Genomic DNA, 56,589 nt, shown 5'->3' with positions numbered 1-56,589 from the left:
AGCGCGGCCGGGGCGCCGGCGGCCAGCGCGGTCAGCTGGCCGGCGAGCACCGCGTCCACCTCGTCGTCTCCCGCCACCAGGTCGACCAGGCCACCGGCGGCCGCCGCGGTCGCGTCGAACACCTCGCCGGTGAGCATCAGCCGGTGGGCGACGTGGGTGGTCATCCGCGGCAGCACCACCGCCGAGATGACCGCCGGCACCAGCCCGAGCCGCACCTCGGAGAACGCGAACGTCGACGACGACGCCGCGACGACGACGTCGCAGGCCGCCAGCAGGCCCACACCGCCGGCGCGCGCCGGGCCCCGGACCACAGCGACGACGGGCTTGGACGCAGACCACACCTGCGACAGGAGCTCGGGGAACTCCCGCACCCCCTGGTCCTCCGACGAGCCGCCGGAGGCCTCGGCGAGGTCCATCCCGGAGCAGAACACCCGGCCGGTGTGGTCGAGGACGACCACCCGCACCGCGTCGTCGGCCAGGGCGTCGTCGAGGGCCGCCCGCAGCTGGGCGCGCATCGCCCGGGAGAGCGCGTTGCGGTTGGCGGGGGAGTCGAGGGTCAGCGTGGCGACGCCGCCGGACACGGACACCTGGAGCACTCGGTCGGAGGTCACGTCCGGCATCCTGCCGCGCGACGGCCCGCGCGCGGCACACTGGGAGCAGATGAACACCGTCCTGCCGCTGCTGAACGACCCCGGCCCGCCTCCCGGTTCACCCGGCCCCGACCGGCTTCCCGCCAGCGCCCGCGCCGGCCTGGCCACCACGCCGTTCGGGCTCTACGTGCACGTGCCCTTCTGCGCGACGCGCTGCGGCTACTGCGACTTCAACACCTACACCTCCGAGGAGCTGGGCCCGGGCGCGAACCGGACCGAGTACGCCGGCACCGCGATCGCCGAGCTGCGGCGGGCCGTCCGCACCCTGGGGCCGGACCTGCCGACGGTCTCCACCGTCTTCGTGGGCGGCGGCACCCCCACCCTCCTGCCGGCCGACGACCTGGCCGCCGTCCTCGCCGCGGTCCGGGACCTGTTCCCCGTGGCCGACGACGTCGAGGTGACCACCGAGGCCAACCCGGAGACCGTCTCGCCCGCCTCGCTGGCCCGGCTCCGCGAGGCCGGCTACACGCGGGTCAGCCTGGGCATGCAGTCCGCCGCCCCGCACGTGCTGGCCGCGCTGGACCGGCGGCACACGCCGGGCCGCGCCGTCGAGGCCGCGCAGGAGGCCCGCGCCGCCGGGTTCGAGCACGTCAACCTCGACCTGATCTACGGCACGCCGGGGGAGACCGACGCCGACTGGGCCGCTTCGCTCGACGCCGTCCTCGCCTCGCCGGTGGACCACGTCAGCGCCTACGCGCTGATCGTCGAGGAGGGCACGAAGCTCGCCCGCCGGGTGCGACGGGGCGAACTCCCGATGCCCGACGACGACGTCCTCGCCGACCGCTACGAGCAGGCCGACGCGACCCTGGGGGGCGCGGGCTTCGGCTGGTACGAGGTGTCCAACTGGGCGACCTCCGACGCGGCGCGCTGCCGGCACAACGAGCTCTACTGGGCCAACGCCAACTGGTGGGGGATCGGGCCGGGCGCGCACAGCCACGTCGGCGGGCTCCGCTGGTGGAACGTCAAGCACCCGGCCGCCTACGCCGACCGGCTGGCCCGGGACGAGAGCCCGGCCCAGGACGCCGAGCTGCTCGACGACGCCGACCGCGCCCTGGAGGCGGTCATGCTCGGGCTGCGGCTGCGCGACGGGCTGCCGCTGACGGCGCTGACCGAGACCGGCCGCGCCCGCGCCACCGAGGCCGTCGCGGAGGGGCTGCTCGAGGCGCCGGCCCACGCCGCGGGCCGCGCCGTCCTCACCGACCGCGGCCGGCTGCTGGCCGACGCGGTGGTCCGCGATCTGACCGACTGAGATCCGCCGATCCCGGGATCTCACCCGAAAGAGCGGAATCGCGGAACCGGTTCTGGGCTATGGTGCCCGTTCCGGCAACGGCGCCGGGCGTGGTCGAGGGGGTGGTCGGAAGTGCTCGCAGCAGGAGTGCGCCCGACCCAGGACCCCTCACCGGGCGTCCCGGTCGCCGTCGCGGCCCCACCGTTCGCGCTGTCCGGCGGCGTACGGCTCGCCCTGGCGATGAACCGCCGCGCCAGGGGTCTGCGCGGGCTCGACGTCCTCCGGCGCAGCCAGGACAGGGCCCCGCCGGAGCGCTCCTGACTCCGTTCCCGGAGTCGCAACCGCCCGTCCTGACGCGCCACCGACCGGTGACCGCGTCCTTCCGCGTTGCCAGAAGGAGATCCGCATGTCCGCCCGCACCGATGTCACGACCGCCTCTTCGGCGGACCGCTTCCGCACCCTGCTGGAGGCCCAGCGCACCGACGCCGTCCAGCAGCGGGAGGAGGCGCTCGCCGAGTGCGCCACGTCGGTGCCCGACCCGGTCGCCCAGCGCCGCAGCGCCGACCTGCAGCGGACGATCGAGGAGATCGACGCCGCCCTCGCGCGGATCGAGGAGGGCACCTACGGCCGGTGCACGGGGTGCGACGCCGCCATCCCCGAGGAGCGCCTGGAGCTGCGCCCGTTCGCCCGCACCTGCGTGGCCTGCACCGCCGCCGCCTGAGCTCCCCGTCGCCGGCCGGATCTGACGGATGTCAGAACCGGCCGGCGACGTCCGGCACTACTGATCGGGTGCCGCGCCCGGCAGGCTCTCCGGCATGGACCGCGCACCTGCCCTGGACCTCCGCGGGCTGACCGTCCGCTACGGCGGCACGGTGGCCGTCGACGACCTCTCCCTCACGATCCCGCGGGGCCAGACCGTCGCCCTCCTGGGGGCCAACGGCGCCGGCAAGTCCACCACGGTGAACGCGGTGCTCGGCCTGCTGAACCCCACGTCCGGAACCGTCCAGGTGCTCGGCCGGGACCCGCGCGACGCCGTCCGTGCCGGCAGCGTCGGCGCCATGCTCCAGCACGGTGGGTTGCCCACGGAGGCGCGGGTCGGCGAGGTCCTCGACCTGGTCCGCCGCAGCTTCCCGACGGCGTGGCCGCTGGACGACCTGGTGGTCACCGCCGGCATCGACGGCCTGCTCGGCCGTCCGGTGGACGCCCTCTCCGGTGGCCAGCGGCAACGCGTCCTGCTCGCGCTCGCCCTGGCCGGCGCCCCGCCGCTGCTGCTCCTGGACGAGCCGACGTCGGCCATGGACGTCGAGGGACGCCGTGCCTTCTGGACGACGATGCGCGGACTGGCCGACCGGGGGCACACCGTCGTCTTCGCCACCCACCACCTGGACGAGGCCGACGCGGTGGCCGACCGGGTGGTGGTGATGGCCGGGGGCCGGGTGGTCGCCGACGGCTCCACCGCCGAGGTCAAGGCCGGGGTCAGCGGCCGCACCATCTCCTTCACCGCGGCGCCGGGCCGACGGTTCGACGACGTCCCGGCGGTCACCGCGGTGAGCCGGCAGGGTGCCACCGTGGTCCTGGCGACCGCCGACGCGGACACGACCCTCCGGGCGCTGCTGGCCGACGGCGGGCTGCCCGATCTCGAGGTGCGCGGCGCCACGCTGGAGGACGCCGTGCTGTCCCTCATCTCCGCCCGCGGGACGCACCCGACGGGAGCCACCCGATGAACCCGCTGTTCGCCTTCCAGCTCCGCCGCGTCGCCCGGAACAAGCAGTTCGTCTTCTTCACCGTCCTGCTACCGGCGCTGTTCACGGTCTTCCTGACGCGGATCATCGGCGGGCAGATGGCCGGGGCGGCCGAGCGTCAGGACGTCGCGGCGTCGATCATGGTCTCGATGATGGCCTACGGCGCCATCGGTGCCGCCCTGGGCGCGACCATCCGCATCTCCTTCGACCGGGCCTCGGGCTGGCTGCGCCAGCTGCGGGTCACCCCGGTGCCGCAGACCCAGGTGTTCGCCGTCGACGTCGCCGTCGGCGTGCTGCTCACCCTGCCGAGCCTGCTGGTCGTGGCGCTGGTCGGCCGGTTCGTCAACGGCATCCGGCTGGACCCGGGGACCTGGCTGGCCCTGGTGGCGGTGCTCTGGGCCGGCTCGGCCGCCTTCGTGGCCCTCGGCATCCTGGTCGGCCTGGGCCTGGACGAGAAGGCGGCGGGTGGCGCGATCGGCATCCTCGGCGTCGTGCTGGCCGCCCTGGGCGGGCTGTGGTGGCCGGTGGAGATGCTCCCGGGCGCGATGCGCGGCCTGGCGTACGCGCTGCCCTCCTACTGGTACGCCGAACTCGGGCGCAGCGTGCTCGGCGCGGACCTCCTCTCGCTCGCCGCCGTCCTCGCGCTCGCTGCGTACACCGCCGGCTTCGGGGCGCTCGCGGTGCTCGTCGCGCGCCGCCGGCCGCTCCACGCCGTCTCCGGCTGAGCTGGCTACGGTCCCGGGCATGGACATGTCGAGCCGCTGGCAGCAGCTGGGGTGGGCGCTGCCGTGGCTGCTGTTCCAGCTCTTCCCGGTGCTCGACCTGATCGGCACGCCGCGGCCGGCCGGCGTGCGGATCGCCGCCGCCGTCTTCCTCGTCGTCTTCACCGCCGCCTACCTGACGGTGTTCGCCCGCGCCTTCGCACCCGGGTGCTCCCCGGCGTACCGCGAGCTGGCGGTCGTGGCGGTGCTCGGCGTGGGGCTCGCCTTCTGGCTGGGGACGCCGTGGGCCGGGCTGATGATCTACCTGTCTGCCGCGGTCGCCGTCACCCTGCCCGAGCGGTGGGTGTGGCCGGCCGTGGTCGGCGCGACCGCCGTCTGCGCCACGGTGGCCCTGCTCGAGGACGCGCTCGACGACGTCTTCTTCCTGCCGCTGCTGTGCCTGCTCACCGCCTTCGCGCTGCGCGGCACCCGCTACCTGATCGCGGTCAACTCCGAGCTGACCGAGGCCCGGGAGGAGCTCGCCCGCAACGCCGTCGCCGAGGAGCGGCTGCGCTTCGCCCGCGACCTGCACGACCTGCTCGGCCACAGCCTGTCGCTCATCGCGCTCAAGAGCGAGCTGGCCGGCCGGCTCGCCGAGCGCGACCCGGTGCGGGCGAGGCAGGAGATGGCCGACGTCGAGGCGGCCGCCCGGCGGGCGCTCGCGGAGGTGCGTGACGCCGTCAGCGGCTACCGGCAGGTCAGCCTGGCCCAGGCGCTGGCCGAGGCGCGCTCCGCGCTGTCGGCCGCCGGCATCGCGCTGCGCGCCCCGGCCCCGGGTGAGCCGCTGCCGGGCACGGTCGACGCCGTCCTGGGCTGGGTGGTCCGCGAGGCGACCACCAACGTGCTCCGGCACAGCGACGCCCGGACGGTCGTCGTCGGGCTGACCCGCGCGGCGGACCGCGTCGAGCTGACGGTCACCGACGACGGGCGGGGCAGCACCGCGCCGGCCGGGGACGGGCTCAGCGGGCTCGCCGAGCGGGTGGCGAGCGCCGGCGGGCGCCTGGCGCACGGCCCGGCCGACGGCCGCGGCTTCCGCGTGTGCGCCGTGCTCGCTGTGGCCGCGTCGGTCGCGGCCGGGCGGGGCCCCGGGCAGGGGGTGGCGCCGTGATCCGGGTACTGCTGGCCGAGGACCAGACGATGGTCCGCGGGGCGCTGCGCGCGCTGCTGGAGCTGGAGGAGGACATCGAGGTCGTCGCCGAGGTGGGCCGCGGTGACGCCGTCGCCGCCGCCGCGGTGGAGCACCGGCCCGACGTCGCCCTGCTGGACATCGAGATGCCCGGGGCGGACGGGCTCACCGCCGCCGGCGAGCTGGCCACGGTCCTGCCGTCGTGCCGGGCGGTGATCCTCACGACCTTCGGGCGGCCGGGCTTCCTGCGCCGGGCCATGGAGGTCGGCGCCGCCGGGTTCCTGGTCAAGGACGCGCCCGTCGCCGAGCTCGCCCGGGGCATCCGCGCGGTCATGGCCGGTGAGCGGGTCATCGACCGCGACCTCGCCGCCGCCGCGCTGGCCATCGGCGCGACGCCCCTGTCCACCCGCGAGGCGGACGTGCTGCGCGCCGCCGCCGGGGGCGCGACGGTCGCCGACATCGCCGGCCGGCTGTTCCTGTCGGAGGGGACGGTGCGCAACTACCTGTCGTCGGCCATCGGCAAGACCGGGGCCCGGACCCGGGTGGAGGCCGCGCGGGTGGCGGAGGAGAAGGGCTGGCTGTAGGTCAGCCGCCGCGCCGGCCGGGCACCGGGGGCTGGGCCGGGATGGCGGCGGTCGCCGGGCCCGCCTGCGTCTGCACCGGGGTGAGCGCGTCGAGGTCGAGCACCCGCACGTGGATCACGGTGCGCTGCTGCAGGGCGGCCCGCAGCGCCCGGTGCAGCCCGTCCTCCAGGTACAGCTCCCCGTGCCACTGCACCGCGTGGGGGAAGAGGTCGCCGTAGAAGGTCGAGTCGTCGGCCAGCAGCGCGTCCAGGGCCAGCTCGCGCTTCGTCGTCGTCAGGGTGTCCAGCCGGACCTGCCGCGGCGGGATCATCGCCCAGTCGCGGGTGGACAACCCGTGGTCGGGATACGGGCGGCCGTTCCGCACGCCTTTGAAGATCAGGGGACCGACCTCCGCTCTCCGCCCCGTCCCGGGGCATCCCACCCCACCCTAGCCGCCGCCGGGGACCGGCCGTCGCCGGTCGGGAGGCGCACGTCACGTGCCCCGCGAGCCACGCGACGGCACCGCCGGGCGGACGTATGCTGGCCTGGCACTCTGTCCGTGCGAGTGCCAGGCCGGGGTCGTCCCCGGCCGGCCCGCCGCCGCGGGTCCCGCATCCCGGGGGCGCTGCGCACGGCGCGTCGACCGGTACGGGGAGGTGACACCGTGGCGCACGACGAACGCCGCCTGGAGGTCCTCCGGGCCATCGTCCAGGACTTCGTCTCCACCAACGACCCGGTGGGCAGCAAGGCCCTCGCCGAGCGGCACGACCTCGGCGTGTCCCCGGCGACCATCCGCAACGACATGGCGGTGCTCGAGGAGCAGGGCTACATCACCCAGCCGCACACCAGCGCCGGGCGGGTGCCCACCGACAAGGGCTACCGGCTGTTCGTCGACCGGCTCTCGGCGGTGAAGCCGCTGTCGTCGGCCGAGCGCCGGGCGATCGAGCGGTTCCTCGACGGCGCCGTCGACCTGCACGACGTGCTCGGCCGCACGGTGCGGCTGCTGGCGCAGCTCACCCGCCAGGTCGCCGTCGTCCAGTACCCGACGCTCTCCCGCAGCGCCGTCCGGCACCTGGAGGTCGTGCAGGTCGCGGCCGGCCGGCTGCTGCTCGTGCTCATCACCGACACCGGCCGGGTGGAGCAGCGGGTGGTCGACTGCCCGGCCGACCTCGACGCCGGCGCCGTGCCGGAGTTGCGCACGCTGCTGAACTCCGCGTTCGCCGGGGTCAGGCTCGGCGAGGCGGGGGACAAGGTGCCGGGGCTGCTGGAGACGGCACCGCCGCACCTGCGGACCCTGGTCGCCGCGGTCAGCGCGACGCTGATGGAGACCCTCGTCGAGCCCAGCGAGGACCGGCTGGTCATCGGCGGGACGGCGAACCTCGCCCGCGGCAACGCGATGGACTTCCCCGGCACGATGCAGCCGCTGCTCGAGGCGCTGGAGGAGCAGGTCGTCGTCCTGCGCCTGATGGGCGAGGTCGACGCGAGCACCGTGCTGGTGCGGATCGGTGAGGAGAACGCCCACGAGGCGCTGTCGGGCGCCTCGCTGGTCACCGTCGGGTACGGCTCGACCGACCGGCCGCTCGGTGGCCTCGGCGTCGTCGGGCCGACCCGCATGGACTACCCAGGAAACATGGCCGCGGTCCGTGCCGTGGCCCGCTACGTCGGCCACCTGCTGGCCGAGAGCTGAGGACGAGACCTTCGATGGCAACCGACTACTACGGCGTGCTGGGCCTGGCCCAGGGGGCGACCGATCAGGACATCAAGCGCGCCTACCGGCGGCTGGCCCGTGATCTGCACCCCGACGTCAACCCCGACCCCGAGGCCAAGGAGCGCTTCCAGGAGGTCACCCGCGCCTACGAGGCGCTGACCGATCCGGAGAAGCGCCGCATCGTCGACCTGGGCGGTGACCCGTTCGACAGCGGTGGCGGGGCCGGCGCGGGCTTCGGCGGCGCTGGGTTCGGCGGCCTGGGCGACATCATGGACGCCTTCTTCGGTGGCGCCGCCACCCGCGGGCCGCGCAGCCGCACCCGCGCCGGCCGGGACGCCCTCATCCCGGTCGAGCTGGAGCTCGACGAGACCGTCTTCGGCGTCACCAAGGACCTCACCGTCGACACCGCCGTCCTCTGCGACACCTGCGCCGGTGCCGGTACCGCCCCCGGCACCCACGTGGCCACCTGCGGCACCTGCTCGGGCCGCGGCGAGGTGCAGAGCGTGCAGCGCGGCTTCCTCGGCCAGGTCGTCTCCAGCCGGCCGTGCCCGACCTGCTCGGGCACCGGTCAGGTCATCCCCGAGCCGTGCCCGAAGTGCGCCGGCGACGGCCGCGTCCGGGCCCGCCGCACCCTGTCGGTGAAGGTGCCCGCCGGGGTCGAGGACGGCATGCGCATCCGGCTCACCGGGCAGGGCGAGGTCGGCCCCGGCGGCGGCCCGGCGGGCGACCTCTACGTCGAGGTGCGGGAGCGGCCGCACGACGTGTTCACCCGCGACGGCGAGGACCTGCACTGCCGGGTGACCCTCCCGATGACGTCGGCGGCGCTCGGCACCACGCTGAACCTCAAGACGCTGGACGGCGAGGAGGAGCTGGACATCCGCCCCGGCACCCAGTCCGGCAGCGTGCTGACCCTCCGCGCGCACGGCGCTCCCCGGCTGCGCGCCACCGGGCGCGGCAACCTGGTGGTGCACGTCGAGGTGCAGACGCCGACCAGGCTCGACGGCGAGCAGGAGAAGCTGCTGCGCGAGCTCGCGGCGCTGCGCGGGGAGGACCAGGCCGACTCCCACCGCGAGGCCCAGGGCGGGCTGTTCTCCCGGGTCCGCGACGCGTTCAACGGGCGCTGAGCGTGAGCAGCCCGGAACCGGACGGCGCCCCCCTCTTCCTGGTCGAGGACCTGCCGGGGACCGACGAGCTGCTGGTCGCCGGGCCCGAGGGGCGGCACGCCGTCGAGGTGCTGCGGCTCCAGCCCGGGGAGCGGGTGCACGTGGGTGACGGCCGAGGCGCCGTCGCCGAGGGGCACGTCGTCGCCGCCGGGCCCGAGGGGCTGCGGGTGGCGGTGCAGGCCCGGTTCGAGGCGCCCGAGCCGGACCCGGAGTTCGTCCTGGTGCAGGCGCTGCCGAAGGGCGACCGCGGCCCCCTGGCGGTCGATCTCGCCACCGAGCTGGGCGTCGACCGCATCGTGCCGTGGCAGGCCGCGCGCTGCGTGACCCGCTGGCGCGACGACCGGGTGGGCAAAGGCGTCGCCAAGTGGCGCGCCGCCGCCCGCGCGGCCGGCAAGCAGTCCCGCCGGCCGCGGCTGCCCGAGGTCACCGAGCCGATGACCACCCGCGAGGTCTGCGGGCTGCTGGGCGACGCCGACCTCGCCGTCGTCCTGCACGAGCAGGCCCGCCGTCCGCTGGCGGAGCTGACCGTCCCGCAGGCGGGCACGGTCGTGATCGTCGTCGGCCCGGAGGGCGGGCTCTCCGACGGCGAGGTGGTCGCCTTCCGCGCCGCCGGCGCCGAGCCGGTGCGCCTGGGCCCCGAGGTGCTGCGCACCTCCACGGCCGGCGCCGCCGCCCTCGCCGCGCTGTCCGCCCGCACCCGCTGGACCTAGCGAGGCCTGGACGCTGTCCGCCCGCACCCGCTGGACCTGACGCGGCCTGGACGCTGCGCTCACCCGCACCCGCTGGACCTGACGCGGCCTGGACGCTGCGCTCACCCGCACCCGCTGGACCTGACGCGGCCTGGACGCTGCGCTCACCCACATACGTCTCACTGCGGTTATCGGACGCCGGATGACCGCAGTAAGGCGCATGCGGGCGCTACGGCTCACTTCAGCGCAGGGCGGCGCGGGCACGGTCGTGATCGTCGTCGGCCCGGAGGGCGGGCTCTCCGACGGCGAGGTGGTTGCCTTCCGCGCCGCCGGCGCCGAGCCGGTGCGCCTCGGCCCCGAGGTGCTGCGCACCTCCACGGCCGGCGCCGCCGCCCTCGCCGCGTTGTCCGCCCGCACCCGCTGGACCTAGCGAGGCCTGGACGCTGCGCTCACCCGCACACGTCTCACTGCGGTTATCGGACGCCGGATGACCGCAGTAAGGCGCATGCGGGCGCCACGGCCCGGTTCAGCGCAGGGCGGCGCGGGCGCGGTCGCTGACCAGGTCGACCAGGAAGGTCAGCAGCACGATCGCCGCCAGCACGGTGGTCACGGCCGGCCAGTCGAACGCCGACGTCCGGGCCGACAGCAGCACTCCGATCCCGCCGGCCCCGAGCAGGCCGACGAGCACGGTGTCGCGGATCGCCACCTCCCAGCGGTAGAGCGACAGCGCCAGCACCGGGCCGGCGAGCGCCGGGGCGGAGCCGTAGAGCCACCGGCCGACCGGCGAGGACCCCATGGCCCGCAGCGCCTCGGCCGGGCGCCGGTCGGCCTCCTCGACGGCCTCGCCGACCAGCCGGCCGAGCACGCCGAGGGTGTAGACGCCGAGGGCGAGCGCGCCGGGCAGGACGCCGGGCAGCAGGACGAACAGCAGCACCAGCGCCCACACCGGCGGCGGGACGGCGCGCAGCAGGAGCAGGGCCAGCCGGAGCAGCACCCCGGTGGTGCGTCGCACCGGCCCGACCGCACCGGGCGGGCGCGCGACGAGAGCGGCTAGCGCCACCGCACCGGCGGCGGCGAACGCGATCGCCAGGACCGACATCCGCAGCGCTTCCAGGCCGGTGGCCCAGACGTCGCCGAGCAGCTCGCCGTCCACGGCGGGTGGCCACGCGGCCGAGGCGACGTAGGCCAGCTGCTCGCGGGTGCGCGCGGAGACGAGCGCGGCGGGGGAGAGCGCCAGGTACCAGACCGCCCAGCCGCCCGCGGCGACGACGGCGAGCACCGCGCCGGCGAGCAGCGGGTCGCGCCCGGACCCCGAGCGCCGGGGCGCCGCGACCCGGCGGCGCACCGCCCGGCCGCCGACGTCGGCCAGCAGGCACAGCAGCGCGAGCGCGTAGACCGTCGTCCACACCTGCTCCCAGCGCAGCGACGTGAACGACAGTGCCAGCTGGTAGCCCAGCCCGCCGGCCCCGATCAGCCCCAGGACGACGGCCGACCGGACCGCGCACTCCAGCCGGTAGAAGGAGTACGAGAGCAGCCCGCCGGCGGCCGCGGGCAGCAGCCCGTACAGCGCCGCCGTCCCTCGTCCGGCGCCGGCCGCGAGGAGGGCGTCGTGGCTGCCGCGGGGCACCTCGTCGAGCAGGTCGGCGAAGACCTTGGCGGTGATCGCGCCGTAGGGGACGGCGATGGCCAGCACGCCCACCCACGGGTCGAGTCCGAGCACGTTGACCAGCAGCAGGCCCCACACCGCCTCGTGCAGACCCCGGGGCAGCGCCAGGGCTCCGCGGGTCAGCAGCCAGCCGGCGCGCCGCCCGCCCCAGGCGGTGCGGGAGACCGGGACCGCGGCCAGGGCGCCGAGCAGCACGGCCAGCCCGGCGCCCAGGACGGCGTAGGCGACGGTCACCAGCGTGGAGCCCACGACGACGGCGAGGAACTCCGCCCCCAGCTCCGGGTGCAGTGCGGCGGAGACGAAGCGGCCGGCCTGGGCCGCGCCGGCGGGGTTGAGCACCGGCCCGGAGAACAGCCCGCTGCCGGCCAGCGCCCAGCCGAGCAGGACGACGCCGGCCAGCGCCCACGCCCACCGCCGCCGGTTCCGGTGCAGCCGCGGTGCCGGCGGCGCCGCCCGGTCGAGGAGCGCCGTCACCGGGTGACCCCGTAGAACCGCTCCAGCTCCGCCACGGTCAGGTCGCCGGCGGGGGCGTCCAGGACCATCCGGCCGGCGGCGAGGCCGACGACCCGGTCGCAGTGCCGCAGCGCGAGGGCCGGGTCGTGCAGGCAGGCCAGCAGCGCGCCGCCCCGCCCGGTCGCGAGGTCGCCCAGCAGACCGAGGGCGAGGTCGGCCAGGGCCGGGTCGAGGGCGGACGCCGGCTCGTCGGCGAGCACGAGGTCCGGCTGCTGCACGAGCAGGCGGGCCAGCGCCACCCGCTGCCGCTGCCCGCCGGAGAGCCGGTCGGTGCGCTCGTACATCCGGTCGGCCAGCCCCACCCGGTCCAGGGCGTGCCGCACCGTCGCGGGGTCCTGCGGCCGGATCAGCGACCACGCCGCCCGGGCGGCCGGCCAGGAGCCCAGCCGCCCGGCGTTGACGTTGTGCACCACCCGCAGCGCGCCGGTCAGCTCCAGGTGCTGGTGGACGGTGCCGGTGCGGGCGCGCAGCCGGCGCAGCTCCCGGCCGCGCAGCGACGCCGGGTCCCGGCCCAGCACCCGCACCTGCCCGGCGCTCGGCGGCACCGCGCCGTTGAGCACGTTGAGCAGCGTCGACTTGCCCGCGCCCGAGGCGCCGACGACGGCGATCCGCTCGCCCGCGGCCACCGCGAGGTCCACCCCGGCGAGGGCGGGCGTGCCGCCGAAGCGGACCTCGATGCCGGTGAGCCGCGCGACCTCGCTCAGTTGACGAGCCCGAGGTCGCGGCCGATCTCCTCGATCTGCTCGTAGTTCGCCGCGTCGGTGGGCACGAAGGAACCCGCGCCGAACAGCTCGAGCACCTCGGCGTCGGCGGGGTCGTCGGCCGACAGGCCGGTGAAGTACTCCGTCAGCCGGTCGGGCAGGTCGGCGCCCAGCCGCTCGACGGCCGAGGGGCCCAGCAGCCAGTGGTAGTCGGAGTAGGCGGGGGTGCGGGCGTAGGCGACCACCGCCGGGTCGACCTCCCCGGCCTCGCGGCGCGACGTCCACACCTGCTCGTTGAGGACCCCCGCCTGGTAGCTGCCCGCCGCGACCAGCGCCAGCGTCGCGTCGTGCGAGCCGGAGAAGCCCGGCCCGCCCGGGAAGCCCTCCGGGTCGACGCCCGCCTCGCGCAGGAACCAGGCGGGCATCAGCCGGCCGGAGGTCGAGGTCTCGCTGCCGTAGGTGAACCGCAGATCGCCCAGCGGGGCGAGGTCGTCGGACGGGGCCAGGCCGGTGCTCGCGTTGACCACGAACACGGAGTGGAACTCCTCGTCGATGTCGCGCTGCGCGATCGGCACCGAACCAGCGGTCTGCAGGCGGGCCTGGACGCCGGTCAGCCCGCCGAACCAGACGAGGTCAAGGTCCCCGGTACGGAAGAGGGAGACGGCGGCGGCGTAGTCGGTGACCGGCACGTACTCGACCGCCAGGCCGAGTGCTCCGGACAGCGAGTCGGCGACGGTGCCGTGCAGCCGCTGCAGGACCTCCGGGTCCTGGTCCGGGATCGCGCCGATGCGCAGGGGACGGGGAGCGGCGGTGGCCGCCTCCGGGGCGGTGGCGCCGCACCCGGCGAGGGCGGCGGCGACGGCCAGCCCGGTGCCGGCCAGCAGGGTCCGGCGGGAGAAGCGGGGGAGCAGGGGGTCGTTTCCGGGATCGAGGCCACCCGACCGGGCGGCGACTGCGCCGCGCACTACGTGCGCGCAGGGGGGACGGGACGGGACACGATGGCCTCCGGCGAAGGGGGAGAGGGGGCGCCCCATCCTGCACCCGGCGTGGTGGGCTCGGCGCGCCGTGCCGCCGACGCGCATCCGCGGGCTTCCGGCCGGTCACGTTCTGGGCACGCTTCCCGCGTCCCTGCCGGGAGCCCGGCCGGAGGTGCCTAGGGTGACGGCCGTAACCGGCCGACCGGCCTCGGTCGGCCCACGATGCCCGGGTGGCACGGGCAGGCCCCGTCCGCCCCCGGGAGCGCGCGGCCGCCTCGTCGGGGCCCGCGTGGTCGTCGTGCTCGACAAGGGAGAGACATGCGCACCAAGCTCTACACCGTTGCCGCGGCCGGCGCCGCGGCGCTGCTCCTCGCCTCCTGCTCCTCCGGCGACTCCGGCGGCGGCGACTCCTCCGCCTCCGGCGGCCTGACCGGCGAGGGCAGCGGCGAGTCGTGCACCATCGAGGGCGAGGTGCCCATCGGCGCGGTGCTCAGCCTGACCGGTGCGGCGGCCAGCTACGGCGAGTCCCAGCAGCGCGGCCTGGAGCTCGCCGCCGCGGACCTCGCGGAGCAGGACGGCGTCACCTACGACCTCACGATCGAGGACGACCAGACCGATCCGCGCCAGGCCATCACGCTGTTCGACGAGTTCGTCTCCGACGGCGTCAGCCTGATCATCGGGCCCACGCTGTCCAACGCCGCCGTCCAGGCCGACCCGATCGCCCAGGAGGCCGGGGTCCCGGTGCTGGGCATCTCCAACACCGCCGCGGGAGTCACCGAGATCGGCGACTACATCTTCCGCGACTCGCTCACCGAGCAGGCGGTGATCCCGCAGACGGTCGCGCAGGCGACCGAGCAGTTCGGGCTCGAGGACGTCGTGGTCATGTACAGCAACGACGACGCCTTCACCGAGTCCGGCTACGAGGCGTTCGCCGCCGCGCTGGAGGAGGAGGGCGTGAACGTCACCGAGACGATCACCTTCTCCAAGTCCGACACCGACTTCCGTGCCCTGCTGACCCAGGCCCAGCAGAGCGACCCGGATGCGCTGGTGGTCTCGGCGCTGATCGAGGCCGCCGTGCCGCTGGTGACCCAGGCCCGCGAGCTCGGCATCGAGGTGCCGATCATCGGCGGCAACGGGTTCAACAACCCGACGCTGATGGCCGACGCCGGCGAGGCGGCCGAGGGCGTCGTCGTCGGCGCCGCGTGGAACTCCTCCTCCGACAACCCGGAGAACCAGGCGTTCCTCGAGGCCTACGAGGCCGAGTACGGCGCGCAGCCCGACCAGTTCGCCGCCCAGGCCTACACCGGGCTCAAGCTGGTCGACCAGGCCGTGCGCGCCAACTGCTCCGCGGAGCGGGACAGCATCAAGGAGGCGCTCGGCGAGATCGAGGACGTGCCCACGGTCCTCGGTGAGTTCTCCATCGACGAGAACCGGGACGCCGACCACCCGGCCGTCGTGCAGGTCGTCGAGAACGGTCAGTTCGCCGTCCTCGAGTGAGCCGGCACGCGGCGCCGGCCGGGTGACCGGCCGGCGCCGCGCTGCGACCCCACCGGGGGCCCGGTCCTCGGACCGGGCCCCCGGCCACGTGTCGGCTACCGTGCCCGGGCACCCACGACGAGAACAGGCAACGCTGTGCAGCAGCTCCTCAACGGCATCTTCATCGGCTCGATCTACGCGCTGTTCGCCATCGGCTTCACGCTGGTCTTCGGCATCCTCGACCGGCTGAACCTCGCGCACCCAGCGGTCTTCGCCGCCTCCGCCTTCGTCGGCATCGAGCTGGTCGAGCGGGGCGGGCTGTCCCTCTGGGCCGCGCTGCCGATCGTGTTCGTCCTCGGCGCCGTGCTGGGCCTGGTCATCGAGCGCGTGGCGTTCCGGCCGCTCAAGAACCGGCCCGACGCCCACTTCGCCGGCCTGATCTCCTCGATCGCGCTCGCCGGCATGCTCATCGCGCTGCTGCAGTGGCGCTACGGCCCCGACACCCGCCGGTTCCCGCCGGGCTCGTTCCCCGACACCCGGTACGAGGTGTTCGGCGCCCAGGTGACCCTCGTGCAGGTGGTGATCCTCGGGGTCTCCCTCGCCCTCATGGTGGGCCTCACCTACATGGTCACCCGCACCCGGCTGGGCCGGGGGATGCGCGCGGTCGCGGAGAACCCGACGGCGGCGCGGGTGCTCGGGGTGAACGTCGACCGGGTCACCGCGGTCACCTTCGCGATCTCCTCGGCGCTCGGCGCGGTCGCCGGCGTGCTGTTCGCCATCAACGTGAACACCGCCCAGCTCGGCATGGGCGCGGCGATCGAGCTCAAGGGCCTGGCGGTCATCATCGTCGGCGGCATGGGCTCGCTGCCCGGCGCGCTCATCGGCGGGCTGCTGCTGGGCCTCGCCGAGGTGTTCGCCGTCCAGTACATCGGCTCGTCCTGGGTGAACGTGATCGCCTTCGGCCTGCTGTTCGTGATCCTGCTGCTGCGCCCGCAGGGGCTGCTCGGCGCGCGGAAGGTCCGGGAGGTCTGATGCTGGACCAGTACGCCACCACGCTGACCTTCATCGCCCTCGGGGCGATCTTCGCCTACTCCTTCTACGCCGTCCTGATCGCCGGGCAGCTCAGCCTCGGCCAGGCCGGCTTCGCCGCCCTCGCGGCGTTCTCCGGGGCCTACCTGGCGCCCAGCGGGGCCGACGTCGGGGAGGTTCCCGCACTGCTGATCGCCGTGGCGATCGGCATGTCGGTCGGCGCGCTCGCCGCCGTCGTCCTCGGCCTGCCGACCATGCACCTGCGCGGTGTCTTCCTGGCCATCGCCACCCTCGGGTTCGCCGAGGCGGTCCGGGTGGTGCTGCTCAACCAGGGGTGGACCGGCGGCGCGCAGGGGCTCGGCGTGCCGCGCATCCTCACCGTCGGCATGGCGTGGACCGCGCTGGCGCTCGTCGCCTACTGGTTCTGGCGGATGGGCCGGTCCCGCTACGGCCGCGCGCTGGAGGCCATCCGCGAGGACGAGCTCGCCGCGCGCTCGATGGGCATCGACGTCGGGCGGCACCGGCTCGCAGCGTTCGTCACCGCGGGCGCCGTCGCCGGGCTGTACGGCGTCCTCTACGCCTACTACGTCCGGCTCATCGCCCCCAACGACTTCGACTTCACGGCGGCCGTCGAGGGGCTGGTCACCGCGGTGGTCGGTGGCTCCACGATGTTCCTGGGGCCGCTGCTGGGCAGCGGGTTCCAGACGCTGGTCCCGGAGATCCAGCGGGCGGTCGGGGTGGAGGCCGGCTGGATCCGGCCGTTCCTCGCCGGCCTGCTGCTGCTGGTCGTCATCCTCTTCCTGCCCGGTGGCCTGGCCAGCCTCATCCCGCGCCGGAGCCGCATGCCCTCCGGCACGGGCGACGACGACGCCACCGGACTCGCCGGTCGTCGCCACCCGGCGGCCGGCGAGCCGGTGGTCACCCTCGCCGGCCTGGGCAAGGAGTACGGCGGGGTGCACGCCGTCCGCGGCGTGGACCTGGAGATCCGGGCCGGGGAGGTCGTCGGGCTGATCGGGCCCAACGGGGCGGGCAAGACGACGCTGGTCAACATGATCAGCGGCCTGGTCCCGCCCAGCTCGGGCAGCGCGACGGTGCTCGGGACAGCGGTCGGCAGCACACCCGTGCACCGGATCGCGGCGGCCGGGGTGAGCCGGACGTTCCAGCACTCGAAGCTGTTCAACCGGCTGTCGGCGCTGGAGAACGTTCTGGTCGGCGCGCACCTGGTCAGCCGGCCGACCTTCCTGCGGCGGCTGCTGTGGCTGCCGTCGGCGCGCCGGGACGAGCAGGCCGCGCTGCGGCAGGCGGCCCGCTGCCTGGAGCGGGTCGGGCTGACCTCGCTGGCCTCGACCCGGGCCGAGGCCCTGTCCTACGGCGACCAGCGCCGGCTCGAGATCGCCCGCGCGCTGGCGTCGGACCCGTCCCTGCTGATCCTGGACGAGCCGGCGGCGGGGATGAACCACGTCGAGGCGTCGCGGCTGTCGGAGCTGATCCGGTCGCTGGCGCAGGACGGGCTGACCATCCTGTTCATCGAGCACAACGTCGGCATGGTCCTGCAGACCTGCACCCGGGTCGTCGTCCTCAACTTCGGCGAGGTGATCGCCAGCGGTGCGCCGGACGCGATCGCCGCCGACCCGGCAGTCATCGAGGCCTACCTCGGTTCGGACGACGACGACGCGGACGGTGGCCCGCGCTCCGGGACGGCCCGCGCCGGCGCGACCGCGGTCGGGGCCGACGACGCGCCCCCGGACGCGGTCACCAACCTGCGGCCCGGCGCCGCCGGCACCCTGGACACACCGGACACCACCCCGAGGGATGCGACATGAGCGACCCCATCCTCACCGTGGAGGACCTGCGGGTCACGTACGGGCGGGTCGAGGCCGTCCGGGACGTCTCCTTCCGGGCGGAGCAGGGCTCGCTGGTGACGCTGGTCGGGGCGAACGGGGCCGGCAAGTCCTCGGTCATCAACGCCGTCTCCGGCATGCTGCGGCCGGCCGGCGGGCGGATCACCTTCGAGGGCCAGGACATCACCCGCACGCCGGCGCACAAGCTGGTGGGCCGCGGGCTGGTGCAGGTGCCCGAGGGGCGGCAGATCCTCGCCACGCTGACCATCGAGGAGAACCTCCAGATGGGCACGTGGCACTCGGGGGCCGGCGGGGCGCGCTCCGTCGACGCGATGTACGACCGGTTCCCGGTGCTGGCCGAGCGGCGGGCGCTGCCGGCCGGCGCGCTGTCCGGCGGCGAGCAGCAGATGCTGGCCATCGCGCGCGCCCTGGTCGCCGGGCCGAAGGTGATGCTCATGGACGAGCCGTCGATGGGGCTGGCCCCCAAGATCGTCGACGAGGTGTTCCGCGTCATCGAGGAGATCCGCGCCTCGGGCACCACGGTCGTGCTGGTGGAGCAGAACGCCCGCCGGGCGCTGCGCGCCGCCGACCACGGGTACGTGCTGCAGAGCGGCGAGGTGGTGCACTCCGGCCCGGCCGGCGAGCTGCTCGCCGACGAGCGCATCGTGCAGGCCTACCTGGGCGTCGAGAGCGGCTGACGGCTGCGGTTCCGGGACGCCGGCGGTCCGCCACCGGCGTCCCGGGACGGCCCGGGCCGGTCCGGCTAGGGTCGACGGCGTGACCGACTGCCTCTTCTGCCGCATGGTCGCCGGTGAGATCCCCGCCGACGTCGTCCACCGGACCGACCGGGTGCTCGCCTTCCGCGACATCAACCCGCAGGCCGCGACGCACGTGCTGGTGATCCCCACCGACCACCACCCGACCGCCGGCGCGCTCGCCGAGGCCGACCCCGCGCTGATGGGCGAGGTCGTGGCCGCCGCGCACGCGGTGGCCCGGCAGGAGGGGCTGGTGGCCGGGGACGGCGCCGAGCCCGGTTACCGGCTGGTGGCCAATACCGGGCCGGCGGCGGGGCAGACCGTCCACCACGTCCACCTGCACCTGCTCGGGGGCCGCGACCTGGGCTGGCCGCCCGGCTGAGCCGGCCTCCCGGGACGGGGCCTCCGTGCGGCCGGACCGGTGTGCTGAGAGGGTGACGGCATGGCCGAGAGCACCGCACCCCTCCGCATCGAGCGCGACGGGGACGTCGCCGTCGTCGTCCTGGACAACCCCCCGCTGAACCTCTTCGACGCCGCGACGTTCGACGCGTTGGAGACGGTGGCCGGCGAGCTGGTCGCGCTGACCGATCCGTCGCGGGCCGACCGGGCCCGCGCCGTGCTGGTCGAGGCGCGCGGCAAGGTGGTCTCCGGCGGGGTCGACGTCACCTACTTCCGCGACATCGCCGAGGGCCCCGAGCCCGCCCGGGTCGGCGGGGAGCTGTGGGCCCGGCTGCTGCGGGTGGCCAACACGTTCGAGGACCTCCCGGTCCCGACCGTCTTCGCCGCGCACGGGCTGTGCCTGACCGCCGCCTTCGAGCTGGCGCTCTCCTGCGACATCCTGCTGGCCGCGGAGAAGGCGTCTTTCGGCCTGGTCGAGATCGTCGTGGGCCTGACCCCCTCGATGGGCGGGCCGCAGCGGCTGGCCGAGCGCGCCGGCCCCGCCCGGGCCAAGGAGCTCGTCTACACCGGCGAGCGCTACCCGGCCGCCGTCCTGGAGCGCTGGAACGTGGTCAACCGGGTGCTCCCCGACGAGGGCTTCGCCGACGCGGCCCGCGCGTACGCGCACCGGGTCGCCGCCGGCCCCACCGTGGCGCACGCGGCGACCAAGCGGCTGGCCTCCGTCGCCGTCCGCGAGGGCGCCCGGGCAGCCGACACCCTGGTCCCGGAGATCTCCGGGGCGCTGTTCGCCACCGACGACCTGCGCGGGGCGGTGGCGTCCTTCCTGACCGACGGGCCGGGGAAGGCCGGCTACACCGGCCGCTGACCCGTCCGGGCGAGCCGCGATTCGGGTCGTCGCGCGCGGGTAGAGTCGAGCGGGTCCACTCGTGCGTCTCCCGCACACCGCCGTCGCAGGAAGGCAGGGTCGAGGGTTCTTGCCCGACACCTCCCCGAACGTCCCCGTGCCAGGTGCCCCCACGTCGCGTGAGGCATCGGCGCAGGCCGCCGCCGCGGACGGCGCGTTCGCCGGTCCGCCCGCCCCGTCCACCGGAAGCGCGGCGGGCGCCGTCCCCGCCGCGGTCCGGGCCACCCTCACCGTGCCCGACAGCGTGCCCATGGTCGCGCTGCTCGGGTCCGCCGACGAGCTGCTCCGGCTGGTGGAGGCCGAGGTCGACGCCGACGTGCACGTGCGCGGCAACGAGATCGCCGTCACCGGGCAGCCGGCCGACAACGCCTTCGCCGTCCGGGTCTTCGATGAGCTGATCGCGCTGCTGGGCACCGGCCAGCAGCTGCGCCCCGACTCGGTCCGCCGGGTCATCGCGATGCTGAGGTCCGGCGGCTCCGAGCGCCCGGCCGACGTGCTGAGCCTCGACATCATCAGCCGGCGCGGCCGCACGATCCGGCCGAAGACGCTGAACCAGAAGCGCTACGTCGACGCCATCGACACGCACACCGTCGTCTTCGGCATCGGCCCGGCCGGTACCGGCAAGACCTACCTGGCCATGGCCAAGGCGGTGCAGGCGCTGACCACCAAGCAGGTCAACCGGATCATCCTCACCCGGCCCGCCGTCGAGGCGGGGGAGCGGCTCGGCTACCTGCCCGGCACGCTGTCGGAGAAGATCGACCCGTACCTGCGGCCGCTGTACGACGCGCTGCACGACATGGTCGACCCGGAGTCGATCCCGCGGCTCATGCAGTCCGGAACGATCGAAGTGGCGCCATTGGCCTACATGCGGGGCCGGGCGCAGCCGTACGATGCGGCCGTCCTCACCCCGAACGGGTTCATGCCGATCGGCACGCTGCAGATCGGTGATCTCGTCGTCGGGTCCGACGGCCTGCCGACTCCGGTGCTCGGCGTCTACCCGCAGGGCCGCAAGCCGGTCTACCGGGTGACCACGCAGGACGGCGCATCGACGCTCGCCTGTGGCGAACACCTGTGGACCGTGACGACGCCCGACGACCGACGTCGAGGGAAGACCCGCACCCTCGAGACGCAGGAGATGCTCGGCAACCTGCGCTGGGGCGCGCATGCCCACCGGTACGAATTGCCGCTCGTCGCCCCGGTCGAATTCGAGCCGCAGGAGGTGCCGCTCGACCCCTACGCGCTCGGGCTGCTGCTCGGAGACGGCTGCCTGACGACGTCCACCACCCCGTCCTTCTCGACGGCGGATCCCGAACTGGCCGTTGCGCTCGAGTCGGCGCTCGAGGGCATCGAGGTACGGCACAAGGCCGGGCCTGATTACGTCCTGCACCACGTCGACGGTGGCCGGGGCGGTCTGCGCATCGCGAACCCGGTGACCGAGGCCATCCGTGAGCTCGGACTGGCGGGCCGGCGGCCCGAGACGAAATTCGTGCCCTGGGTGTATTCGCACAACTCGGCCGAGGTCCGGACCGCCCTGCTGCAGGGGCTCCTGGACTCCGACGGCGGCCCGGTGCAGCAGCGGGGCCGCACCTGTCGCGTCCAGTACACGACGACGTCCGAGCGGCTGCGGGACGACGTCATGTTCCTGGTCCGCTCGCTGGGCGGCGTGGTCACCTCGCGCACCCGTGCCGCCGCCGGCCGACGTCCCGGCCTGGCGCTCGGTCGTCCGGTCCACCACCGGCACGCGGCCCACATCCTCGACATCCGACTGCCCGCCGGTGTGCAGCCGTTCCGGCTCGCGCGCAAGCGTCAGATCTACGACGCCACGGGCGGTGGCCGGCCGATGCGCTTCATCCACAGCATCGAGCCGGTCGGCGAGGTGGAGACGATGTGCATCCAGGTGGCAGCGCAGGACTCGCTGTACGTGACGGACGACTTCCTCGTCACGCACAACACCCTCAACGACGCGTTCGTCATCCTCGACGAGGCGCAGAACACGACTGCCGAGCAGATGAAGATGTTCCTCACCCGGCTCGGCTTCGGGTCCAAGATCGTGGTCACCGGTGACGTCACGCAGGTCGACCTCCCCGGCGGCGCGCAGAGCGGCCTCAAGATCGTCCGCGAGATCCTGGACGGGATCGACGACGTGCACTTCGCCAACTTGACCAGCACCGACGTCGTCCGGCACCGGCTGGTCGGCCACATCGTCGACGCCTACGAGCGCTGGGACGCCACCCGGCAGCCCGCCGTGACGTCCCGGCCGGCCGGTGGCGCGCCGGTCCGGCAGACCCGCCCGCGCCGACAGGGGAGCTGACCACCGTGCCCGTCGAGGTCTCCAACGAGTCCGAGATCGCCGTCGACGAGGCCGAGCTGGCCGGCATCTGCCGGTTCGTCCTCGGCGAGATGAAGATCAACCCGATGGCCGAGCTGTCGGTGCTGTGCGTCGACGCCGACTACATGAGCAGCCTGCACGAGCGGTGGATGGGGGAGAAGGGCCCCACCGACGTGCTGGCCTTCCCCATGGACGAGTTCGACACCGGGCGGCCCGACGATCCCGACCCCGGTCCGGCGCTGCTCGGCGACATCGTGCTCTGCCCCACCGTCGCCGTCCGCCAGGCGCGGGCCGCCGGGCACACCATGGACGACGAGCTGGTGCTGCTGGCCACCCACGGCGTGCTGCACCTGCTGGGCTACGACCACATGGAGCCCGACGAGGAGAAGGAGATGTTCGGTCTCCAGTCGAAGCTCATCGACGCGTGGCGCGCCGCTCCGCGCGAGCCGGTGACCGGTGCGCCGGCAGGTCAGGAGACCGGTCCCCGATGACCGAGACCCAGCAGTGACCGCGGCCGCGATCACCGGTCTGGTGGTCGCCATCTGCCTGGTTCCGCTCGCCGGTCTGTTCGGCGCGATGGAGGCGGCTCTCCAGCGGGTCTCGAAGGCCCGGGTCGAGGAGCTCCGCCGGGACGGCGTCAAGCGCGCGGCGGCGCTCGAGCAGATCGTCGCCGAGCGGGCGCGGCACGTCTCGCTGCTCCTGCTGCTGCGGATCGTCTGCGAGATGGTCGCCACGGTCATCGTGGCGCTGCTCTTCTTCGACCTGTGGGACAGCACGCTGCAGGCGGTCCTGGCCGCGGCCGGCGTCATGACCGTGGTCAGCTACGTGCTCGTCGGTGTCGGTCCCCGCACGCTCGGGCGGCAGCACGCCTACGGCACGGCGCTGGCCACGGCCGGCGTCGTCCGGCTGCTCGGCCGGGTCCTCGGCCCGGTCGCCACCCTGCTGATCCTTGTCGGCAACGCGATCACCCCCGGCCGCGGTTTCCGCGACGGCCCCTTCTCCTCGGAGGTGGAGCTGCGCGAGCTGGTCGACATGGCCGAGGAGCGCGGGGTGGTGGAGTCCGGCGAGCGGAACATGATCCACTCGGTGTTCGAGCTGGGTGACACCATCGCCCGCGAGGTGATGGTGCCGCGTACCGACGTCGTCTGGATCGAGCGCACCAAGACCGTCCGGCAGGCCCTCGCCCTCGCCCTGCGCAGCGGCTTCAGCCGCATCCCGGTCATCGGCGAGAACGTCGACGACGTCGTCGGCGTCGTCTACCTCAAGGACCTCGTCCGGCGGTCGCAGCACAGCCCCGACCAGCGCGGGCCCCGCGTCGAGGAGCTGATGCGCACCCCGACCTTCGTGCCGGAGTCCAAGCCGGTCGACGAGCTGCTCCGCGACATGCAGGCGCAGCGGATCCACATCGCGATCGTGGTCGACGAGTACGGCGGCTTCGCCGGGCTGGTGACCATCGAGGACATCCTCGAGGAGATCGTCGGTGAGATCGCCGACGAGCACGACGCCTTCCAGCGTCCGCCGGTCGAGGAGCTGGCCGACGGCTCGGTGCGGATCACCGCCCGGCTCCCGGTGGGGGACCTCGCGGAGCTGTTCGACGTCGAGCTGCCCGAGGACGACGACGTCGAGACCGTCGGCGGCCTGCTGGCCCGCGAGCTCGGCCGGGTGCCGATCGAGGGCGCCGCGGCCGAGGTCAGCGGGCTGCGCCTGGTGGCCGAGAGCACCGGTGGCCGCCGCAACCGGATCGACACCCTGCTGGTCTGCCGGCTGCCCGAGCCGTCGGAGGACGGCGAGGAGCACACCGACGAGCGGCAGCCGTCCGGGGCCACCCGCGCGGAGCTGCCGGCCGCCGTGGAAGGCTGACGCACCGTGGCTGAACTGCACCCCGAGGACGCGAAGCTCGTCACCCTGGCCCGGTCGGCGCGCGGCCGGACCGGCGCCGCCGAGGGCGCGGCGGTGCGCGACACCGACGGCCGCACCTACGTGGCGGCGAGCGTGGCGCTGCCCTCCCTGCGGCTCTCGGCGCTGCAGGCCGCCGTCGCGGCTGCGGTCTCCAGCGGGGTCGAGGGGCTGGAGGCCGCCGTGGTCGTCTCCGCCGCCGACGCCGTGGAGCAGGAGGGGCTGGCCGCCGTCCGCGACCTCACGCCCGCCGCGCCGGTCCACCTCGCCGGCCCCGACGGCGTGCTGCGCACCTCGGTCTAACGGGTCGGCGGCACGCCGAGGGCCTCGGCGAACGCAGCGGGGTCCCGCGCCCAGAGCGTGAGCGCCTGCTCGCCGTCGTCGGTCCGGTACCGGACGGCGACGCGGGTGCGCCCCGGCCACCAGCCGCCGCGCTTCGCCGGGCTCGGCCAGCCGGCCGGCGGCCGGCCGGTGCGGACGTCCCGCACCAGCGCCGACGGGATCACCGACGACGCGTCGGTCCGGGTGCCGGCGACGTCGAACGAGAGGCCGTGGTCGGACACCGTCACCCGGCGGGTGTTCACGGCGTACACGACGACGCCCGCGGCCAGCGCCAGCGGCAGCTCCTCCCGCGCGGCGGGCCAGCCGCCGCGCCAGGCGAAGAGCGCCATCCAGGCCGCGACGACGACCACGGCCAGGCCGAGCGCCACCAGGCCCGCGGGGCGGTACTGCCAGTAGCGCAGCGGAGCGGGGACGACGGTGGCCGAGCGCCTGGGTCCCCAGCCGACGACGAAGCGGTGCCCGCGCACCTGCTCGACGTGCAGCCGCCGCTCGCGGTCCGCCGCCGCACGGGGCGGCCGGGCCCGGTTCCGCTCACGTCCTGGCACGGCGACGATCATCCCAGCTCCCGCCGGCGACCCGGTGCGGCGACCCGGTGCCGGTGGCCCGGCGGCGCCGGGGACCTCCGGGCACGGCCGGTCGGGCTCCGGCAGGTTCCTTGCGCACGACGTCGTCCCTGCCACTTCCGGACCGAGCGGGGAGGGCGGATCGTCGAGGGCGTGACGACGTTGCTGTTCCTCCTCCTGCTCCTGCTCGTCCTGCAGCGGCTGGGGCGCTCCGGCACCGGTCCCGCCCGCGGGCCGGCCGGCTCCTGGGGCGAGGTCGGTCGCCGGCTGCTGGGCGATGCCGTGGCCGGCGTCCGCGTGCTCGGCCGGCTCGCCGCCGTCCGCCGCGACCGGATCGGCCGCCCCTGGTCGGAACCGCTGCTCGGCGACGGGCCCGCGGCTCGCGCGTCGGGAGTCCGCCGCGCGGGGATGTCGGCCGCCGGTGGGAGACTGGCTGCCGTGACCGTCCCTGACCAGCCGTACCGCAGTGGCTTCGTCGCGCTGGTCGGGCGTCCCAACGCCGGCAAGACCACGCTGACCAACGCGATGGTGGGCGAGAAGGTCGGCATCGTCAGCAACCGCCCGCAGACCACCCGGCACGCCATCCGCGGCGTCGTCCACCGGCCGGGCGGGCAGCTCGTGCTGGTCGACACCCCGGGGCTGCACAAGCCCAAGAGCCTGCTGGGCAAGCGGCTCAACGACGTCGTCCGCGACACCCTCTCCGACGTCGACGTGATCGTCTTCTGCATCCCGGCCGACCAGCCCGTGGGCACCGGCGACAAGTTCATCGCCCGACAGCTCGCCGAGGTGACGGCGCCGGTGGTCGTGGTCGTCACGAAGACCGACGCCGCGGGGAAGAAGCAGGTCACCGAGCAGCTCGTGGCCGCCAGCCGGCTGGTCGAGGCCGCCGAGGTGGTGCCGGTCAGCGCGGTCGGCGGCGACCAGGTCGAGCTGCTCGAGGACCTGCTGATCAAGCTCCTGCCCGAGGGCCCCCCGCTGTACCCGGAGGAGCAGACCACCGACGAGGACGTCGAGCGGCAGATCGCCGAGCTGATCCGCGAGGCGGCGCTGGAGAAGGTGCGCCAGGAGGTGCCGCACTCCCTCGCCGTCACGGTGGAGGAGATGAACCGGCGACCCGACCCCAAGCGCGCCGGGGGCGAGCTCGTGGAGGTGCACGCGCTGCTGCACTGCGAGCGGCCGAGCCAGAAGCCGATGCTGCTGGGCAAGGGCGGGAACATCATCAAGGCGATCGGCACCGAGGCCCGGGCGGGCATGGAGACGCTGCTGGACGCCCGGGTGCACCTGGAGCTGCACGTCACCGTGCTGGGCGAGTGGCAGGACGACCCGAAGAAGCTGAACAGGCTGGGCTATTGAGCGCGCACACGCCGAAGGCGCTCTACCGGGACGAGGGCATCGTCCTGCGCACCCAGAAGCTCGGTGAGGCCGACCGGATCATCACGGTGCTCACCCGTCGGCAGGGCAAGGTGCGCGCGGTGGCCAAGGGCGTGCGCCGCACCAAGAGCAAGTTCGGCGCCCGGCTGGAGCCGTTCACCCACGTCGACCTGCAGCTGTACACCGGCCGCAACCTCGACATCGTCAGCCAGGCGGAGTCGATCCGCTCCTACGGCCAGGAGATCGTGGCCGACTACCCGGCCTACACCGCCGGCACCGCCGTCCTGGAGACCGCCGACCGGCTGACCGCCGAGGAGAAGGAGCCCTCGCTGCGGCTTTTCCTCCTCGTGGTCGGTGCGCTGCGCGCGCTGGGGGAGAAGACCCACCCCGCGACGCTGGTGCTCGACGCGTTCCTGCTGCGGGCCATGTCGGTGGCCGGCTGGGAGCCGGCGCTGGCCGACTGCGCCCGCTGCGGCGAGGTCGGCCCGCACCGGCACTTCTCCGTCCCCGCGGGCGGCACCGTCTGCCCCGCCTGCCGGCCGACCGGCTCGGCCATGCCCAGCCCGGTCACCATCGAGCTGCTCGACGCGCTGCTCACCGGTGACTGGGGCCGGGCCGAGGCCAGCCAGGGCATCAACCGGCGTGAGGGCAGCGGCCTGGTGGCCGCCCTCCTGCAGTGGCACCTGGAGCGCGGGCTGCGCTCGCTGCCGCTGGTCGACCGAACCGATCCGTCGGCACCGCGCCGGGAAGTGAGCCTGCTGAGTGAGGCGTGAGGTCAAGGCCCCCAGCCCGCACCCGTCCGGCGCGCGCCCGCCGCAGCTGCCGAAGGACAAGGTGCCCCAGCACGTCGCCATCGTGATGGACGGCAACGGCCGCTGGGCCAAGCAGCGCGGGCTGCCCCGCACCGCCGGGCACGAGGCGGGGGAGTCCTCGCTGTTCGACTGCGTCGAGGGCGCCATCGAGCTGGGCGTCAAGGCGATCAGCGCCTACGCCTTCTCCACCGAGAACTGGCGGCGCAGCCCCGACGAGGTCCGCTTCCTCATGGGGTTCAACCGCGACGTCATCCGCCGCCGCCGGGACGAGATGCACGAGCTCGGCGTGCGGGTGCGCTGGGCCGGTCGCCGGCCGAGGCTGTGGCGATCGGTGATCAAGGAGCTCGAGGCCGCCGAGGAGCTCACCAAGGACAACGACGTCCTGACCCTCACCATGTGCGTGAACTACGGCGGCCGGGCCGAGATCGCCGACGCGGCGGCCGCCATCGCCCGGGAGGTCGCGGCCGGCCGGCTGAACCCCGACAAGATCGACGAGCGCACCGTCGCGCGCTTCCTCGACGAGCCGGACATGGCCGACGTCGACCTGTTCGTGCGCAGCTCCGGGGAGAACCGGACCAGCAACTTCCTGCTGTGGCAGTCGGCCTACGCGGAGTTCGTCTTCCTGGACACCCTCTGGCCCGACTTCGACCGCCGGCACCTGTGGCAGGCGTGCGAGGAGTTCGCGTCCCGGCAGCGCCGGTTCGGCACCGCCTGAGACCAGCGCTCTCCGCCGTCGCCGGCCGGCCGGACCGGTGCCCCGGCCGGCCGCGCGCGGCGACGGCGTCCGCTCAGGCCGGGTCGCTGCCCGGGAAGACCGGGCGACGGCGCTCGAAGAACGCCGACCGGCCCTCCGCGAAGTCCGCTCCCGCCAGCAGCTCCACCTGCACCCGCTCCTCGGCGGCGAGGACGGCGTCCAGGGACTGGTCGTCCGCGGCCAGGATCTGCTTGAGACCGGCGGTCGCCGCCGGGGACGCCGCCGCGAGGTCCTGCGCGACCGCCAGCGCCCGGTCGACCGCGGTGCCGTCCGCGACGACCTCGTCCACGAGGCCGATCCGGTGGGCCTCCTCCGCCGTCACGGTCCGCGCGGTGAGCATGAGCTCGCGGGCCCGGCCGGCGCCGACCCGCTTCGGGAGCGTGTAGAAGAGCCCGGTGTCGGCCACCAGCCCGATCCGGGCGAACGAGGCGACGAAGCGGGCCGAGGAGCCGGCGACCACCAGATCGGCGGCGCAGGCCAGCGACAGGCCCAGTCCGAAGGCGCCGCCCTCGACGGCGCACACGACCGGCGTCCCGGTGGTCACCAGGAGCCGGGCGATGTCGCTCACCAGCTGGAGGCGCTGCCGCGCCACCGCGGCATCCCGCGACATCGAGCGGATGTCCCCACCGGCGGAGAACACCGGACCCGCACCGGTCAGGACGATCGCCCGGCAGCCGGGATCGCTGCTGGCGGCGCGCAGCGCCGCCAGCAGCTCGGACCGGTCGGCCAGGTCGAGCGCGTTGCGCCGCTCGGGACGGTTGAGCCGCAGCAGCGCCACCGCGCCGTGCTGCTCGACGAGCACGGCGGGCGGGCCGGCGGGGACCGCGCCGGCGCTCACTGCTCGACCCCGCGGAGGAGCTGCTTGGCGATGATGACCCGCTGCACCTCGCTGGTGCCCTCGTACAGGCGGAAGAGCCGGGCGTCGCGGTAAAAGCGCTCCACCGGGACCGAGCGCATGTACCCGAGGCCGCCGTGGACCTGCACCGCCCGGTCGGCGACCCGGTCGACCATCTCGGTGCAGAAGAGCTTGCAGGCCGACGGCGCGAGCCGCTGGTCGGTGCCGTCGTCGTAGGTCCGTGCCGCCTCCAGGACCATGGCGCGCCCGGCGTACGTCTCGGTCTGGGAGTCGGCCAGCATGGCCTGCACCAGCTGGAACTCCGCGATCGGCCGGCCGCCCTGCCTGGTGGTCGCGGCGTAGGTGACGCTCTCCTCGACCAGCCGCTGGGCCAGGCCGACGCAGAGCGCGGCGATGTGCAGCCGCCCCTTGGCCAGCGAGCGCATCGCGGCGCCGAACCCCGCCCCCTCCACGCCACCGACGAGCTCGTGGGCGGGCACCCGGACGTCGTCGAAGAAGACCTCCGCGGTCACCGCACCGCGCTGGCCCATCTTGGCGTCCTTCGGGCCGATCGTGACGCCCTCGGTCCGGGCGTCGACGGCGAACACCGAGATGCCCTTGGTGCCCTCGGTGGCCTCGTCGGTGCGGGCGAACACCATGAAGAGGTCCGCGTCGGGCGCGTTGGTGATGAACCGTTTCTTTCCGTTGAGCAGGTAGTCGTCGCCGGTGCGGACCGCCCGGGTGCGCAGGCCGCTGGGGTCGGACCCGGCCTCGGGCTCGGTGAGCGCGAACGACGCGACGAGCTCGCCCGCCGCCAGCCGGGGGAGGTAGCGCTGCTTCTGGTCGTCGGTGCCGAAGTTGACCAGCACCTGGCCGGCGATCCCGTTGTTCGTGCCGAACATGGAGCGGAAGGACGGGGTGGTCCAGCCGAGCTCCATGGCCAGCCGGACCTCCTCCTGCATCGACAGGCCCATACCCCCGTACTCCTCGGGGATGGCGTAGCCGAACAGCCCCATGTCCGCGGCCTGCTTGCGGATGCGGTCGGGGATGCGGTCGGTCTCCTCGATCTCGTCCTCGGCGGGCACCACCTCGCGGCGCACGAAGGTGCGGACGGCGGTCAGCACGGCCGCGAAGTCGTCGTCGTCCATGGTCGGCCTCCTGGGATCGGTCGGCTGGTGGGGGAGCTGGTCAGGCGGTCGAGGCGGGGCCGGTGTCGAGCGGCTCGGGCGGAGCCGGCCGGCCCGCGGCACCCGAGGCGACGAGGCGATCGACGTCGGCGGCGGCGTAGCCGAGCTCGGACAGCACCCCGGAGGTGTGCTCGCCGAGGTCCGGGACGTCGCCCATGGCCAGCTCGACGTCCGCGAAGGTCATCGGCGGCAGGATGGCCCGGATCGGGCCGGCCGGGGTGCCCACCTCGCGCCAGCGGTCCCGGGCGCTGAGCTGGGGGTGGTCGATCAGGCCCTGCATGTCGTTGAGCTGGGCGGCGGGGATTCCCGCCTCGGCCAGCCGCGCGTCCAGCTCCGCGGTCGACCACGTGCGGGTCTCCGCCGCCACCGCCGCGTCGCACTCCTCGCGGTGGGCCACCCGCAGGACGTTGGTGCGCAGCCGGGGGTGCTCGGCGAGGTCGGGGCGGCCGAACACGTCGACGACGAGCCGCTGCCAGCCGCGGTCGTTCTGCACCCCGATCAGGATCTGCCCGTCCCGGGTGGGATAGGCGTCGTAGGGCGCGATCGCCGCGTGGCTGAGACCCATGCGCGGGATCTGCCGGCCGGCGTACATCTGCATGTACATCGGGTGGCCGAGCCACTCGGCGGTGGCGTCGAACATCGACACCTCGATCGTGGCGCCCTCGCCGGTCCGCTCGCGGCGGAACAGGGCGGCGAGCACGGAGTTGGTGGCGTAGAGCCCGGCGGCGATGTCCGCGCTGGGCACCCCGGTCTTGGTGGCCGTGTCCGGGGTGCCGGTGATCGAGACCAGCCCCGACTCGGCCTGGATGAGCATGTCGTAGGCCTTCCGGTCGCGCCGGGGGCCGTCGGTGCCGTAGCCGGAGATGTTGACGACGACCAGGTCCGGCCGGGCCGCCCGCAGCGTCTCCGCGTCGAGCCCCAGCCGGGCGGCCGCACCGGGCGCGGAGTTCTGCAGGAACACGTCGGCGCGGGCAACGAGCTCCCGGGCCACCGCCAGCCCCTCGTCGGTCTTGAGGTCCAGGGCGACCGACTCCTTGCCCCGGTTGAGCCAGACGAAGTGCGAGGCCAGCCCGTGGACGGCGCCGTCGTAGTTGCGGGCGAAGTCGCCCTCGCCCACGCGCTCGATCTTGATGACGCGGGCGCCGAGGTCGGCGAGGTGGCGGGTGGCCAGCGGGGCGGCCACGGCCTGCTCCAGCGCCACCACGGTGACCCCGGCGAGGGGCAGGGGAGGCGGCGGTGTGACGGCGGTCATGAGCTCAACATGGCCGACCGATTGCGCGATGTCCAATACCCAATGAGTGGCCCACTCTTGCGCCCGTCGGTCACAATGCCGCATGGACCTGCACCAGCTGGAGGCGTTCCTCGCCGTCGCCGAGGAGCTGCACTTCGGCCGCGCCGCCGAGCGGCTGCACATGGCCCAGCCGCCGTTGAGCCGGACCATCAAGCAGCTGGAACGCGACCTGGGCGCCGTGCTCTTCGAGCGCACCACCCGCAGCGTCCGCCTGACGTCCGCGGGAGCGGCGTTGGTCGGGCCCGCCCAGGAGGTGCTCGAGGGGTGCCGGTTGGCCCGCGCCGCGGTCCAGGGGGCCGGCAAGGGGGAGACCGGTCGGGTGCGGATCGGCTTCGCCGGGCCGTCGTCCTACCTGCTGGTGGGTCAGCTCGCCCGGCAGGTGCGGCAGCGCCAGCCCGGCATCGAGCTCAGCCTGCAGAGCGTCACCTACGCCTACGAGGCGCTCCGCCTGGTGGTCGAGGGGGCCATGGACCTGGCGATCGTGCGCTTCCCGGCGGCACCTCCCGGGATCACCTCCCGCATCGTGTCCGAGGAGCACTACGTCCTGGTCGTGCCCGAGGGGCACCGGCTGGCCGGCCGCAGCGAGGTGAGCATGGCCGACTGCCGGGAGGAGGCGTTCATCGCGCTGCCCGCCGATCCCGGATCGAGCGTCCGGGATGCGTTCGTCCGGGCCTGCCACGAGGTCGGGTTCGCGCCGAACATCGTGCAGGTGGCGCCGGACTCCTGGACGGTGATGGCGCTGGTCGCCGCCGGGGTCGGGGTCACCTGGAGCATCGACACGGCCGTGGCGAACATGCGCACCGACGGCATCGCGGTCGTGCCGTTGGTCGAGGGGCGTGAGCCGTCGTACGCACGGCTGGCCTGGCGGGCCGCGGACGACAACCCGGCGCTGCGCGAGGTGCTCCGCGCGTCGGAGCAGGCCCTGCCGACGCCGGCCGGCCGCTGACGAGGCCATTGTTCCGGCGGAGCGAAGAACCTGCGCTCATCGATACCGCTGCATCAATGATCGTTCACCCAATTGGTATTGGACAGGCGCGCCTCACCATCGGCAGAGTGACGGACAGCACATCGGGATGCTCGGCGCGGCGCCGGGCACCTGCTGGCCCTGAGCCGCGAGGAGTCCGTGCCGGTGCCACCGCCATCGTCGAACGTCCTCGGAAGCCGGGTCCCCGGGCCTGCCGCAGTTCCGGGGCGGCCACCACGTCCCGACCGGCACCCGGCCGGTCCACCCCAGCACCGCCCCACCGTCCCGACTGCCTCTGGAGAACGATGAAGTCACTGCGCGCCCTCGCCGTCCTGCCCGTCGCCGTCTCCCTCGTCCTGGCCGGGTGCGGCCAGGACGAGGGGTCCGACCCCGCCGCCGGCGGCGGCGGCGGAGGCGGAGGCGGAGGCGAGTACCCCACGGAACAGATCCGGATGCTGGTGCCCTACACCGCGGGCGGGCCCACCGACATCGCCGCGCGGGCGCTGGCCTCCTTCATGGAGGAGGAGCTGGGCGAGACGTTCATCGTGGAGAACCTGCCCGGCGCCTCCGGCGCCACCGCCTACCAGGAGCTCATCAACTCCGAGGCCGACGGCCACACGCTGTCGATGACGGCGTTGCCCACCGCGGTTCTCAACTACCTGATCAACGATGTCGGCTACACCCGCGAGGACTTCGCCCCGATCGGTGTCGCCACCCAGGTCCCGTCGGCGATCCTCGTGCCTGGCGACAGCGAGTACCAGGACCTGGAGTCGCTGTTCGAGGCGGCGCGCGAGAACCCCGGCTCCGTCACGGTGGCGACCCCGGGAGCCACCAACACCCACGCCGCCGAGACCATGCGGATCACCGAGCTCTACGACGTGCCGCTGACCGTGGTCCCGTTCGAGGGTGGGTCGGAGGTCAGGACCGCGCTGCTGGGCGGGAACGTGACCGCCGGGTTCACCAACATGTCGCAGGACATGCTGCCGGCGCTGGAGTCGGGTGAGATCCGGGCCCTGGCCGTCGGCACCGAGGAGCGGCTCGACTACGTCGACGCCCCGACCTTCACCGAGCTGGGGTACCCGGAGCTGACCCAGAGCACCACGACGTTCGGCCTGATCGCACCGGCCGGCACCCCCGACGACGTCGTCCAGGAGCTCGAGGACGCCCTGCGCGCCGCGTCGGAGGACCCCGAGGTCGTGCAGACGCTGGACCCGAACTACGTGCCGGAGGAGTTCATCGGCAGCGAGGGCCTCGAGGAGCTCTTCATCGACGTGGAGGAGACCTTCGGCGATGTCATCGGCGGCTGACGTGGTCGCCACCGTCCGGGTCCCGGGCGGTGGGGCGACGCCGTGAAACCGGTCAAGGTGCGCGGCCTGGCCGAGGTCATCGCCGAGTACGTCGAGGACGGGATGACCGTCGCCCTGGAGGGTTTCGGGCACCTCATCCCGTTCGCGGCGGGTCACGAGATCATCCGGCAGGGCCGGCGGGACCTCACGCTGTGCCGGATGACCCCGGACCTGATCGCCGACCAGATGATCGCGGCCGGGACGGTGCGCAAGCTGGTCGCCAGCTTCTTCGCGAGCGGATCCGCCGGCTCCCTGCACGAGGTGCGCCGGCGGATCGAACGGCACGATCCCGAGCCGCTCGAGGTCGAGGAGTACAGCCACTACGGGATGTTCTGCCGGTACCAGGCCGCGGCGTCCGGGCTGCCGTTCTTCCCCCTGCGCTCCTACGCCGGCAGCGATCTGCCGGAGCTCAACCCGCGGATCCGCAAGGTGGAGGACCCCTACGGCGGGCCCCCGGTGCACGTGGTCCCTGCGTTGGCTCCCGACGTCACCGTGGTGCACGCCCAGCGGGCCGACCGCTACGGCAACGTCCAGATGTGGGGGATCGTGGGGGCCCAGCAGGAGGTCGTGTACGCGGCCCGTCGGGCGATCGTCACGGTGGAGGAGATCGTCGACGAGGAGGTCGTGCGCTCCGACCCCAACCGGACCGTCATCCCCGCGCACGCGGTGGATGCGGTCGTGCACTGCCCGGGTGGGGCCCACCCCTCCTACGTCCAGGGCTGCTACGACCGGGACAACGCCTTCTACCGGGACTGGACGCCGATCAGCAAGGACCCCCGGGTCCTGCAGGAGTGGCTGGCCGAGTGGGTCCACGGGGTGCCCGACCGGGCGGCGTACCTCGCCAAGCTGGGTGACCACTGGCCGGCCGCCGTCGCGGTCGGTGAGCGGCTCTCCCAGCCGGTCGACTACGGACGGAGGCTGGGGTGACCGCCATCTCCACCAGCGAGCCCGACGACAGCGTCGCGGTGTCGAGCACGGAGTTCCTCGCGACCGTCGCGGCCCGGGAGCTCGCCGGCAAGGGACGGGTCTTCGCGGGTGTCGGGTTGCCGACGCTGGCCGTGGACCTGGCCAAGCGCACGGTCAACCCGTTCCTCGAACTGGTCTACGAGTCCGGCGTCTGCGGAGCGCATCCGGCGGGGATGGCCGAGGGCATCGCCGATTCGGTGCTGGTGTCGGGGGCGGATGCGGTGGTCAGCATGCAGGCGCTGTTCGGCTACGTGCTGCAGCGCGGCAACGTCGACGTCGGCTTCCTCGGCGCCGCCCAGGTCGACCGGCACGGCAGCCTCAACACCACGGTGATCGGCGACTGGCACAAGCCGAAGGTGCGGTTGCCCGGCTCCGGCGGGGCGGCGGACATCATGCCCAATGCGGGGGAGTGCATCGTGGTGCTCCGCCGGCACGATCCCGGCGCCTTCCCCGCGCAGCTGGACTTCTGCACCTCACCCAGCCCGGTGCGCGCGCGAGCGGCCGACCCGCGATCGGTACCTCCCGGGCACGGGGTCTCCACGGTGATCACCCCTCTGGGCGTGCTGCGCCGGCCGGACAAGTTCGGCGAGCTCGAACTCGCGCAGGTACACCCGGGGGTGTCCGTGGAGCAGGTGCGGAAGAGCACCGGCTGGGACCTGTCGGTCGCCACGGAGCTCACCGAGACGCCGCGCCCCACTCGCGAGGACGTGCGGCTGCTGCGGGAGGAGATCGACACCGTCCGCCTCTATCTGCGGTGATCGCCCGCTCCCGCCGGGCGGCACGGTGAGCTCGCCGGGTCGGCTGCCCTACGTCGTGCTGCTCTGCTGCACGACGCTCGGCACGCTGTCGAGCACGATCATCACCTCGCCGATCAACGCGATCGCCGCGGACCTGGACGCCTCGGCGCGGGAGATCGTGTTCGCGGTGAGCGCCTTCACGCTGGCGATGGTGCTGTTCGCGCCGCTGGCCGGCTGGCTGTGCGAGCGGCTCGGCGCGCGCGCCTTCCTGGCCGCATCCCTGGTGGTGATGGCGCTCGCCGGCATCGGTGCGGCCATGAGCCCGGAGCTCTGGGTGCTCGTCCTCATGCGCGCGCTCCAGGGCATCGCCTGCTCGGCCGTCCCTCCCGCGGTGCAGCAGACCCTCGGCGCCTTCTGGAGCCACCGGCGGGCCCGGGTGATGGCCGCCTGGGCCTCGGCCATCGGGGTGGGGCAGGCGCTCGGCCCGCCGCTGGGGGGCCTGGTCGCCGACCTGGCGGGCTGGCGTGCGGTCTTCGTGACCCACGCCGTGCTCAGCGGTCTGCTCGCGGTGCTGCTGACCCTGTTCGTACCGGCCGCCCGCCGCGGCCGGCCGCCCATGCACGTGGTCGGGATGCTCACGCTGGTCATCGGCGTGGGCGGCCTGGTCGGCGGGCTGACGTGGGCCGGTCAGGGTGGCGCCGCGCTCGCCGCGGCGGCCGTGTCCGTCGCCGGCGCGGCGGCGCTCGCGGTGCACGCCCAGGTCGCCAGGCGGAATCCACGGGCGCTGGTGGACCCGCGGCTGCTGGTCGAGAAGCGCTACCTGCGCAGCACTGCCTCCGCGGCGACCGTCATGGCCTGCCTCGGGGTCATGATCGTGGCCACGCCGCTCTACCTCGGACGGCAGTTCGGCATGACGCCGAGCCAGATCGGGCTGGTCACGCTGGCCCTCGCGGCGTCGATGGCGGTGTCGGCGCCGTTGTCGTCGCGCCTGGGCGACCGGATCACGCCGCGTCGCGTGCTGCACGTCGGCCTGGCCGGGCTGGTCGTCGGGCCGGTGGCGACCGCCGTGGTCCTGGCCGCGCCGACGCCGTCGGTGGCCGTCGGGGGAGCGGTCCTCCTCCTGGCGCTCACCGGGGGCGCGATCGGGGCGGTGCAGGCGGTGTCCGGCTTCGGTGTGATGCGGTCGCCGGCGGCCGCGCACGGCACCGCGCTCGGCATCCACAACATGATGCGGTTCGCCGGGCTCGCGGTCGGCTATGCCTGGGTGTCCCTGAGCTATCCGACCGGCCAGCTCGCCCTGGTCTACGGCGGGCCGACCCTGCTGGCGGGCAGCACGCTGGCTCTGGTCCTGGTCGGCCCGCCCGCCGCGCCGCTGCCCGGGGACGACGTCGCGCTCGCCTGACCTGCGCCTCGCCGGCGTCGACCTAGGGTCGGACCGACAGAACCACGCGATCGGAGGGCACGCCGTGGACTTCGAGCTCACGGACGACCAGCAGACGATCCGGGCGGCGGTCCGCGAGCTCGCCGCGCGCTTCGACGACCGCTACTGGATGGAGCGCGACCAGCAGCACGAGTTCCCGACGGACTTCTACGACGCCGTCGCCGAGGGCGGCTGGCTGGGCATCACGATCCCCGAGGAGTACGGCGGCAGCGGCTACGGCATCACCGAGGCATCCCTCCTGCTCGAGGAGGTCGCCGCCTCCGGGGCCGGCATGAACGGTGCCAGCTCCATCCACATGTCGATCTTCGGCATGCACCCGGTGCTCCTGCACGGGTCTGAGGCCATGAAGCGGGAGAACCTCCCCCGGATCGCCGACGGGGAGCTGCACGTCTGCTTCGGGGTCACCGAGCCCGGGGCCGGACTCGACACCACCCGCATCACGACCTTCGCGCGGCGCGACGGTTCGGACTACGTCGTCAACGGCCGGAAGGTCTGGATCTCCAAGGCGGTGGAGTCGCAGAAGATCCTGCTCCTGACCCGTTCGGCCCGGTACGAGGACTCCCCGAGGAAGACCGACGGCCTCACCCTGTTCCTCACCGATCTCGACCCGGACCACGTCGCCATCCGGCCGATCCCCAAGATGGGCCGGAACGCCGTCACGTCGAACGAACTGTTCATCGACGACCTGCGGATTCCCGAGGAGCACCGTGTCGGCGAGGAGGGGCAGGGCTTCACGTACCTCCTCGACGGGCTCAACCCCGAGCGGTGCCTGATCGCCGCCGAGGCGTTGGGCATCGGCCGCGCCGCGCTCGCCCGCGCCGTCCGGTACGCCGGTGAGCGCGAGGTCTTCGGCCGCCCCATCGGCATGAACCAGGGCATCCAGTTCCCGCTCGCCGACTCCCTGGCCCGGCTCGACGCCGCGGAGCTCGTGCTGCGGAAAGCGACCTGGCGCTACGACGCCGGCCTGCCCTGCGGTCGCGAGGCGAACACCGCGAAGTACCTCTGTGCCGACGCCGGGTTCGACGCGGCGGACCGCGCGCTGCAGGCGCACGGCGGGATGGGCTACTCCGAGGAGTACCACGTGGCCCGCTACTTCCGTGAGGCGCGCCTGACCCGCATCGCGCCGATCAGCCAGGAGATGGTGCTCAACTACCTGGGCTCGCACGTCCTCGGGCTGCCCAGGAGCTACTGAAGCGGCGAGGCCGTTTCCGGTGGCCGGGGCGCGGCACCGGTGGCCGGCGCACCCGGGAGGCCGGCGTGCTCGATGAGCAGTTCGCCGGCGTGGGCGATGTGCTGCTCCATGGCTGCCCGGACGGCCTCCGGATCGGCCAGCCGCAGACCGTCGAGGATCGCGGCGTGGTCGTGCATCGACGCGTCCGGCCACCCCCCGACCCGGTGGTAGAAGCGCTGGGGGACGTACCGCGTGGCGGTGCGCAGCAGCCAGGTGAGCTTGGGCGCCCCGGCGGCCAGGTTGAGCACCCGGTGGAAGGCGTGGTTGCACCGTTCCACCACGTCGAGGTCGTTCCGGGCCAGGGCGGCGACGAGCTCGTCCTGCAGCGCGGTCAGCCGGTCGATCTCCGCGGCGTCGATGCGGCCCGTCGCTCTGGCCGCCAGCTCGCCGGCGATCTGCGCCTGGACCCAGAACAGGTCGCGCACGTCCGCCTCGCTGAGCGCCGCCACCACGAACCCGCGGCGCGGAGCGAGCTCGACGAAGCCTTCGCCGCGCAGCGCCAGCAGCCCCTCGCGGACCGGGGTCACCGACATGTCCAGCTCCTCCGCGACCCGTTCGACGCGGATGAACTCACCCGCCTTGAGCTGGCCGGTCAGGACGAGCTCGCGGACGTAGGCGGCTGCCTCGTCGCTGAGCTGGGGCCGCGCCATGGGACCTCCTCGTCGGCACCGTGGGTGCGGCGGGTCGCGCGGATGGAACCGCTCCGCGGAAAACCGTACTGGACAGCGCTTCTCTATATTTTATATTCTGCACGTCAGTTCCCCCATGAGGAGGAAGACGTGAGCCAGACCAGGACCACCGGCGCCTCCGATCCGCGAGCGGCCCTGCCGCTGGGCGGGGGCGCCGGCCGCGCCCACGAGCTGCACCGGCTCACCGAGCAGGGCGTCCTCCGGGTGCCCGCCCGGCAGGCGACGACGGCATGACCGGCGACGGCATGAGCGGCGACGGCATGAGCGGCGACGGCACTCCGGCCGGCCTGGCCCGGACGGCGGTCACCTGGCTGTTCGTCCCCGGCGACCGGCCCGACCGGTTCGCGAAGGCGGCCGCGACCGGCGCCGACGTGGTCGTGCTCGATCTCGAGGACGCCGTCGCACCCGACGCCAAGGAGGCGGCCCGGACCGAGGTCGCCGCGTGGCTCCGGGATGCACCCCGCACGTGCGCCGTCCGGGTGAACGCCGACGGCCCCGACCTCGCCGCCGACCTCGCGGTCCTGGCGGCGGCCGGACCGGCGCTGGTGCTGCTGCCGAAGGCGCAGGAGCCGCGAGCCGTGGCGGCGGTCGTCGACCGCCTGCCCGCAGGATCGCGCGTCGTCGCCCTCGTGGAGACCGCCCGGGGCGTGCTGGACGCCGCGGCCGTGGCCGCCGTCCCCGGCGTGGCCCGGCTCGCGTTCGGCAACTTCGACCTGGCCGCGGAACTGGCCGTGGACCCCGACCACGGGCCGGCCATGGCTCCCGCGCGGGGTGCCCTCGTGCTCGCCTCGGCGGCGGCCGGGCTGCCGGCGCCCGTCGACGGCGTGACCGGGGCGGTCGGCGACGCGGCACGGCTCGGCGAGGACGTCGCCCGGGCCCGCGCGCTCGGCTTCGGCGGGAAGCTCTGCATCCACCCGGCGCAGGTCGGCCCGGTGGCAACGGCGTTCGCGCCGTCGGAGGAGGAGCTGGCCTGGGCCGAGCGGGTGCTCGCCGGCGCAGGGAGCAACGGAGTGGCCGTCGTGGACGGGCGCATGGTCGACAGACCGGTGGTGGAGCGGGCCCGTCGCCTGCTGGCCGCCGGCGGGAGGAAGGGAACAGCATGAGCAGTCTGACGCCCGACGAGCGCGACATGGTCCGCATGGTCGCGGAGTTCGTCGACGAACGGGTCAAGCCCCGGGTGCGGGAGTTCGAGTCGGCCGACACCTACCCCGAGGACTTCATCGAGGAGATGAAGGAGCTCGGCTTCTTCGGTCTCCTCGTGCCCGCCGAGCACGGCGGCGTCGACGTCAGCGCGGCCTGCTTCGCCGGGGTGACCGAGGAGCTGGCGCGCGGCTGGATGAGCCTGGCCGGCGCCATCGGCGGCCACTCGGTGATCAGCTACCTGATCCGCACGTACGGCACCGACGAGCAGCAGCAGGCGTACCTCCCGGCGATGGCCGAGGGCCGGATCCGCGCCACCATGGCGCTCACCGAGCCCTCCGGGGGCAGCGACCTGCAGGGGATGAGCACCTACGCCGTCCGCGAGGGCGACGAGCTGGTCATCTCCGGCTCCAAGACCTGGATCTCCAACGCCCAGCACTCCGGCCTCTTCGGCGTGCTGTGCAAGACCGACCGGGCGGCCCAGCCGGCGCACGCCGGGATGAGCGTGGTGCTGGTCGAGCCCGGCGCGGGCCTGGAGATCTCCAACAAGATCCCGAAACTCGGGTACCGGGGGGTGGAGGCCTGCGAGCTCTCGTTCGACCAGATGCGGGTGCCGGCCTCCGCCGTCCTCGGTGGTGTCCCCGGTCAGGGCTGGCGGCACATGATGCGCGGTCTGGAGGTCGGCCGGATCCAGGTCGCCGCCCGGGCGGTCGGCGTGGCGCAGGCCGCCTTCGAGGCGGCGCTGGGCTACGCGCAGGAGCGCGAGTCCTTCGGCAAGCCGATCTGGCAGCACCAGTCGGTGGGCAACCTGCTCGCGGAGATGGCGACGAAGACGCGCGCGGCGCGGCTGATGACCCTGGACGCCGCCGAGGTCCTCGACAGCGGCCGGCGGGCCGACCTCGAGGCCGGCATGGCCAAGCTCTTCGCCTCGGAGGCCGCCATGCAGGTGGCGCTCGACGCCATGCGCGTCCACGGCGGCTACGGCTTCTCCCGCGAGTACGACGTCGAGCGCTACTTCCGGGACGCCCCGCTGATGATCCTCGGCGAGGGGACCAACGAGGTCCAGCGCAACGTCATCGCCGCCCAGCTCGTCGCCCGTGACCGCAACCGCGAAGGAGTCTGACAAGTGAACCTGCTCGACCAGCGCACCGCCGTCATCACCGGTGGCGCCCAGGGCATCGGCTACGCCATCGCCGAGGCCTTCGTCGCCCAGGGCGCCCGCGTCGTCCTCGGCGACCTCGACGGGGTGGCCGCCCAGCGCGCGGCCGAGCGGCTCGGCGACGACCGCGCCCTCGGCGTCTCCTGCGACGTCGTGAACGGCGAGGACGTCCAGCGCCTGCTGGCCACCGCGGTCGACCGCTTCGGCTCCCTGGACGTGCTCGTCAACAACGCCGGGGTCACCCGCGACGCCACGATGCGCACGATGACCGAGGACCAGTTCGACCAGGTGATCGCCGTCCACCTCAAGGGCTGCTGGCACGGGACGCGGCTGGCCTCGGCGATCATGCGCGAGCAGAAGTCGGGAGCGATCGTGAACATCTCCTCGCTGTCGGGGAAGGTCGGCATGGTCGGCCAGACCAACTACTCCGCCGCGAAGGCCGGGATCGTGGGCCTGACCAAGGCCGCGGCCAAGGAGATGGCCCACCACGGGGTGCGGGTCAACGCCATCCAGCCGGGGCTCATCCGGTCGGCGATGACCGAGGCCATGCCGCAGAAGGCCTGGGACCAGAAGATGGCCGAGATCCCGATGGCGCGGGCCGGCGAGCCGGCCGAGGTCGCCTCGGTCGCCCTCTTCTACGCCTCCGACCTCTCGTCCTACATGACCGGCACGGTGGCCGAGGTCACCGGCGGCCGGTTCATGTGAGCGGGCCGTGACGGGAACGGCGGGCTGGGAACCGCACACCCTGACCACCACCGAGGTGGTGGAGCCGGGCCCGGTGCGCGCGCTCGGTGCGCTGCTCGACGGCCCGCTGCCCGTGCCCGACGTGGGGGATCCGCTCCCCGCGCTCTGGCACTGGGTCGCGCTGCCCCGGTGGGCCGCCGCGACGACGCTCGGCCGCGACGGCCACCCGGCCCGCGGCACGTTCCTCCCCCCCATCGACCTCCCGCGCCGCATGTTCGCCGGCGGGGAGGTGACCGTGCACCGGCCGCTGGAGGTCGGGGAGGAGATCCGGCGGGAGTCGCGGGTCGGCTCGGTCGAGGAGAAGAACGGACGCAGCGGCCGGCTGGCGGTGGTCGTCGTCGAGACCCGTCTCTCCGGACGGGACGGTCGGCTCCGGGTCGAGGAACGGCAGGACCTGGTGTTCCGGGAGGCCCCCGGCCCGGCCGCCGACCCCCCGCCGCCCGAGCCGGCCGCCGCCCTGGACCCGGCCGGAGCACCGCTGCGCCGCGACGGCGCGGCGGAGTGGTCCCTGGCCACCGACCCGACGCTGCTGATGCGCTTCAGCGCGGCCACCGCCAACGCGCACCGCATCCACTACGACTGGCCCTACGCCACCCGGGTCGAGGGCTACCCCGGCCTGGTCGTGCACGGGCCGCTGATGACCATCCTGCTCGCCGAGACGCTCCGCGAGGCCGGGGCGCTGCCCGACCAGGTGCGGCTGCGCCACCGCAACCGGGCGCCGCTGTTCTGCGGGCAGCCGGCGACCGTGCGCCACCGGCCGGACGGGGACGGCGTCGCCGCGACGCTCGACCGCGGGCCGGCCGACGAGCCGGTCACCTGCACCAGCCTGACCGCATCCCCTCTCGAGAAAGGCACCCCCCATGCGTGAAGCAGTCATCTGCGAGCCGGTCCGCACCCCTATCGGCCGGTACGGCGGCATGTTCCAGTCCCTGACCGCCGTCGACCTGGGAGTGGCCGCGCTGACCGGGCTGCTCGCGCGCACCGGCATCGACCCCGAGCTGGTCGACGACGTCATCCTCGGCCACTGCAACGGCAACAGCGAGGCGCCCGCGATCGGGCGGGTCGTCGCGCTCGACGCCGGCCTCCCGGTGACCGTTCCCGGACAGCACCTCGACCGGCGCTGCGGATCAGGCCTGCAGGCCGTGGTCAACGCCGCGATGCAGGTGCAGACCGGTGCCCACGACCTCGTCGTGGCGGGGGGCACGGAGAGCATGAGCAACGCCGCGTTCTACTCGACCGACATGCGCTGGGGCGGCGCCCGCGCCGGGGTGCAGATGCACGACAGCCTGGTGCGCGCCCGCTCCACGGCCGGTGGCCGGTTCCACCCGGTGCCCGGCGGCATGCTCGAGACCGCGGAGAACCTGCGCCGGGAGTACTCCATCGGCCGCGAGGAGCAGGACCGGCTGGCGGTGGAGTCGCACCGGCGCGCCGTGGCCGCGCAGGAGTCCGGCGTCTTCGACGAGGAGATCATCCCGGTCACCGTGACCGGCCGGAAGGGCGCGGAGATCATCTCCCGTGACGAGCACCCGCGCCCCGGGACGTCGATGGAGTCGCTGGCCAAGCTGCGGCCGATCCTCGGCTCGTCCGACCCGGAGGCGACGGTCACCGCCGGCAACGCCAGCGGGCAGAACGACGCCGCAGCGATGTGCATCGTGACCACGCCTGAGCGCGCCGAGGAGCTCGGGCTGCGCCCGCTGGTCCGCCTGGTCAGCTGGGCCGTGGCGGGCGTGGCCCCGCGGGTGATGGGCATCGGGCCGGTCCCGGCCACGCAGGCGGCGCTGGAGCGGGCCGACCTCCGGCTGGCCGACGTCGACGTGATCGAGCTCAACGAGGCGTTCGCCGCCCAGGCGCTGGCCGTGATGCGCGAGTGGAAGTTCACCGACGAGGACCACGAGCGCACCAACGTCCACGGGTCGGGCATCTCCCTGGGGCACCCGGTGGGGGCGACCGGCGTCCGCATGCTGTCCGCCCTGGCGCGGGAGCTGCACCGCCGGGAGGGCCGCTACGCCCTCGAGACCATGTGCATCGGTGGCGGCCAGGGGATGGCCGCCGTCTTCGAGCGCGTGGCCTGATCCCCGCCCGCCCGGCCCCCGTCCGGGTGGCCGCCGGTTCCTCGGTCCCGGCGGCCGCCCGGCCTGGCTGACGACGCCCCGGTGCGTCGTCGGTCCCCCTCGCGCGGCCCCGTTCCGGGCCGACGCCGCAGGTTCCAGCCAGCAGGGTCGGCCCCGGCCCGCGTCCGATCGGAGTTCGCCCATGCGCATCGGCATGCCCATGTCCTACGACGGCGGGTTCTCCCGCACCGCTGCGGTCATCGCCGAGTACGAGAGCGCCGGCCTCGACGCGGTCTACGTGGCCGAGGCCTACTCCTTCGACGCGGTCAGCCAGCTCGGCTACCTCGCCGCCCGGACCACGACGCTGGAGCTGGTCTCCGGCATCCTCAACATCTACTCGCGGACGCCGGCGTTGCTGGCCATGACCGCCGCCGGCCTGGACCACGTCTCGGGAGGGCGCTTCACCCTCGGCATCGGGGCGTCGGGCCCGCAGGTCGTGGAGGGCTTCCACGGCGTGCCGTACACGGCGCCGCTGGGCCGGACCCGCGAGGTGGTGGACATCTGCCGGACGGTGTGGCGCCGCGACCGGCTGGACCACCACGGCCGCTACCTCGACGTGCCGCTCACCCCGGAGCGCGGGGGCAGCGGCCTGGGCAAGCCACTGAAGCTGATCAACGAGCCGGTGCGGACGCGGGTCCCGATGCTGCTGGCCGCCATCGGCCCGAAGAACGTCGCGCTGGCCGCGGAGCTGTTCGAGGCTTGGGAGCCGGTGTTCTTCCTGCCGGAGGCCAGCGCCGAGGCGTTCGGGCCGGCGCTGGCCGAGGGCGCGGCGCGGCGCGATCCCCAGCTCGGGCCGCTCCAGGTCGTCGCCGACACGCGGCTGCTCGTCACCGAGGACCCCGCCGCCGAGGCGGCCGCGCTCGAGCAGGTGCGGGCCAACCTGGCGCTCTACATCGGTGGCATGGGTGCGCGCGGGAAGAACTTCTACAACGACCTGGCGGCCCGGTACGGCTTCGCCGAGCAGGCGACCACGGTCCAGGACCTCTACCTCGCGGGGCGGAAGGAGGAGGCGGCGGCGGCCCTGCCCGAGGAGCTGGTGCGCGGCGTCTCGCTGGTCGGCCCGCGCGGGCACGTGGCCGAACGGGTCGCCGCCTTCGCCGACGCCGGCGTCACCACGCTGAACGCGACCCCGCTGGCCGAGGACCACGCCGGCCGGCTCCGGTCGATCGAGGCCCTCAAGGAGCTGGTCTCCTGACGCGAGCGGTGGCGGTGCGGCGTTCGCATAGGCGGCACCTATCGGTCGGATCACCGCCCCGTCTTTGACCCGGCCGGGCGGCGCTCTTTGGATGGGGTCACGGGAACCGGCCGTGCGGCGGCGCGAGCTGCCCGGCCCGGCAGCTGACCGCGCGGCCTCGGCGCCGCACCCGACCGCACCATGCCCAGAGCGAAGGAGAACACCGCGTGCGCCGCACCGTCTTCACCGAGGACCACGACGCCTTCCGGGAGACGGCGCGCCGCTTCCTGCAGAAGGAGGTGGCGCCCCACTACCAGGAGTGGGAGAAGGCGGGCGTCCCCGATCGGGCGGTGTACCGGAAGGCGGCCGAGCTGGGGCTGATCAACCTGCAGGTCCCCGAGGAGTACGGGGGAGCGGGGGAGGACGACTACCGGTTCAACGCCGCGTTCATCGAGGAGTCGGTGCTCGCCGACTGCAGCCTCGGCTCGCTGCGGGTGCACTCCGAGGTCGCCCTGCCCTACCTCCTGACGTACGCCGACGAGGAGCAGCGGCGGCGCTGGTTCCCCGCCATCGTGGCCGGCGACCTGGTGCTGGCCATCGCGATGACCGAACCCGGCACCGGGTCCGACCTCGCCGGGATCCGGACGACGGCCCAGCGCGACGGCGACCACTACGTCCTCAACGGCGGCAAGACCTTCATCACCGGCGGGCGCAACGCCGACCGGATCCTGGTCGTCTGCCGGACCTCGCCGCCGACCGGCGAGGACCGCCGCCGCGGCCTGAGCATCCTGGTGGTCGACACCTCCTCCCCGGGCTTCGCGGTCGGCCGGACGCTGGACAAGATCGGCCTCAAGGCGCAGGACACCGTGGAGCTGTCGTTCACCGACGTGCGGGTGCCGGTGGAGGACCTGCTCGGCGAGGAGGGCGAGGCCTTCGGCTACCTCTCCCACAACCTCCCGCAGGAGCGGCTGACCATCGCCGTGTCCGCCCAGGCCTCGGCCGTGCGGGCGGTCCAGCTCGCCACCGAGTACGCCCGGTCGCGGAAGGTGTTCGGACGCGACCTGGCGAGCTTCCAGAACACCAAGTTCGTCTTGGCCGCGTGCTCCACGGACGTCGCCGCCGGGCAGGCCATGGTCGACCAGGCCCTGGACGCGCACTCGCGGGGCGAGCTCAGCGCGGCCGACGCCGCCCGGGCGAAGCTGTTCGTGACCGAGATGCAGCAGCGGGTCGTCGACGCCTGCCTGCAGGTGCACGGCGGCTACGGCTACATCAACGAGTACCCGATCGCCCGGCTGTACGCCGACGCCCGCGTGACGCGCATCTTCGGCGGCACGTCGGAGGTCATGAAGACCATCATCGCCAAGTCCCTCGGCCTGTGAGCGGGAGAACGCAGACATGAGCACCCACATCCACGAGGGCACGCCCGCACCGGCCGAGGACGCCGAGGTGCTGGTCGGCGAGGACGCCGGGATCCTGGTCATCACCCTCAACCGGCCGGCGGCGAAGAACGCGGTGACCGCTGCCGTGGCCGAGCAGGTCGGCGCCGCCCTCGACGAGCTGGACCGCCGGGACGACCTGGTCCTCGGTGTCGTCACCGGGGCCGGCGGGACCTTCTGCGCCGGCATGGACCTCAAGGCGTTCCTCCGCGGCGAGCGGCCGACCCTGCCGGGCCGGGGCTTCGCCGGGCTGACCGAGGCGCCGCCGGAGAAGCCGCTGATCGCCGCGGTCGAGGGGTACGCGCTGGCCGGCGGCTGCGAGATCGTCCTGGCCTGCGACCTGGTCGTCGCCGCCCGCGGCGCGCGGTTCGGCATCCCGGAGGCGCGCCGCGGCCTGATCGCCGCCGCCGGCGGGCTGCAGCGGCTGCCGGAGCGGATCCCGGTGAACGTCGCCATGGAGTGGGCCCTGACCGGCGACATGTTCGGCGCCGAGCGGGCCCACGAGCTGGGGCTGGTCAACGTGCTCACCGAGGACGGCGGAGCCCTCGACGGCGCCCTGGAGCTGGCGCGGCGGATCGCCGCGAACGGGCCGCTCGCGGTCCGCGGGAGCAAGCAGATCATGCGGCAGTACCGCTCGTGGCCCGAGGACGAGCGCTGGGTCCGGCAGCGGGAGATCAGCGACCGGGTGAACTCCTCGGCGGACGCCCGGGAGGGAGCCCGGGCCTTCGCGGAGAAGCGGCCGCCGGTCTGGACCGGGCGATGACCGCCCCGGGCGCCGGCCCGCTGACCGGCATCCGCGTGGTCGAGCTCGGCGGGATCGGGCCCGGCCCCTTCGCGGCGATGATGCTCGCCGACCTGGGGGCGGAGGTGGTCCGGGTGTACCGCCCCGCCGACGTCGACGCCGCCCCCAACCCGGTGCTCGACCGCGGCCGCCGGTCCCTGGCGGTGGACCTGCGCGCGCCCGAGGGGCGCGCGCTCGTCCGCCGGCTGGTCGACCGCGCCGACGCCCTCGTGGAGGGCTTCCGGCCGGGGGTGGCCGAGCGGCTCGGCTTCGCCCCCGACGAGCTGCTCGCTGCCCGGCCGCAGCTCGTCATCGGCCGGATGACCGGGTACGGCCAGACGGGGCCGCTGGCGCAGCGGGCCGGGCACGACATCAACTACATCTCGCTGTCCGGCGCGCTGGCCGCCATCGGCCGGCCCGGGACGCCGCCGGTGCCACCGCTCAACCTGGTGGGCGACTTCGGGGGCGGCGGGATGGTCCTGGCGATGGGCATCCTCGCCGCGCTGCTGAACGCCCGGACCACCGGCCGGGGCCAGGTCGTCGACGCCGCCATGGTGGAGGGGTCCGCCGCGCTGATGGCGATGACCTACGGGTTCCTCGCCCAGGGCCGGTGGACCGCCGACCGCGGCACCAACCTGCTCGACTCGGGCGCCCCGTTCTACGACGTCTACCCGTGCCGGGACGGCGGCTTCATGGCCGTCGGCGCCATCGAGCCGGCCTTCTTCGCCGCGCTCGTCGAGGGCCTGGGCGTGGCGGCTGAGATCGACCTCGCGCGGCAGCACGACCGCAGCACCTGGCCGCACCAGCGAGCGGTCTTCACCCGCGCGTTCGGCTCGGCCACCCGCGCGGAGTGGACCGAGCGGCTGGAGCACCTGGACGCCTGCACCACCCCGGTGCTCGATCTCGTCGAGGCCCCGGCGCATCCGCACAACGCCGCCCGCGGCGCCTTCGTCACGGCACCGGACGGGGCGGTCCACCCGCGCCCGGTGCCACGGTTCTCGGGCACGCCAAGCGCGACGCCGGAGTCGGCCGCGGCCGCGGGGGCGCACACCGACGAGCTGCTCGGCGAACTGGGGTGCACGGCCGCCGACATCGCCCGGCTGCGCACGGAAGGAGTGGTCCGGTGACCGGTTACTGGCCCGAGGGCCTGCCCCGGCAGCTGCAGTACCCGGCCGTGGACGTCGGCACCCTGCACGCCGCGACCGCCGCGCGCCACCCCGACCGGATCGCGGTCGTCGACGGCGACCTGCGGCTGACGTTCCGGCAGCTGCACGCCGCGGCGTGCGCCGTCGCCCACGGACTGCGGGCGCGCGGGGTGCGCCCGGGCGACGTCGTGGCCCTGCACCTGCCCAACACCGCGTGGTTTCTGGTCGCCTACTCCGGCACCCTGCTGGCGGGCGCCGTCGTCTCCCCGGTGAACCCGCTGACCCCGCCCGCCGGGCTGGCCGCGCAGCTGCGGGACACCGGCGCGGGAACGGTGGTCACGCACCCCGCGCACGCCGCCGCACTGATGGCGGCGCTGCCCGGTACCGCCGTCGGCACCGTCGTCGTCGTCCCCCCGAGCGAGGCGGCCCCGGCCGAGGCGGGCAGCCCACCGGCCGGGAGCGGGCCGGTCGCGGTCCTCCCGCTCGACGACCTCGTGCGGGACCAGCCGACCGACCGGCCGCCGGTGGCCCGGCAGGGGGAGGACCTGGCGCACCTCGTCTACACCGGAGGCACCACCGGCGTGCCCAAGGCGGTCCGCGTGCTGCACCGCAACGTGGTCGCCAACGTGGCCCAGATGGTCGGGTGGCGGTCGGGGCACGCCGTCGAGGAGGCCGCGGGGACGGTCACCCTCCGGCCCTTCCCGGCCGCCGACCGGGCGCCGGTGCGGATCGGCGCGGAGGTCACCGCGGTGGTCTCCCCGCTCTTCCACGCCCACGCACTGGTCAACGCCAACTTCCTGCTGCTCTGCGGGACCACGCTGGTGGTGCTGGGGCGGTTCTCGGCGGACCGGATGCTCGAGGTGATCGAGCGCGAGCGGGTCAGCTACCTGACCGGCAGCCCGACGATGTGGCGCGGCATCGTCGCGTCCCCCGACCTGCCGGCCCGGGACCTGGGGTCGATGCGCATGCTGTCCTCCGGTGCCGCACCCATCGACGTGCCGACCCTGGAGCGGATGGCCCGGGCGTTCCCCGCCGCCGTCGTCACCGAGGGCTACGGGCTGACCGAGGGCACCTGCCTGCTCACCACCAGCCCCGCCCTGCCGGAGGAGCTGCGCAAGACCGGCAGCGTCGGGCTCCCGGTCTTCGACACCGAGGTGCAGATCCGGGGCGGCGCCGGGGGCGCGGACCTGCTGCCGGCCGGGGAGCCGGGACGGCTGTGGGCCCGCGGGCCGCAGATCGCCGACGGGTACCACGGCCGCCCGGAGGCGACCGCCGAGCAGTTCGTCGACGGCTGGCTCGACACCGGCGACATCGCCTACGTCGACGAGGACGGGTTCGTCTTCATCTGCGACCGGGCCAAGGACATGCTGATCTACAAGGGCTACAACGTGTACCCGCGGGAGCTGGAGGACGTCCTCGCCACGCACCCCGACGTCGCCGCGGCCGCGGTGGTGGGCCGGGACGACCCGCTCGTCGGCGAGGAGCCGGTGGCCTTCGTGGTGCCCCGCGCCGGTGCCCGCCTCGACGCCGAGGAGCTGCTGGCCCACGTCGCGCAGCGGGTGCTGCCGTACAAGAAGCTGCGCGCCGTCCGGATCGTCGACGCGCTGCCCACCTCCGCGGCGGGCAAGATCCGCAAGACGGACCTCCGCGCGCTCCTGCAGGCCGGGTCGTGACCGGCGCGCACCGCCGCGGCGGCACCGCGCCCGGGGACGGCGGAGGAGGGGGCACGACCGAGGAGCCGCTGGGGTTCCGGTCGGTCGCGGCCGTCGACCCGCAGCGGCCGGCCATCGTCGAGCCGGGGCTGCGGACCCTCACCTACGGCGAGCTGCTGGGCCGGGTCGACCAGGTCTCGCACGCCCTCCGTGCGGCCGGCCTCGGCCACGAGGACGTGGTCGCCTCGATGCTCCCGAACCGGCGCGAGTACCACGAGCTGCGCCTGGCCACCGGCCAGACCGGCCTGTATTTCACGCCGATCAGCCACCACCTCACCGCGCCGGAGATGGCCTACATCCTCCGGGACAGCGGCGCGCGGCTGCTCGTCGTCGACGCCTCGCTCGCCGACGTGGTGCAGGCCGCCCTCGCCGAGGCCGGCGGCATCCCCCCGGAGCGGGTGGTGGTCGTGGACGCCGGCGACGGGATCCCCGGCTGGGCGGGGCACGACTACGAGGACTGGCTCGGCCGGTTCGGGACGGCGGCCCCCGCCGAGCTGACCGCCGGGGACTACCTCGGTTACACGTCGGGCACCACCGGCCGACCGAAGGCGGTCCGCAAGCCGCTGACCGGTCGGCCCCCCGGGCTCTCGCCGACGGTGGTGGGGTTCATGGGCCGGCTGGGCATCCGTCCGGGCCGGGAGGTGCACCTGGTCGGCTCACCGCTGTACCACGCGGCGCCCGGCACCTTCTCCACCGTCGCGCTGGGGCTCGGCCACACGGTCGTCATCACCGAACGCCCGCGGCCGGCGGAGCTGCTCGCCCTGATCGAGGAGCACCGGGTGTCGGTCCTGTTCACCGTCCCGACGGTGCTCGGCCGGTGGCTGCGGCTGCCCGAGACCGTCCGCACGGCCCACGACCTGAGCAGCCTGGTGAGCGTCGTCCACGCGGGCGCCCCCTGCCCGCCGGAGGTCAAACGGGCCTGCATCGACTGGCTCGGCCCCGTCGTCGCGGAGTTCTACGGCGCCACCGAGGGCTCGGTCACCGCCGTCACCGCGGAGGAGTGGCTGCGCAAGCCCGGCACGGTCGGCCACCCGATCCCCGGCGTCCAGGTGCACGTCCTGGACGAGGAGGGGGCCGAGCGGCCGCCGGGCGAGGTCGGGCTGGTGTACTACCGGCCCGCGGTCCCGGTGAGCTACCTCAACGCCCCGGAGAAGACGGCGGCCGCCAGCCGCGGCGACCTGATCACGACCGGCGACCTGGGCCACGTCGACGACGACGGCTGGCTGTTCCTCGCCGACCGGCGGACCGACCTCATCCTCTCCGGCGGGGTGAACATCTACCCGGCGGAGGTGGAGGGCGCCCTGGCCGGCAGCCCCGACGTCGCCGACGTGGTCGTGATCGGGGTGCCCGACGACGACTGGGGTCAGCGGGTGGTGGCCGTCGTCCAGCTCGAGGAGGGCGCCGGCGACGCCGCCGCGGCGGTGCCGCGGATCGAGGCGCACGCCCGCCGCGTGCTGGCCGGGTTCAAGGTGCCACGGGAGTTCCGGCTGGTCGACCAGCTGCCGCGCACCGAGACCGGCAAGGTGCAGCGCCAGCGGATCCGCGCGGAGTACGCGGCCTCGGCCGGGGACGCGGTCCAGGGAGGTGTCGCCCGATGAGGGTGCACGAGCACGTCGCCGAGGCGCTCCTCGACCACGGGATCGAGATCGTGTTCGGGCTGATGGGCGACGCCAACATGCTCTACCTCGCGAGCTACCGGGACCGCGGCGGCCGGTTCGTCCCCGTGGTCCACGAGAACAGCTCGGTGGGCATGGCCGACAGCTGGTCCCGGGCCACGGGCCGGGTCGGCGTCGCCTCGGTGACCCACGGGCCGGCGTTCACCAACACCCTCACCTCGCTGACCGAGGCCGTGCGGGCCCGCAGCCAGGTCCTCCTCATCACCGGGGACACCCCGCCGGAGCCGACCCACTTCCAGCGGCTGGACATCTCCACCGTCGCGCAGTCGGTCGGCGCCGGGTACGAGCGGGTGAGCGGCGCGGGCAACCTCGTCCGCGACCTCGACCGGGCCCTCCAGCGGGTGGTCGCCGAACGGCGGCCGATCGTCCTGGACCTGCCGATCGCCCTGGTCCGCGCCGAGGCGGGGGAGCAGCCGCCGGTCCGGCGGCCGGTGCCGGCGGCGCCCGGCGCCCCGGACGGGGAGGCGCTCGAGGCGGCCGTCGCCGCGGTCGCGGGCGCCCGGCGCCCCGTCGTCCTGGCCGGCCGCGGGGCCGTCACCTCCGGAGCGCGGGACGCGCTCGTGCGGCTGGCCGACCTGCTCGCCGCGCCGCTGGCCACCACCGTGCTGGCCAAGGACCTCTTCCGTGGCGACCCCGGCGACCTCGGCATCTTCGGCAACCTGTCGCACGGCGTCGCCGCCGCGGCCATCGGCGAGGCCGACTGCGTGGTGGCCTTCGGGGCGAGCCTGAACAGCTACACCTCGGCGCACGGGTCGATCACGCGCGGCAAGCGGATCGTCCAGGTGGACGAGGACCCGGCCGCCTTCGGCTCCTACACCCCGGTCGACCACCCGGTGGCCGGGGACGCCCGCCGCGCCGCCGAGGCCATGGCGGCGCTGCTCGAGGAGGCCGGGCACCGGCCGGCCGCCGGATGGCTCACGGGCGTCCGCCGGGCGCTCCGGGAGCACGACCCGAGGCGCGACTACCGGGACCGGACCGCCGGGGACACCGTCGACGTGCGGACCGCCATGATCCGGCTCGACCAGCTGCTCCCCGCGGAGCGGCAGCTGGTCAGCGACATCGGGCGCTACGTCGTCGGCGTCTGGCCGCACGTCGCCGTCGCCGGGGGCGGTTCCTTCCTGTCGATGGGGGCGTTCGGCTCGATCGGCCTCGGGCTCGCCGGGGCCATCGGGGCAAGCTTGGCCCGGCCCTCGGTGCTGACGGTGGCCGCCCTTGGCGACGGCGGGTTCGTGATGAGCATGGCGGAGTTCACGACCGCAGTGCGCGAGCGCCTGCCGCTGCTGGTCGTGGTGCTCGACGACGGGGCCTACGGCGCCGAGCACTACAAGCTCATCCACTTCGGTGCCGACCCCGGCTACTCGCTGAACGCGTGGCCCGACCTGGTCACGATGGCGCGGGCGATGGGCGGCGACGGCTGCACGGTGCGCACCCTCGCCGACCTGGAGGCGCTGGCCGGGATCGTGCCGGCGCTGGACGGCCCGTTCCTCGTGGACGTGCGGCTCGACCCCGAGGTCAACATCCTGGCCGGCTGACCGACCGGCCCCGCCGTGCGGAGCGCGACCGCGCCGTGACATAGGCCACGGCTATAGGTCACTTCGACGGAGCGTCTTTGTCCCCGCCCGGGGCCGGGTGGTGGAGTGATCACGACCGATGAGAGGTGGGTGGCGGGATGTTCGACACACTGACGCGACGGGTGTTCCAGCCGCTCGCGGGGATCGCGCTCCTCGCGATGATGTTCGTGATGGCCGGCAACGCGGTCGGCCGGGTGCTCACCGACTCCTCGCCCGGCTGGGTGCTGACGTTCCTCACCGAGCTGGCCATGCCCGCCGTCGTCTTCCTGGGCTTGCTGCACACCACCCTGCACCACGGCCACGTGCGGGTCACGTCGTTCGCGGAGAAGCTCCCGCGGACCGTGCAGGTCGGCATCCGGATGCTCGCCTGGGTGGCCGGGATCGCCTTCCTCCTGCCCATCGCCATCACCAACGGCATCCAGGCGATCGAGCGCATCGGTGAGCCCGGCGGCCAGTCCTGGGCGGTCCCACCGGCCCTGGCCTACGGGATGGTCTCGCTGACCACCCTGCTGTCCTGTCTCATCCTCGTCAGCTTCCTGCTCAACCCGCGCACGCACGCCGTGGGTGACGACCCGAACGCCGTGGCGGCCTCGACCGAACCCTGAGCGCCACCGGCGCCTCCCCGCTCCTCCTCCCGGCTCCGGCCTCCGCTCCTGCGGACGCCGCAGCCCTCATTCCGCCTGCCCGCACCACCCGACCGAAGAGGGACGTCGTGACCTTCCTGCTCGTGGCGCTCCCCATCGTGCTGTTCTTCATCCTGCTGTTCCTCGGGGTGGAAATCGCCTACGCGCTCGGCGTGACCGGCCTGCTCGGCCTGCTCATGTTCGTGAACGTGGACCCGACGATCGGCTTCCTCGAGAGCACCCCGTACCGCACGGCGGCCTCGTACACGCTCACGACCATCCCGTTGTTCCTGCTGATGGCGGAGTTCGCCACGCACGGCGGGATCATCGGCCGGCTGTTCGTGCTCGCCGACCGGTTCCTCTCCGGGGTCCGCGGTGGTCTCGCCTACGCGGTGGTGGTGGCGAGCGCCATGATGGGCGCGCTCTCCGGCTCCAGCATCGGCGCCACCGGTGCGGTGGCGCGGCTGGCGGTCCCGCAGATGACGGAGCGGGGCTACTCCGACCGGCTCGCGCTGGGCGCCGTCGCCTCGGCCGGGACCTTGGCGATCATGATCCCGCCGAGCATCCCGCTGATCCTCTTCGGCGTGCTGACCGAGACCTCGATCGGCGCGCTCCTGCTGGCCGGGCTCATCCCGGGTCTGATCACCGCCACCGCGTACGGCGCCGTGATCCTCGGCTGGGTCAAGAAGAGCCCGCAGGACTTCCCGCAGGGCGAGCAGCCGCGCTACACGTGGAAGGAGAAGCGGGCCTCCCTGGCGCCGGTGTGGCCGTTCCTCATCATCGTCGTGGTCGTCATCGGCTCGATCTACGGCGGGCTCACCACGTCGACCGAGGCAGCCGGCATGGGCGCGACCGCGACCCTCCTCGTCTGGTTGGGCCTGACCTGGCTGAACCGCAAGAACGAGGCCGACCGCGACAACCGGTTCACGCTGGGGGCCCTGTCGGCGTCCCTGAACGCGACGGTCAAGACGACGACGATGATCATCCTGCTGGTCATCGGCGCGAACTTCACCGGCTACTTCCTGACCGTCACCGGCGTCACCCGCGCGTTCGGCGACTTCATGCTCGGCCTGGATCTCCCGGCCATCGTCGTCCTGCTGATCATCCTGGCGATGTACCTGGTCCTCGGCTGCTTCCTGAGCCAGGTGGAGATCCTCGTGCTCACCCTGCCGATCGTGATGCCGGTGATCCTCGGCCTGGGCTACAGCGCCGTCTGGTTCGGCGTCATCGTCACCAAGATGGTCGAGGTCGGGCTGCTGACCCCGCCGGTCGGCATCAACTGCTTCATCGCCGCCGGGGCCGTGCCGGGCAAGCGGGTCGGCGACGCGTTCCGCGGGGCCAGCGTCTTCCTCGTCGCCGAGGCCGTGGTCATCGCCGTCCTCATCGCCTTCCCCGACGTCGTCACCTACCTGCCGGAGGTCGCCGGCCTCATGTGATCGGCCGCCCCGGCCGTACGCCCACCGCACCACATCCGGCCCTTCCCGGGGCCGGGCTACCGAAAGGACACCCCTGTGCCGCGTAGTCCCCGGCGTCTCCGCCGTCCCGTTCTGCTCGCTTCCGTCGCCGCGACCGCAGCGCTGTCCCTCACCGCGTGCGGTGCCGGCCAGACCTCCGCTGGTGGTGGTGGCGGCGGCGGTGCGGGCGGCGGGGACGCCCAGACGATCAAGGTCGCCTGGTACGCCTCCGACCAGAACATCCACTACACCGGCGGAGCGCTCCTCTTCCAGGAGTGCGTCGCCGAGGAGTCCGACGGCCAGCTGACCGCCGAGCTGTACCCCAGCGAGCAGCTGGGCAAGGTCGGCGACTCGCTCACCATGCTCGACAGCGGCATCGCCGACATGGCCTTCACCGCGCCGCCCTACCACCCGGAGCTGCGCTACTCGCCGGCCTGGGACCTGCCGCTGGGGCTCAAGCCCGACCAGAACGTGGAAGCCCGCTGGCTGGCCGCCCACCAGGAAGGGCCGCTGGTCGACGAGTACAAGGCGGTGGGCGTCGTCCCGATCATCGTCACGACCGTCGCCGACTACGAGCTCTCCTCGACCGACCGGCCGCTGCCCGACCTGGCGTCGGCCCAGGGCCTGCAGCCCCGCGTGGGCACCGACATCCAGGCCGAGCAGCTGCGGCTGCTCGGCATGAACCCGGTGAAGATGCCGAGCTCCGAGCAGTTCGAGGCGCTGGACCGCGGCGTGGTCAACGGCAACCTGTTCCACTACCCGTCCTTCGGCAGCACCGGCATCGAGACGCTGCTCAACTACGGCACGACGAACCTGGACATGCCGTCGACGTCGCTCAACGCCTACATGAGCCAGTCGTTCTGGGACGGCCTGAGCGAGGAGCAGCAGCAGGCCGTCTACGAGTGCGGACGGCAGGGGAGCATCGGCGCGACCGACGCGACCCTGGAGGAAGCGAAGACGGAGCTCGCCCGGCTGGTCGACGAGGGGTTCGAGACCTTCGAGTGGCCGGAGGCCGACGTGGCGAAGATGAACGAGCTGTTCGCCTCGATCCCCGACCAGTGGATCGGTGACATCGGCGAGGGTGCGCAGGAGGCCGTCGACCAGGTCGAGGAGGTCACCCCGGAGACGACGGGCGACGGGAAGACCGAGCTCGAGGCCGACTTCGACAGCTTCCAGTTCTGAGCCCCGCGGGAGGGCGGGCGTCCGCACCGCCCTCCC

The 56,589-nt window shown here is 74.2% G+C and carries 56 protein-coding genes (1 of these 56 only partly in view); 46 read left to right on the top strand and 10 right to left on the bottom strand.

From position 1 onward, the window contains the following. A protein-coding gene (locus tag ACI790_RS10520; RefSeq protein WP_456569735.1) for an enoyl-CoA hydratase-related protein crosses the window boundary here: on the bottom strand, positions 1 to 611 show its 5' portion. It extends 160 nt beyond the left edge of the window; only the first 611 of its 771 coding nucleotides appear in the window; the start codon lies at positions 609 to 611; its stop codon lies beyond the left edge, outside the window. 49 nt (positions 612 to 660) lie between these two features. On the opposite strand from ACI790_RS10520, the gene hemW reads away from it, so the two are divergent. The 7 genes from hemW to ACI790_RS10485 all read left to right on the top strand — a co-directional run bounded on the left by hemW (position 661) and on the right by ACI790_RS10485 (position 6,091). After that, positions 661 to 1,899, top strand: coding sequence for a radical SAM family heme chaperone HemW (gene hemW, locus ACI790_RS10515; protein ID WP_456569734.1), 1,239 nt, complete (start codon positions 661 to 663; stop codon positions 1,897 to 1,899). A gap of 111 nt (positions 1,900 to 2,010) precedes the next feature. Then, complete coding sequence (locus ACI790_RS10510) at positions 2,011 to 2,199, top strand: hypothetical protein (RefSeq protein ID WP_456569733.1); 189 nt, start codon at positions 2,011 to 2,013, stop codon at positions 2,197 to 2,199. Positions 2,200 to 2,284: 85 nt separating this feature from the next. Further along, positions 2,285 to 2,599, top strand: coding sequence for a TraR/DksA family transcriptional regulator (locus tag ACI790_RS10505; RefSeq protein ID WP_456569732.1), 315 nt, complete (start codon positions 2,285 to 2,287; stop codon positions 2,597 to 2,599). A gap of 94 nt (positions 2,600 to 2,693) precedes the next feature. After that, positions 2,694 to 3,602: an ABC transporter ATP-binding protein gene (locus ACI790_RS10500; RefSeq protein WP_456569731.1), complete on the top strand. Its 909-nt coding sequence runs from the start codon at positions 2,694 to 2,696 to the stop codon at positions 3,600 to 3,602. After that, a complete protein-coding gene (locus ACI790_RS10495) occupies positions 3,599 to 4,345 on the top strand; it encodes an ABC transporter permease (RefSeq protein WP_456569730.1) in 747 nt (248 codons plus the stop codon). The genes ACI790_RS10500 and ACI790_RS10495 overlap by 4 nt, the downstream gene beginning before the upstream one ends. Before the next feature lie 19 nt (positions 4,346 to 4,364). Then, the gene (locus ACI790_RS10490) at positions 4,365 to 5,489 is read left to right on the top strand and encodes a sensor histidine kinase (protein ID WP_456569729.1); all 1,125 of its coding nucleotides are present in this window, start codon (positions 4,365 to 4,367) and stop codon (positions 5,487 to 5,489) included. After that, the gene (locus ACI790_RS10485) at positions 5,486 to 6,091 is read left to right on the top strand and encodes a response regulator (protein WP_456569728.1); all 606 of its coding nucleotides are present in this window, start codon (positions 5,486 to 5,488) and stop codon (positions 6,089 to 6,091) included. Before ACI790_RS10490 ends, ACI790_RS10485 begins: the two co-directional genes overlap by 4 nt. A 1-nt stretch (position 6,092) precedes the next feature. On the opposite strand, the gene ACI790_RS10480 is transcribed toward ACI790_RS10485, so the two are convergent. Continuing rightward, entirely contained in the window at positions 6,093 to 6,512 is a 420-nt protein-coding gene (locus ACI790_RS10480) for a type II toxin-antitoxin system VapB family antitoxin (RefSeq protein WP_456569727.1), read from the bottom strand. A gap of 222 nt (positions 6,513 to 6,734) precedes the next feature. Between ACI790_RS10480 and hrcA the strand changes: the two genes are divergently transcribed. The 4 genes from hrcA to ACI790_RS10460 all read left to right on the top strand — a co-directional run bounded on the left by hrcA (position 6,735) and on the right by ACI790_RS10460 (position 10,060). Then, positions 6,735 to 7,757, top strand: coding sequence for a heat-inducible transcriptional repressor HrcA (hrcA, locus tag ACI790_RS10475; protein WP_456569726.1), 1,023 nt, complete (start codon positions 6,735 to 6,737; stop codon positions 7,755 to 7,757). A 14-nt stretch (positions 7,758 to 7,771) separates the two neighbouring features. Then, the gene (gene dnaJ, locus ACI790_RS10470; protein ID WP_456569725.1) at positions 7,772 to 8,902 is read left to right on the top strand and encodes a molecular chaperone DnaJ; all 1,131 of its coding nucleotides are present in this window, start codon (positions 7,772 to 7,774) and stop codon (positions 8,900 to 8,902) included. A gap of 2 nt (positions 8,903 to 8,904) precedes the next feature. Beyond that, on the top strand, positions 8,905 to 9,651 hold the full coding sequence (locus tag ACI790_RS10465) for a 16S rRNA (uracil(1498)-N(3))-methyltransferase (RefSeq protein WP_456569724.1): 747 nt from the start codon (positions 8,905 to 8,907) through the stop codon (positions 9,649 to 9,651). A gap of 181 nt (positions 9,652 to 9,832) precedes the next feature. Continuing rightward, positions 9,833 to 10,060, top strand: a complete 228-nt coding sequence (locus ACI790_RS10460; RefSeq protein WP_456569723.1) for an RsmE family RNA methyltransferase — start codon at positions 9,833 to 9,835, stop codon at positions 10,058 to 10,060. A 96-nt stretch (positions 10,061 to 10,156) separates the two neighbouring features. Here the strand turns inward: ACI790_RS10460 and ACI790_RS10455 are convergent, their stop codons facing one another. The 3 genes from ACI790_RS10455 to ACI790_RS10445 form a co-directional block, all read right to left on the bottom strand. Further along, positions 10,157 to 11,770: a PhnE/PtxC family ABC transporter permease gene (locus ACI790_RS10455; protein ID WP_456569722.1), complete on the bottom strand. Its 1,614-nt coding sequence runs from the start codon at positions 11,768 to 11,770 to the stop codon at positions 10,157 to 10,159. Beyond that, positions 11,767 to 12,447: a phosphonate ABC transporter ATP-binding protein gene (locus ACI790_RS10450; RefSeq protein WP_456569721.1), complete on the bottom strand. Its 681-nt coding sequence runs from the start codon at positions 12,445 to 12,447 to the stop codon at positions 11,767 to 11,769. The genes ACI790_RS10455 and ACI790_RS10450 overlap by 4 nt, the downstream gene beginning before the upstream one ends. A gap of 62 nt (positions 12,448 to 12,509) precedes the next feature. Next, on the bottom strand, positions 12,510 to 13,475 hold the full coding sequence (locus ACI790_RS10445) for a putative selenate ABC transporter substrate-binding protein (protein ID WP_456569720.1): 966 nt from the start codon (positions 13,473 to 13,475) through the stop codon (positions 12,510 to 12,512). 330 nt (positions 13,476 to 13,805) lie between these two features. On the opposite strand from ACI790_RS10445, the gene ACI790_RS10440 reads away from it, so the two are divergent. The 10 genes from ACI790_RS10440 (at position 13,806) to ACI790_RS10395 (ending at position 24,419) form a co-directional block, all read left to right on the top strand. Beyond that, positions 13,806 to 14,984, top strand: coding sequence for an ABC transporter substrate-binding protein (locus ACI790_RS10440; RefSeq protein WP_456569719.1), 1,179 nt, complete (start codon positions 13,806 to 13,808; stop codon positions 14,982 to 14,984). Between the two features lie 135 nt (positions 14,985 to 15,119). Continuing rightward, a complete protein-coding gene (locus tag ACI790_RS10435) occupies positions 15,120 to 15,995 on the top strand; it encodes a branched-chain amino acid ABC transporter permease (RefSeq protein ID WP_456569718.1) in 876 nt (291 codons plus the stop codon). Next, positions 15,995 to 17,815, top strand: coding sequence for a branched-chain amino acid ABC transporter ATP-binding protein/permease (locus tag ACI790_RS10430; protein WP_456569717.1), 1,821 nt, complete (start codon positions 15,995 to 15,997; stop codon positions 17,813 to 17,815). The genes ACI790_RS10435 and ACI790_RS10430 overlap by 1 nt, the downstream gene beginning before the upstream one ends. Beyond that, complete coding sequence (locus tag ACI790_RS10425; RefSeq protein ID WP_456569716.1) at positions 17,812 to 18,531, top strand: ABC transporter ATP-binding protein; 720 nt, start codon at positions 17,812 to 17,814, stop codon at positions 18,529 to 18,531. Before ACI790_RS10430 ends, ACI790_RS10425 begins: the two co-directional genes overlap by 4 nt. A 79-nt stretch (positions 18,532 to 18,610) precedes the next feature. Beyond that, positions 18,611 to 18,970: a histidine triad nucleotide-binding protein gene (locus tag ACI790_RS10420; RefSeq protein ID WP_456569715.1), complete on the top strand. Its 360-nt coding sequence runs from the start codon at positions 18,611 to 18,613 to the stop codon at positions 18,968 to 18,970. A gap of 60 nt (positions 18,971 to 19,030) precedes the next feature. Continuing rightward, on the top strand, positions 19,031 to 19,852 hold the full coding sequence (locus ACI790_RS10415; protein WP_456569714.1) for an enoyl-CoA hydratase/isomerase family protein: 822 nt from the start codon (positions 19,031 to 19,033) through the stop codon (positions 19,850 to 19,852). A 136-nt stretch (positions 19,853 to 19,988) separates the two neighbouring features. After that, complete coding sequence (locus ACI790_RS10410) at positions 19,989 to 22,202, top strand: PhoH family protein (protein ID WP_456569713.1); 2,214 nt, start codon at positions 19,989 to 19,991, stop codon at positions 22,200 to 22,202. A 5-nt stretch (positions 22,203 to 22,207) separates the two neighbouring features. Further along, complete coding sequence (gene ybeY, locus ACI790_RS10405; RefSeq protein ID WP_456569712.1) at positions 22,208 to 22,711, top strand: rRNA maturation RNase YbeY; 504 nt, start codon at positions 22,208 to 22,210, stop codon at positions 22,709 to 22,711. A 13-nt stretch (positions 22,712 to 22,724) separates the two neighbouring features. Beyond that, entirely contained in the window at positions 22,725 to 24,080 is a 1,356-nt protein-coding gene (locus tag ACI790_RS10400; RefSeq protein ID WP_456569711.1) for a hemolysin family protein, read from the top strand. 6 nt (positions 24,081 to 24,086) lie between these two features. Continuing rightward, the gene (locus ACI790_RS10395; RefSeq protein ID WP_456569710.1) at positions 24,087 to 24,419 is read left to right on the top strand and encodes a cytidine deaminase; all 333 of its coding nucleotides are present in this window, start codon (positions 24,087 to 24,089) and stop codon (positions 24,417 to 24,419) included. On the opposite strand, the gene ACI790_RS10390 is transcribed toward ACI790_RS10395, so the two are convergent. After that, complete coding sequence (locus ACI790_RS10390) at positions 24,416 to 25,003, bottom strand: hypothetical protein (RefSeq protein WP_456569709.1); 588 nt, start codon at positions 25,001 to 25,003, stop codon at positions 24,416 to 24,418. The two genes, ACI790_RS10395 and ACI790_RS10390, sit on opposite strands and share 4 nt — an antisense overlap. A gap of 171 nt (positions 25,004 to 25,174) precedes the next feature. Between ACI790_RS10390 and era the strand changes: the two genes are divergently transcribed. From era to ACI790_RS10375, 3 genes are read left to right on the top strand one after another with little or no spacing between them, the layout of a single operon-like run. Beyond that, a complete protein-coding gene (gene era / locus ACI790_RS10385) occupies positions 25,175 to 26,374 on the top strand; it encodes a GTPase Era (RefSeq protein WP_456569708.1) in 1,200 nt (399 codons plus the stop codon). Then, complete coding sequence (recO, locus tag ACI790_RS10380) at positions 26,371 to 27,165, top strand: DNA repair protein RecO (protein WP_456569707.1); 795 nt, start codon at positions 26,371 to 26,373, stop codon at positions 27,163 to 27,165. Before era ends, recO begins: the two co-directional genes overlap by 4 nt. Next, positions 27,155 to 27,919, top strand: a complete 765-nt coding sequence (locus ACI790_RS10375; RefSeq protein WP_456569706.1) for an isoprenyl transferase — start codon at positions 27,155 to 27,157, stop codon at positions 27,917 to 27,919. Before recO ends, ACI790_RS10375 begins: the two co-directional genes overlap by 11 nt. A 73-nt stretch (positions 27,920 to 27,992) precedes the next feature. Here ACI790_RS10375 and ACI790_RS10370 read toward each other — a convergent pair whose 3' ends face one another. Genes ACI790_RS10370 through ACI790_RS10360 form a run of 3 tightly spaced genes read right to left on the bottom strand, consistent with a single transcriptional unit; the run spans position 27,993 to position 31,232 of the window. Then, positions 27,993 to 28,796, bottom strand: a complete 804-nt coding sequence (locus ACI790_RS10370) for an enoyl-CoA hydratase/isomerase family protein (protein ID WP_456569705.1) — start codon at positions 28,794 to 28,796, stop codon at positions 27,993 to 27,995. After that, positions 28,793 to 29,941, bottom strand: a complete 1,149-nt coding sequence (locus tag ACI790_RS10365) for an acyl-CoA dehydrogenase family protein (RefSeq protein WP_456569704.1) — start codon at positions 29,939 to 29,941, stop codon at positions 28,793 to 28,795. The genes ACI790_RS10370 and ACI790_RS10365 overlap by 4 nt, the downstream gene beginning before the upstream one ends. Positions 29,942 to 29,981: 40 nt before the next feature. Then, entirely contained in the window at positions 29,982 to 31,232 is a 1,251-nt protein-coding gene (locus ACI790_RS10360) for a CaiB/BaiF CoA transferase family protein (protein ID WP_456569703.1), read from the bottom strand. 82 nt (positions 31,233 to 31,314) lie between these two features. On the opposite strand from ACI790_RS10360, the gene ACI790_RS10355 reads away from it, so the two are divergent. The 6 genes from ACI790_RS10355 (at position 31,315) to ACI790_RS10330 (ending at position 37,917) form a co-directional block, all read left to right on the top strand. After that, entirely contained in the window at positions 31,315 to 32,217 is a 903-nt protein-coding gene (locus tag ACI790_RS10355; protein ID WP_456569702.1) for a LysR substrate-binding domain-containing protein, read from the top strand. A 323-nt stretch (positions 32,218 to 32,540) separates the two neighbouring features. Continuing rightward, a complete protein-coding gene (locus ACI790_RS10350; protein ID WP_456569701.1) occupies positions 32,541 to 33,542 on the top strand; it encodes a tripartite tricarboxylate transporter substrate binding protein in 1,002 nt (333 codons plus the stop codon). 42 nt (positions 33,543 to 33,584) lie between these two features. Beyond that, positions 33,585 to 34,508, top strand: a complete 924-nt coding sequence (locus ACI790_RS10345) for a CoA transferase subunit A (protein ID WP_456569700.1) — start codon at positions 33,585 to 33,587, stop codon at positions 34,506 to 34,508. Next, positions 34,505 to 35,305, top strand: a complete 801-nt coding sequence (locus tag ACI790_RS10340) for a CoA-transferase subunit beta (protein ID WP_456569699.1) — start codon at positions 34,505 to 34,507, stop codon at positions 35,303 to 35,305. Before ACI790_RS10345 ends, ACI790_RS10340 begins: the two co-directional genes overlap by 4 nt. Before the next feature lie 25 nt (positions 35,306 to 35,330). Further along, positions 35,331 to 36,686 carry an MFS transporter gene (locus tag ACI790_RS10335; protein WP_456569698.1) on the top strand — a complete coding sequence of 452 codons (1,356 nt, stop codon included), beginning with the start codon at positions 35,331 to 35,333 and terminating at the stop codon, positions 36,684 to 36,686. Between the two features lie 64 nt (positions 36,687 to 36,750). After that, positions 36,751 to 37,917 (top strand): acyl-CoA dehydrogenase family protein, encoded by a 1,167-nt coding sequence (locus ACI790_RS10330; protein ID WP_456569697.1) that lies wholly within the window; start codon positions 36,751 to 36,753, stop codon positions 37,915 to 37,917. Here ACI790_RS10330 and ACI790_RS10325 read toward each other — a convergent pair. Beyond that, entirely contained in the window at positions 37,911 to 38,606 is a 696-nt protein-coding gene (locus ACI790_RS10325; protein WP_456569696.1) for a GntR family transcriptional regulator, read from the bottom strand. The genes ACI790_RS10330 and ACI790_RS10325 overlap by 7 nt on opposite strands. A gap of 129 nt (positions 38,607 to 38,735) precedes the next feature. On the opposite strand from ACI790_RS10325, the gene ACI790_RS10320 reads away from it, so the two are divergent. The 16 genes from ACI790_RS10320 to dctP all read left to right on the top strand — a co-directional run bounded on the left by ACI790_RS10320 (position 38,736) and on the right by dctP (position 56,553). Further along, positions 38,736 to 38,879, top strand: coding sequence for a hypothetical protein (locus ACI790_RS10320; RefSeq protein WP_456569695.1), 144 nt, complete (start codon positions 38,736 to 38,738; stop codon positions 38,877 to 38,879). Beyond that, positions 38,876 to 39,748: an HpcH/HpaI aldolase/citrate lyase family protein gene (locus ACI790_RS10315; protein ID WP_456569694.1), complete on the top strand. Its 873-nt coding sequence runs from the start codon at positions 38,876 to 38,878 to the stop codon at positions 39,746 to 39,748. Before ACI790_RS10320 ends, ACI790_RS10315 begins: the two co-directional genes overlap by 4 nt. Continuing rightward, positions 39,745 to 40,908, top strand: coding sequence for an acyl-CoA dehydrogenase family protein (locus tag ACI790_RS10310; protein ID WP_456569693.1), 1,164 nt, complete (start codon positions 39,745 to 39,747; stop codon positions 40,906 to 40,908). The genes ACI790_RS10315 and ACI790_RS10310 overlap by 4 nt, the downstream gene beginning before the upstream one ends. A gap of 3 nt (positions 40,909 to 40,911) precedes the next feature. Further along, complete coding sequence (gene fabG / locus ACI790_RS10305) at positions 40,912 to 41,649, top strand: 3-oxoacyl-ACP reductase FabG (RefSeq protein ID WP_456569692.1); 738 nt, start codon at positions 40,912 to 40,914, stop codon at positions 41,647 to 41,649. Positions 41,650 to 41,656: 7 nt separating this feature from the next. Next, the gene (locus ACI790_RS10300) at positions 41,657 to 42,556 is read left to right on the top strand and encodes an FAS1-like dehydratase domain-containing protein (protein WP_456569691.1); all 900 of its coding nucleotides are present in this window, start codon (positions 41,657 to 41,659) and stop codon (positions 42,554 to 42,556) included. Beyond that, positions 42,549 to 43,760, top strand: a complete 1,212-nt coding sequence (locus ACI790_RS10295) for an acetyl-CoA C-acetyltransferase (RefSeq protein ID WP_456569690.1) — start codon at positions 42,549 to 42,551, stop codon at positions 43,758 to 43,760. The genes ACI790_RS10300 and ACI790_RS10295 overlap by 8 nt, the downstream gene beginning before the upstream one ends. 181 nt (positions 43,761 to 43,941) lie before the next feature. After that, on the top strand, positions 43,942 to 44,994 hold the full coding sequence (locus tag ACI790_RS10290) for an LLM class F420-dependent oxidoreductase (protein ID WP_456569689.1): 1,053 nt from the start codon (positions 43,942 to 43,944) through the stop codon (positions 44,992 to 44,994). Between the two features lie 206 nt (positions 44,995 to 45,200). Continuing rightward, positions 45,201 to 46,352: an acyl-CoA dehydrogenase family protein gene (locus ACI790_RS10285; protein WP_456569688.1), complete on the top strand. Its 1,152-nt coding sequence runs from the start codon at positions 45,201 to 45,203 to the stop codon at positions 46,350 to 46,352. A 16-nt stretch (positions 46,353 to 46,368) separates the two neighbouring features. Further along, positions 46,369 to 47,172 carry a crotonase/enoyl-CoA hydratase family protein gene (locus ACI790_RS10280; RefSeq protein ID WP_456569687.1) on the top strand — a complete coding sequence of 268 codons (804 nt, stop codon included), beginning with the start codon at positions 46,369 to 46,371 and terminating at the stop codon, positions 47,170 to 47,172. Beyond that, positions 47,169 to 48,317, top strand: coding sequence for a CaiB/BaiF CoA transferase family protein (locus ACI790_RS10275; protein ID WP_456569686.1), 1,149 nt, complete (start codon positions 47,169 to 47,171; stop codon positions 48,315 to 48,317). Before ACI790_RS10280 ends, ACI790_RS10275 begins: the two co-directional genes overlap by 4 nt. Continuing rightward, positions 48,314 to 50,008: a class I adenylate-forming enzyme family protein gene (locus ACI790_RS10270; RefSeq protein WP_456569685.1), complete on the top strand. Its 1,695-nt coding sequence runs from the start codon at positions 48,314 to 48,316 to the stop codon at positions 50,006 to 50,008. Before ACI790_RS10275 ends, ACI790_RS10270 begins: the two co-directional genes overlap by 4 nt. Next, the gene (locus tag ACI790_RS10265) at positions 50,005 to 51,645 is read left to right on the top strand and encodes an AMP-binding protein (RefSeq protein WP_456569684.1); all 1,641 of its coding nucleotides are present in this window, start codon (positions 50,005 to 50,007) and stop codon (positions 51,643 to 51,645) included. Before ACI790_RS10270 ends, ACI790_RS10265 begins: the two co-directional genes overlap by 4 nt. Next, on the top strand, positions 51,642 to 53,255 hold the full coding sequence (locus ACI790_RS10260) for a thiamine pyrophosphate-binding protein (protein WP_456569683.1): 1,614 nt from the start codon (positions 51,642 to 51,644) through the stop codon (positions 53,253 to 53,255). Before ACI790_RS10265 ends, ACI790_RS10260 begins: the two co-directional genes overlap by 4 nt. 137 nt (positions 53,256 to 53,392) lie before the next feature. Then, positions 53,393 to 53,899, top strand: a complete 507-nt coding sequence (locus ACI790_RS10255) for a TRAP transporter small permease (protein WP_456569682.1) — start codon at positions 53,393 to 53,395, stop codon at positions 53,897 to 53,899. A 107-nt stretch (positions 53,900 to 54,006) separates the two neighbouring features. Beyond that, positions 54,007 to 55,353, top strand: coding sequence for a TRAP transporter large permease (locus ACI790_RS10250; protein WP_456569681.1), 1,347 nt, complete (start codon positions 54,007 to 54,009; stop codon positions 55,351 to 55,353). Between the two features lie 75 nt (positions 55,354 to 55,428). Continuing rightward, positions 55,429 to 56,553: a TRAP transporter substrate-binding protein DctP gene (gene dctP, locus ACI790_RS10245; protein WP_456569680.1), complete on the top strand. Its 1,125-nt coding sequence runs from the start codon at positions 55,429 to 55,431 to the stop codon at positions 56,551 to 56,553. Positions 56,554 to 56,589 lie beyond the last annotated feature (36 nt).

This window comes from Blastococcus sp. SYSU DS0539, from assembly GCF_054050855.1.
Note: the sequence above shows the minus strand (reverse complement) of the source record. Positions and strands in the feature narration are given on the sequence as shown.

Bases quoted from the DNA above. Each gene is read 5' to 3' on its own strand.
- ACI790_RS10365 (WP_456569704.1), bottom strand. From the start codon at position 29,941: ATGGACGACGACGACTTCGCGGCCGTGCTGACCGCCGTCCGCACCTTC.
- ACI790_RS10260 (WP_456569683.1), top strand. From the start codon at position 51,642: ATGAGGGTGCACGAGCACGTCGCCGAGGCGCTCCTCGACCACGGGATC.
- dnaJ (WP_456569725.1), top strand. From the start codon at position 7,772: ATGGCAACCGACTACTACGGCGTGCTGGGCCTGGCCCAGGGGGCGACC.
- ACI790_RS10490 (WP_456569729.1), top strand. From the start codon at position 4,365: ATGGACATGTCGAGCCGCTGGCAGCAGCTGGGGTGGGCGCTGCCGTGG.
- ACI790_RS10310 (WP_456569693.1), top strand. From the start codon at position 39,745: ATGAGCAGTCTGACGCCCGACGAGCGCGACATGGTCCGCATGGTCGCG.
- ACI790_RS10425 (WP_456569716.1), top strand. From the start codon at position 17,812: ATGAGCGACCCCATCCTCACCGTGGAGGACCTGCGGGTCACGTACGGG.
- ACI790_RS10315 (WP_456569694.1), top strand. From the start codon at position 38,876: ATGACCGGCGACGGCATGAGCGGCGACGGCATGAGCGGCGACGGCACT.
- ACI790_RS10255 (WP_456569682.1), top strand. From the start codon at position 53,393: ATGTTCGACACACTGACGCGACGGGTGTTCCAGCCGCTCGCGGGGATC.
- ACI790_RS10440 (WP_456569719.1), top strand. From the start codon at position 13,806: ATGCGCACCAAGCTCTACACCGTTGCCGCGGCCGGCGCCGCGGCGCTG.
- ACI790_RS10290 (WP_456569689.1), top strand. From the start codon at position 43,942: ATGCGCATCGGCATGCCCATGTCCTACGACGGCGGGTTCTCCCGCACC.
- ACI790_RS10280 (WP_456569687.1), top strand. From the start codon at position 46,369: ATGAGCACCCACATCCACGAGGGCACGCCCGCACCGGCCGAGGACGCC.
- ACI790_RS10360 (WP_456569703.1), bottom strand. From the start codon at position 31,232: ATGACCGCCGTCACACCGCCGCCTCCCCTGCCCCTCGCCGGGGTCACC.
- ACI790_RS10500 (WP_456569731.1), top strand. From the start codon at position 2,694: ATGGACCGCGCACCTGCCCTGGACCTCCGCGGGCTGACCGTCCGCTAC.
- ACI790_RS10460 (WP_456569723.1), top strand. From the start codon at position 9,833: ATGACCGCAGTAAGGCGCATGCGGGCGCTACGGCTCACTTCAGCGCAG.
- ACI790_RS10415 (WP_456569714.1), top strand. From the start codon at position 19,031: ATGGCCGAGAGCACCGCACCCCTCCGCATCGAGCGCGACGGGGACGTC.
- ACI790_RS10355 (WP_456569702.1), top strand. From the start codon at position 31,315: ATGGACCTGCACCAGCTGGAGGCGTTCCTCGCCGTCGCCGAGGAGCTG.
- ACI790_RS10325 (WP_456569696.1), bottom strand. From the start codon at position 38,606: ATGGCGCGGCCCCAGCTCAGCGACGAGGCAGCCGCCTACGTCCGCGAG.
- ACI790_RS10430 (WP_456569717.1), top strand. From the start codon at position 15,995: ATGCTGGACCAGTACGCCACCACGCTGACCTTCATCGCCCTCGGGGCG.
- ACI790_RS10505 (WP_456569732.1), top strand. From the start codon at position 2,285: ATGTCCGCCCGCACCGATGTCACGACCGCCTCTTCGGCGGACCGCTTC.
- ACI790_RS10495 (WP_456569730.1), top strand. From the start codon at position 3,599: ATGAACCCGCTGTTCGCCTTCCAGCTCCGCCGCGTCGCCCGGAACAAG.
- ACI790_RS10275 (WP_456569686.1), top strand. From the start codon at position 47,169: ATGACCGCCCCGGGCGCCGGCCCGCTGACCGGCATCCGCGTGGTCGAG.
- ACI790_RS10350 (WP_456569701.1), top strand. From the start codon at position 32,541: ATGAAGTCACTGCGCGCCCTCGCCGTCCTGCCCGTCGCCGTCTCCCTC.
- ACI790_RS10295 (WP_456569690.1), top strand. From the start codon at position 42,549: ATGCGTGAAGCAGTCATCTGCGAGCCGGTCCGCACCCCTATCGGCCGG.
- hemW (WP_456569734.1), top strand. From the start codon at position 661: ATGAACACCGTCCTGCCGCTGCTGAACGACCCCGGCCCGCCTCCCGGT.